Origin of the sequence: Haloarcula sp. Atlit-47R, from assembly GCF_003665985.1 — an archaeon.
GTDB classification, from domain to species: Archaea; Halobacteriota; Halobacteria; order Halobacteriales; family Haloarculaceae; genus Haloarcula; species Haloarcula taiwanensis.
Window position 1 is genome coordinate 56515 of sequence record NZ_QPLQ01000008.1, and the last position, 51797, is coordinate 108311.

At 57.1% G+C, this 51797-nt stretch carries 53 protein-coding genes and 2 CRISPR repeat arrays (1 of these 55 running past the window's edge); of the genes, 10 read left to right on the forward strand and 43 right to left on the reverse strand.

What is annotated here, in order from left to right:
• Positions 1-278, reverse strand: partial view of a hypothetical protein gene (locus DVK00_RS22405; protein ID WP_121578373.1) — the 5' portion only. It extends 163 nt beyond the left edge of the window; only the first 278 of its 441 coding nucleotides appear in the window; it begins with the start codon at positions 276-278; its stop codon lies beyond the left edge, outside the window.
• Positions 279-384: 106 nt separating this feature from the next.
• Between DVK00_RS22405 and DVK00_RS19510 the strand changes: the two genes are divergently transcribed.
• A complete protein-coding gene (locus DVK00_RS19510; RefSeq protein WP_121578374.1) occupies positions 385-753 on the forward strand; it encodes a hypothetical protein in 369 nt (122 codons plus the stop codon).
• A gap of 8 nt (positions 754-761) precedes the next feature.
• Here DVK00_RS19510 and DVK00_RS19515 read toward each other — a convergent pair whose 3' ends face one another.
• The 3 genes from DVK00_RS19515 to DVK00_RS19525 all read right to left on the reverse strand — a co-directional run bounded on the left by DVK00_RS19515 (position 762) and on the right by DVK00_RS19525 (position 2868).
• Positions 762-1148 carry a hypothetical protein gene (locus DVK00_RS19515; RefSeq protein ID WP_121578375.1) on the reverse strand — a complete coding sequence of 129 codons (387 nt, stop codon included), beginning with the start codon at positions 1146-1148 and terminating at the stop codon, positions 762-764.
• Between the two features lie 76 nt (positions 1149-1224).
• Entirely contained in the window at positions 1225-2124 is a 900-nt protein-coding gene (locus tag DVK00_RS19520) for a transcription initiation factor IIB family protein (RefSeq protein ID WP_121578422.1), read from the reverse strand.
• Positions 2125-2181: 57 nt separating this feature from the next.
• Positions 2182-2868, reverse strand: coding sequence for a hypothetical protein (locus DVK00_RS19525; protein WP_121578376.1), 687 nt, complete (start codon positions 2866-2868; stop codon positions 2182-2184).
• A 195-nt stretch (positions 2869-3063) separates the two neighbouring features.
• On the opposite strand from DVK00_RS19525, the gene DVK00_RS19530 reads away from it, so the two are divergent.
• Positions 3064-3561: a hypothetical protein gene (locus DVK00_RS19530; protein ID WP_225306853.1), complete on the forward strand. Its 498-nt coding sequence runs from the start codon at positions 3064-3066 to the stop codon at positions 3559-3561.
• A gap of 179 nt (positions 3562-3740) precedes the next feature.
• On the opposite strand, the gene DVK00_RS19535 is transcribed toward DVK00_RS19530, so the two are convergent.
• From DVK00_RS19535 to DVK00_RS19595, 13 genes are all read right to left on the reverse strand, one after another.
• On the reverse strand, positions 3741-3956 hold the full coding sequence (locus DVK00_RS19535) for a hypothetical protein (RefSeq protein ID WP_121578377.1): 216 nt from the start codon (positions 3954-3956) through the stop codon (positions 3741-3743).
• Complete coding sequence (locus DVK00_RS19540) at positions 3949-4152, reverse strand: hypothetical protein (RefSeq protein WP_121578378.1); 204 nt, start codon at positions 4150-4152, stop codon at positions 3949-3951. The genes DVK00_RS19535 and DVK00_RS19540 overlap by 8 nt, the downstream gene beginning before the upstream one ends.
• 233 nt (positions 4153-4385) lie before the next feature.
• Positions 4386-4751 (reverse strand): hypothetical protein, encoded by a 366-nt coding sequence (locus tag DVK00_RS19545; protein WP_121578379.1) that lies wholly within the window; start codon positions 4749-4751, stop codon positions 4386-4388.
• A 58-nt stretch (positions 4752-4809) separates the two neighbouring features.
• On the reverse strand, positions 4810-5046 hold the full coding sequence (locus DVK00_RS19550; RefSeq protein ID WP_121513547.1) for a hypothetical protein: 237 nt from the start codon (positions 5044-5046) through the stop codon (positions 4810-4812).
• Positions 5043-5249, reverse strand: a complete 207-nt coding sequence (locus DVK00_RS19555) for a hypothetical protein (protein ID WP_023842974.1) — start codon at positions 5247-5249, stop codon at positions 5043-5045. Before DVK00_RS19555 ends, DVK00_RS19550 begins: the two co-directional genes overlap by 4 nt.
• Positions 5240-5554 (reverse strand): hypothetical protein, encoded by a 315-nt coding sequence (locus DVK00_RS19560; RefSeq protein ID WP_014030693.1) that lies wholly within the window; start codon positions 5552-5554, stop codon positions 5240-5242. Before DVK00_RS19560 ends, DVK00_RS19555 begins: the two co-directional genes overlap by 10 nt.
• Positions 5551-5841, reverse strand: coding sequence for a hypothetical protein (locus tag DVK00_RS19565; RefSeq protein WP_121578380.1), 291 nt, complete (start codon positions 5839-5841; stop codon positions 5551-5553). Before DVK00_RS19565 ends, DVK00_RS19560 begins: the two co-directional genes overlap by 4 nt.
• 469 nt (positions 5842-6310) lie before the next feature.
• Positions 6311-6838, reverse strand: coding sequence for a hypothetical protein (locus tag DVK00_RS19570; RefSeq protein WP_233560850.1), 528 nt, complete (start codon positions 6836-6838; stop codon positions 6311-6313).
• Complete coding sequence (locus DVK00_RS19575; RefSeq protein WP_121578382.1) at positions 6835-7593, reverse strand: hypothetical protein; 759 nt, start codon at positions 7591-7593, stop codon at positions 6835-6837. Before DVK00_RS19575 ends, DVK00_RS19570 begins: the two co-directional genes overlap by 4 nt.
• Before the next feature lie 38 nt (positions 7594-7631).
• Positions 7632-8096, reverse strand: coding sequence for a hypothetical protein (locus DVK00_RS19580; RefSeq protein WP_121578383.1), 465 nt, complete (start codon positions 8094-8096; stop codon positions 7632-7634).
• A 35-nt stretch (positions 8097-8131) separates the two neighbouring features.
• Positions 8132-8812: a hypothetical protein gene (locus tag DVK00_RS19585; RefSeq protein WP_121578384.1), complete on the reverse strand. Its 681-nt coding sequence runs from the start codon at positions 8810-8812 to the stop codon at positions 8132-8134.
• Between the two features lie 101 nt (positions 8813-8913).
• A complete protein-coding gene (locus DVK00_RS19590) occupies positions 8914-9759 on the reverse strand; it encodes a DUF6884 domain-containing protein (protein WP_121578385.1) in 846 nt (281 codons plus the stop codon).
• A gap of 359 nt (positions 9760-10118) precedes the next feature.
• On the reverse strand, positions 10119-11060 hold the full coding sequence (locus DVK00_RS19595) for a DUF6610 family protein (protein WP_121578386.1): 942 nt from the start codon (positions 11058-11060) through the stop codon (positions 10119-10121).
• Between the two features lie 100 nt (positions 11061-11160).
• On the opposite strand from DVK00_RS19595, the gene DVK00_RS19600 reads away from it, so the two are divergent.
• Complete coding sequence (locus DVK00_RS19600; RefSeq protein WP_121578387.1) at positions 11161-12051, forward strand: HNH endonuclease; 891 nt, start codon at positions 11161-11163, stop codon at positions 12049-12051.
• Here DVK00_RS19600 and DVK00_RS19605 read toward each other — a convergent pair.
• From DVK00_RS19605 to DVK00_RS19630, 6 genes are all read right to left on the reverse strand, one after another.
• Positions 12016-12768, reverse strand: a complete 753-nt coding sequence (locus DVK00_RS19605; protein WP_233560852.1) for a hypothetical protein — start codon at positions 12766-12768, stop codon at positions 12016-12018. The genes DVK00_RS19600 and DVK00_RS19605 overlap by 36 nt on opposite strands.
• Before the next feature lie 74 nt (positions 12769-12842).
• On the reverse strand, positions 12843-13802 hold the full coding sequence (locus DVK00_RS19610) for an ArdC-like ssDNA-binding domain-containing protein (protein WP_121578388.1): 960 nt from the start codon (positions 13800-13802) through the stop codon (positions 12843-12845).
• Positions 13803-13899: 97 nt separating this feature from the next.
• A complete protein-coding gene (locus DVK00_RS19615) occupies positions 13900-14448 on the reverse strand; it encodes a hypothetical protein (RefSeq protein WP_121578389.1) in 549 nt (182 codons plus the stop codon).
• A gap of 130 nt (positions 14449-14578) precedes the next feature.
• Positions 14579-14836 carry a hypothetical protein gene (locus tag DVK00_RS19620; RefSeq protein WP_121578390.1) on the reverse strand — a complete coding sequence of 86 codons (258 nt, stop codon included), beginning with the start codon at positions 14834-14836 and terminating at the stop codon, positions 14579-14581.
• 122 nt (positions 14837-14958) lie between these two features.
• Positions 14959-15831, reverse strand: a complete 873-nt coding sequence (locus DVK00_RS19625; RefSeq protein WP_121578391.1) for a hypothetical protein — start codon at positions 15829-15831, stop codon at positions 14959-14961.
• Positions 15832-15883: 52 nt separating this feature from the next.
• The gene (locus DVK00_RS19630; RefSeq protein ID WP_121578392.1) at positions 15884-16921 is read right to left on the reverse strand and encodes a hypothetical protein; all 1038 of its coding nucleotides are present in this window, start codon (positions 16919-16921) and stop codon (positions 15884-15886) included.
• A 207-nt stretch (positions 16922-17128) separates the two neighbouring features.
• Here DVK00_RS19630 and DVK00_RS19635 point away from each other — a divergent pair, with 207 nt between their 5' ends.
• Together DVK00_RS19635 and DVK00_RS19640 are read left to right on the forward strand one after the other, a co-directional pair.
• A complete protein-coding gene (locus DVK00_RS19635) occupies positions 17129-18067 on the forward strand; it encodes a replication factor A (RefSeq protein ID WP_121578393.1) in 939 nt (312 codons plus the stop codon).
• A gap of 21 nt (positions 18068-18088) precedes the next feature.
• Positions 18089-18802, forward strand: a complete 714-nt coding sequence (locus DVK00_RS19640; protein WP_121578394.1) for an RPA family protein — start codon at positions 18089-18091, stop codon at positions 18800-18802.
• 2 nt (positions 18803-18804) lie between these two features.
• On the opposite strand, the gene DVK00_RS19645 is transcribed toward DVK00_RS19640, so the two are convergent.
• The 19 genes from DVK00_RS19645 to cas6 form a co-directional block, all read right to left on the reverse strand.
• A complete protein-coding gene (locus DVK00_RS19645; protein WP_121578395.1) occupies positions 18805-19008 on the reverse strand; it encodes a hypothetical protein in 204 nt (67 codons plus the stop codon).
• A gap of 203 nt (positions 19009-19211) precedes the next feature.
• Positions 19212-19658, reverse strand: coding sequence for a hypothetical protein (locus DVK00_RS22510; protein WP_121578396.1), 447 nt, complete (start codon positions 19656-19658; stop codon positions 19212-19214).
• A complete protein-coding gene (locus DVK00_RS19655) occupies positions 19659-20186 on the reverse strand; it encodes a helix-turn-helix domain-containing protein (RefSeq protein ID WP_121578397.1) in 528 nt (175 codons plus the stop codon). It lies immediately after the preceding gene.
• A gap of 420 nt (positions 20187-20606) precedes the next feature.
• A complete protein-coding gene (locus DVK00_RS19660) occupies positions 20607-20999 on the reverse strand; it encodes a hypothetical protein (protein ID WP_121578398.1) in 393 nt (130 codons plus the stop codon).
• A complete protein-coding gene (locus DVK00_RS19665; protein WP_121578399.1) occupies positions 20996-21763 on the reverse strand; it encodes a ParA family protein in 768 nt (255 codons plus the stop codon). The genes DVK00_RS19660 and DVK00_RS19665 overlap by 4 nt, the downstream gene beginning before the upstream one ends.
• Before the next feature lie 266 nt (positions 21764-22029).
• A complete protein-coding gene (locus DVK00_RS19675; protein ID WP_121578424.1) occupies positions 22030-23382 on the reverse strand; it encodes a DUF790 family protein in 1353 nt (450 codons plus the stop codon).
• On the reverse strand, positions 23369-24778 hold the full coding sequence (locus DVK00_RS19680; protein ID WP_121578401.1) for a DEAD/DEAH box helicase family protein: 1410 nt from the start codon (positions 24776-24778) through the stop codon (positions 23369-23371). The genes DVK00_RS19675 and DVK00_RS19680 overlap by 14 nt, the downstream gene beginning before the upstream one ends.
• Before the next feature lie 62 nt (positions 24779-24840).
• The gene (locus tag DVK00_RS19685; RefSeq protein ID WP_121578402.1) at positions 24841-25200 is read right to left on the reverse strand and encodes a hypothetical protein; all 360 of its coding nucleotides are present in this window, start codon (positions 25198-25200) and stop codon (positions 24841-24843) included.
• 160 nt (positions 25201-25360) lie between these two features.
• Positions 25361-27748 carry a GAF domain-containing protein gene (locus tag DVK00_RS19690; RefSeq protein WP_121578403.1) on the reverse strand — a complete coding sequence of 796 codons (2388 nt, stop codon included), beginning with the start codon at positions 27746-27748 and terminating at the stop codon, positions 25361-25363.
• 134 nt (positions 27749-27882) lie between these two features.
• Positions 27883-28689, reverse strand: coding sequence for a recombinase family protein (locus DVK00_RS19695; RefSeq protein WP_121578404.1), 807 nt, complete (start codon positions 28687-28689; stop codon positions 27883-27885).
• Positions 28690-28778: 89 nt separating this feature from the next.
• Positions 28779-33788: a CRISPR direct-repeat array (repeat unit 37 nt; unit sequence GTTTCAATCCCGTGCTGGGTTTCTCCCTCGTCGCGAC).
• A gap of 115 nt (positions 33789-33903) precedes the next feature.
• On the reverse strand, positions 33904-34176 hold the full coding sequence (cas2, locus tag DVK00_RS19700; RefSeq protein WP_121578405.1) for a CRISPR-associated endonuclease Cas2: 273 nt from the start codon (positions 34174-34176) through the stop codon (positions 33904-33906).
• Entirely contained in the window at positions 34173-35168 is a 996-nt protein-coding gene (gene cas1 / locus DVK00_RS19705; RefSeq protein ID WP_121578406.1) for a CRISPR-associated endonuclease Cas1, read from the reverse strand. The genes cas2 and cas1 overlap by 4 nt, the downstream gene beginning before the upstream one ends.
• Complete coding sequence (gene cas4 / locus DVK00_RS19710) at positions 35165-35791, reverse strand: CRISPR-associated protein Cas4 (protein WP_121578407.1); 627 nt, start codon at positions 35789-35791, stop codon at positions 35165-35167. Before cas4 ends, cas1 begins: the two co-directional genes overlap by 4 nt.
• Positions 35791-37941 (reverse strand): type I-D CRISPR-associated helicase Cas3', encoded by a 2151-nt coding sequence (gene cas3 / locus DVK00_RS19715; RefSeq protein WP_121578408.1) that lies wholly within the window; start codon positions 37939-37941, stop codon positions 35791-35793. Before cas3 ends, cas4 begins: the two co-directional genes overlap by 1 nt.
• Positions 37938-38675, reverse strand: a complete 738-nt coding sequence (gene cas5d, locus DVK00_RS19720; protein ID WP_121578409.1) for a type I-D CRISPR-associated protein Cas5/Csc1 — start codon at positions 38673-38675, stop codon at positions 37938-37940. Before cas5d ends, cas3 begins: the two co-directional genes overlap by 4 nt.
• Positions 38676-38679: 4 nt before the next feature.
• Positions 38680-39672: a type I-D CRISPR-associated protein Cas7/Csc2 gene (gene cas7d / locus DVK00_RS19725; RefSeq protein ID WP_121578410.1), complete on the reverse strand. Its 993-nt coding sequence runs from the start codon at positions 39670-39672 to the stop codon at positions 38680-38682.
• 3 nt (positions 39673-39675) lie between these two features.
• Positions 39676-40137 (reverse strand): type I-D CRISPR-associated protein Cas10d/Csc3, encoded by a 462-nt coding sequence (cas10d, locus tag DVK00_RS22350; protein ID WP_121578411.1) that lies wholly within the window; start codon positions 40135-40137, stop codon positions 39676-39678.
• Positions 40134-42629, reverse strand: a complete 2496-nt coding sequence (gene cas10d, locus DVK00_RS19735) for a type I-D CRISPR-associated protein Cas10d/Csc3 (RefSeq protein ID WP_121578412.1) — start codon at positions 42627-42629, stop codon at positions 40134-40136. Before cas10d (DVK00_RS19735) ends, cas10d (DVK00_RS22350) begins: the two co-directional genes overlap by 4 nt.
• The gene (gene cas6 / locus DVK00_RS19740) at positions 42626-43474 is read right to left on the reverse strand and encodes a CRISPR system precrRNA processing endoribonuclease RAMP protein Cas6 (protein ID WP_121578413.1); all 849 of its coding nucleotides are present in this window, start codon (positions 43472-43474) and stop codon (positions 42626-42628) included. Before cas6 ends, cas10d (DVK00_RS19735) begins: the two co-directional genes overlap by 4 nt.
• A gap of 175 nt (positions 43475-43649) precedes the next feature.
• Between cas6 and csa3 the strand changes: the two genes are divergently transcribed.
• Together csa3 and DVK00_RS19750 are read left to right on the forward strand one after the other, a co-directional pair.
• Complete coding sequence (csa3, locus tag DVK00_RS19745; RefSeq protein WP_121578414.1) at positions 43650-44291, forward strand: CRISPR-associated CARF protein Csa3; 642 nt, start codon at positions 43650-43652, stop codon at positions 44289-44291.
• A gap of 108 nt (positions 44292-44399) precedes the next feature.
• Positions 44400-45095: direct repeats of the CRISPR family, unit length 37 nt; unit sequence GTCGAGACCGGGAAGAAACCCAGAGCGGGATTGAAAC.
• 822 nt (positions 45096-45917) lie between these two features.
• Entirely contained in the window at positions 45918-47147 is a 1230-nt protein-coding gene (locus DVK00_RS19750; protein WP_121578415.1) for a Cdc6/Cdc18 family protein, read from the forward strand.
• 476 nt (positions 47148-47623) lie between these two features.
• Here the strand turns inward: DVK00_RS19750 and DVK00_RS22515 are convergent, their stop codons facing one another.
• A complete protein-coding gene (locus DVK00_RS22515) occupies positions 47624-47791 on the reverse strand; it encodes a zinc ribbon domain-containing protein (RefSeq protein WP_121578416.1) in 168 nt (55 codons plus the stop codon).
• A 551-nt stretch (positions 47792-48342) separates the two neighbouring features.
• Here DVK00_RS22515 and DVK00_RS19760 point away from each other — a divergent pair.
• Genes DVK00_RS19760 through DVK00_RS19770 form a run of 3 tightly spaced genes read left to right on the forward strand, consistent with a single transcriptional unit; the run spans position 48343 to position 51702 of the window.
• Positions 48343-48798 (forward strand): pilin, encoded by a 456-nt coding sequence (locus tag DVK00_RS19760; protein WP_121578417.1) that lies wholly within the window; start codon positions 48343-48345, stop codon positions 48796-48798.
• Positions 48799-48805: 7 nt separating this feature from the next.
• Entirely contained in the window at positions 48806-50866 is a 2061-nt protein-coding gene (locus DVK00_RS19765) for a hypothetical protein (protein ID WP_121578418.1), read from the forward strand.
• Complete coding sequence (locus DVK00_RS19770) at positions 50863-51702, forward strand: hypothetical protein (RefSeq protein WP_121578419.1); 840 nt, start codon at positions 50863-50865, stop codon at positions 51700-51702. Before DVK00_RS19765 ends, DVK00_RS19770 begins: the two co-directional genes overlap by 4 nt.
• Positions 51703-51797 lie beyond the last annotated feature (95 nt).

Genomic DNA, 51797 nt, shown 5'->3' on the forward strand with positions numbered 1-51797 from the left:
GCATGCTCACCGTCAGCGGTGACGTACAGAACACGAATCCCTGGCTTCTCACTCAGTGGCCCTCTGAGTAGCTTTCCTGTTCGTGTATTCACCAGCCACTCAAGTAAGAGCCCAGCCCGACACTGGATTGCATACAGTTGCACCTCATCTTCTTCGGGAGATTCTGTGCGACCGTTGTCGGCCCACGATTGGGGCAGCGACCGATTGTCAGTCTCATCTTTCCATCGCCACTTCAACTTTTTCGGACCCGTATTCCCACGTTGGTATTTACTACTCATTGTTGGATTCTCTCAGCCACTAGAGAAACACAAAATCCGCTCTGTATCGCCTCTATCGCAACTTTTTTGCTGTTTGAGAATATATGTATTAGTACGCGGACTCATCATGAAAACAGCCGAGTCCCCCACTACGACTAGCGAGTGTTCGCCACCAAACCAGTGGATATCGCGCCAGCCCAGTGGCACCCGCGAACTTGATTTCCGGCGGATTCGTGACGACCGGTCAGCAACGTGGAACGCTGCCCTCGATGCCAGTGTCGACGTAACGAAGGGCGGTCGCCCGGACCTGTTTCTCGTCTCCGCCGACGGCGACTGTCCTGTGAACTGCTCGCTGGCCGAGCATCCCCACGGGACCCACGCCGGCTGGTGCAGCTGCGAAGTCTTCCAGGCGACGACTGTCTGCCCGCATCTCTGTGTTCTCCGTCAGCACGCTGCCCTCGGTGATCTTGACCTGCCAATGCGGAACCAGACCTGAAGCACAGCTCAGCCGTCGCCCATCGAGACATCAGCCAGCGGTCGAACGTCGACGCGCCCAGTCCGGTCGTGGTCAAGACACTGGCACAGTCGTTCTCGAACCGTTGCCTGCGAACACGGCTCGACGTCAACCCCTAGCCGCGGATCGTCTCGAATCTGGACGTACTCTGCGTCGATGTCCAACGGCGTGTGCTCGACCCGACACCAGATCGTCTTCGCTCCGGCTTGGTCTAGATCAGTCACGTACCGAGCAGCCACGGCTTCGTGGCGAAGTTCGACGAGGACTCGTTCGACAAACGATGCGACTTTCGTTGGCGACCGTGGCGCTGGGACCGACGCAAAAACACTCGAAGAGTCGTGCTGTGCCGCCGATTCTGGAGTATCAGTAACTGACATATGTCTCACTCAGGACGTGCTTGTTGGCTCGCCCTGCACCCTCGCCGGGGCACGCAAAACAGGCCGTCGCGAGCGCTCACGCAACGATATACTCCTCGATCTCTTGGAACCACTGCCGGGCCGTCGTAATATGCACATCCAGTGGCTCGCAGATCGTCGCCTGCGTGAGCCGGATGTCTGACTCTTTCCCGGCGAGGTACAGAGCGCCGGCTGCGATACCGTCTGGTCGCCCGTTGATCTCGGTGGACTCGGTCGCCTGCTCTGCGAGTTCGAGTGCCCGCTGGCGAATCTCCGGGGAAACGTCGAATGGAAGGTCCGAACAAATCCGCGCCACCCAGTCCACCGGAAGCGACACTGGAATCGGGAGGTCAAGTTCCACCAAGAACGTCCGGTAGCAATTCCATATATGGGAGTGTGAACACCGTGCGACATCGGCTACCGTCTCCATCGTCACGAGGCCGTTGCACCGGCAGGCGGCGTACACAGCGGCCGCTGCACCGCCCTCAATCGACCGTCCGATCAGGAGGTCCTTGTCCTGGGCTTCCTTGAAGAACGTGGCTGCCTGCTCTTTCACCGCGTTGCTCTCAGACAGGGCACTCGCGATGCGTCGGATTTCGCCAAGCCCGTGAGCGAGGTTCCGGTCGCGCTTGCTGGTGAACTTCGACCGGCCGTGGAGTCGTCGCTGGCGAGCAAGCCGTCGACGCCGTCTCGGAGAGATGTCTGCACTCTCAACCGAGCCGATGTTCGTCGACAAGCCTCGGTCATGCCGAGTGGCCGTCCGGGGTGCACCCGTCCGCTGCTGTTCCTCCTGATCGTACGTCCGCCACTCCGGCCTGCGGTCGATCTGGTCTTGGTCGGTCACCAGGCCACAGTCCTCACAGTGCGTCTCTCGGCCACTACTGTCGAGTTCGCCGCCACACTCGGGACAGTTCGGCGTAGCTGTAGACAACGCTGTCTGGACAGTTTTCGAAGACATATTTCGAGACATCCTCTCACCTGACCAGAGGGGCAGAAAACACACTGCGGCCCTCGGTTAGGCGTCTGGCAGTTTTCCATCCGGGCGGGGGACTCGCTGGGCGTCGATCTCGATCTCGACCCGGCGACGGTGTTTGCATCGCTCGGCGACATCGGGACAACTGCACGTCTCCTCAAGCACATCCACCTCGTACCGGCTATTTGGCGCTGAGTGGACCTCGTAGCGACCGGGCTTTGCAAGGAAGGAAACGTCGATATCTTCCTGCTTCGCTCGTTTCGTGCGTGGTTCGTCCTCGGAGGTGACAGCCAAGGGGTCCTCAGTCGTGTCCGTGACACTGCCGTCATCGAATCGGACTTGCATGACCCCGCCGTCAGCGACTGCTTTCCGAGGGTCGCCGTCGACGTGCAATCCGAACTGGTCATCGAGAGCGTCGTCATCCACCCACTGCGGGATAGGTCGCTCGCCGGTGGCGAAGGCGACTCGCTTCTGGTGCTTGCACTCCTCGCCGGGGTTGAACTGCTTCCACTTGCACTCGCAACTCCCTGTTCGAGTGTCGACAAGGTACTCTGAGCCGGAGCCAGAGTTGACCAAGAAGAGGTCGTCGGCGTTTCGTGCCCGACCAATCGAGTCCATCACGGTCATGACTTCGGTCAGCGCCCGAACGGTCCGGTTGTTCGGGTCAGCCTCCTCCAGTTCGCTCTCGTCGATGCTGCCGGCGTCGCTACGGGATTCTGTAGTAGCCATGAATGACAGGCGGCACGCCCTCTGTGGGACGCCCCTCACCCCGCTGGGGCACAGAAAATTCGGCGACTAGAGTTGTTGAAATGGACGGCTATTCTCGACTTAAAACGGGAAACACAGGCTGTAGGAATGGTCGAAAATGCCAACCGTCTATTGTAACTCTCCGAAAAATGAGACACAATGCAGGAGGTTTGTACTATGCTGACCACGATATTAAAACGGGCTCAGGAGGGACTGCTACTCTCAGTATCGTTCTTGAGAACCTGTGGGATTGATTCTTATGCGATGCCAGAGATTGTTAATTTGATGGCAACTTCAGTATCCGAATACGTTGATTACGAAGAAGACGACGGTGTTGGAATCTGGAAGATTGAGGATCTGCCCGCAGCTATCGAAGCAGGCGATATGGAAAAGGCAGAGCAGCACTACGTTGAGACAGCCAGTGACCCAGAAATGGAGAGCGTTGTCGTCACCATCGGTGGCGTAGAAGAGATGGATTCCAAGGTGTTGGACCATGTCGAAGACAATTGGACCGATGTAGCTGAACAATCGGATGTCGACTTCACAGCTTATGTTGCTGATGGGATTGCACGACTCTCGATCAGCCAGAAAAATGAAGCTGATAATGTACTTACGAAGGGATTCAAAGAGTTTGAGCCCGCACTTGAGTGGGCGAAAGAAAAACAGAACTCCTGAATTGCCAGTAGCCAGAACGTTTTGTTTCAAATCTTACTAAATTACTGGCGTGTCCTCTTCTGGACAGTTTCTCCCAAATATTCAATTATTGTTACGCATTTGAGCGAGTAGTAAGCACGCTTACTGAGCAGACGTTGCAGCCAGCATCATGGCTAAAGAAACTGCCGTTTCGCCGCCTGTCAGAGCTCGGTCGCCTGCATCTGCTCGTGTGCGTCGGGATTGACAACCGGGATGACGCCCTCGATCTCGTCTTTGCCGTACTCCTCACGAATCAGGTCGTGGATATCGTTCGCGAGAGCAACGGCCTCGTCTTGCTTGTTGGAACTCGCCTCGTTTTCGGGAAAATCTGCTGGCCCGACGCCCTCAACGACGATGAACAGCTGGTCGTCACTCATTTTCGACCGCTTCAACGAGCAGCGTCGTTTCGGGAAGGTCGTCGCGAGAGGTCGACAGGAACTCAGACGTCTCCAGCGTTTCCTCGACTAAATCGACCAGTTCCTCCGAGACATCGCCAAAGTGAACGATAGCGTCGGGATCGGGGTAGTTGTCGTACTGCTGTGCAGCCGTCTTGTCCGTCTTGTTCTTACTCATGATCGGTTTGCGGCGCGCCCTCTGTGGGACGCCCCTCAGCCCGTTGGGGCGCAGAAAATACACGGCGGCTCGTTCCCGGCCATCCAATTCATCGCGATGAGCCTTACCTACCTCCTGAAGCGGGACCGCCGGACCGGCCTGCCGGTCCAAGGTGGAGCGTGTCCCCCGAGCGCTTGCGCTCGGGAACCGTGAGCGTGAGAGTGAGCGAAAGAGTGGCTGGTACGGCTCCTCGATTATTTCGCGATCACGTTCCCGTCCTCGTCGATGGCATACCTGAGTGGGTACACGTTCCCGTCGATATGCTGGGCCTTCTTCGGCAGCGTCTCGTTCAGCCACGCTTCCCGGTCGGCGTCGGTCTGGATGTCCTCGTTCGGGGAGTGGACGCTGAACAGGTCCATGCTCACCCAGCGATTGACCGTCAGCTCACCGGACGGGGAATACACCTTCACGCGCTTGTTTTCAGCGTCAACACCGACGACGGCGAGTGCAGACGTGCCCTCGGTCGTTTTCAGTCCATCACCGATATCCACGGCATCAGGGTCGATATCAAGGTCGTCGCACTGCTGTACAGCCGTCTCATCTGTCTTATTATCGGTCATAGTCGGTTTGGCGGCACGTCCTCTGTGGGACGCCCCTCACTCCGTTGGGGCACAGAAATCACACGATGGCTTGCTCCTCGGCATCCAATTCATCGCGACGGATCTCGCGTGCCCGCTCTCGAAGGCGAGACTGGACTGGCGTCCGGTTCTGGTGCTTGTTTTCGTATGCGAGATACTGCTGGACCGTCTCCATTGAGTGCATACAGTTGATGCCAGCGACGATGGGCTGGAGATGATCGGCGTCCAACAGCCGCTCTGGCGGGAGCTTGTCGAGAATCGAGTCGGCGTCGCTCATGAATCCTCCTCTCGGAAGTCATCGAGTGTCGTCCTGCGTTTGTACCGACAGCCCGGGTAGTGGGCCAGAAGCGTCTCGTCGACGGCCTCCCAGAAGCCGATTTTGTGTGGCGCAACCGACTGCCAGAACCGGGCGCGTGCCAGTGCTGCCGCAACTCGGTGGCGTTCCTCGCGACGCCACTGCTCACGCTCAATCATCGCCATGCCGACGCTCCCTCCGGTCGATCCGCCATGTACGAGCTGGCAAGCTCCAGCCCAGCATCGAGTGACCGCCGCGTCCCGACCAGTTTGGTCGCCCGTTCGAGCGTCCAGCCAGCGTCACTGTGTTTGAGCAGGACTGTGGCTCCAGTGTCGGGGATGTGCCACCCGACCGTGTCGTTGCCAGCGGCGAGAAATTCCCATTCGCCCGCAGCGGCCTCCTGTGCCGCGCTCTGTGTGTCAATCAGCGCATCCGAGCGTGGGCCACCAGCACCGAAGTCGCCCAACGTGGCCGTTCCTGCTGCGTTCATGCAGCGACCTCCCGGCGGTCCCAACCAGCGAGTTCGGCGTCGATGGCGCTGATGATGGTTGTGACCTGTTTCTCTAACGTGTCTGCCTGCTCGCCGTTGACGTCCAGAAGCGAGCGAAGTTCGAGTACGTCCGGGAGGTCGATACTGTCTGAGCGCCGGGCCACTATACGGAGGACAACCGCTTGAACATCGGCGCTGCCGGACTGCGCTCGAACGGTTGTCGTGATGGACTTGACGAACTGCGCGGTGGGTGGCTGCGACAGGTCTTCCGAACGACGGCAGGACATATTTCGAGACATCCTCTCACCCGCCAGAGGAACACAAAATGGGGGTCGCTGCCGCCGTGGATAGGATTTTGCTTATTACACTGGTTAGATACCTGCTCAATAGGACGGCGCACTGATCGCGGGGAGTCTTCGATTGATTAGAAAGACAAATCTTGGTGAAAACTGCGTGTGTTTATCCGTGTCTTGGTGGTATACTAGATCCAATGAGAAAGAGTGAAACACCAGCCATTGCGGCCCGTAGTGACCTTCCCTCTGCCAACGAGGACGTAGCGAAACTCCGTCTTAAGCTACGTCACCACTCGCTCGAAGAATTGGAAGAAACAGGGTTAGTCAGGCTGGATAGACAAGAACAGACTGTCAAGAAAGGTCCAAAATTCAACGACAAAAAAGCAAGAATCCGATTGTACTAAGAGAAGCTGTACTGCTCATTAGCGGAGCAGACCCACCAGTTTCGTGGAACTACCGCCGGCTACCCAGTCCACCCGCCGATCTTGACCTGTGTACTGTCTGCCGGAGCATCGTCTGCTGTCTTCCCAACTGAGTCAAATGGGGGCTCGACGAGACGCGGCACTTCATCGTCGTATGTCCGGTCAGGGCGTTTCACACAGTCGACCAGCAGGATAGGACTGCACTCACTGCAAGAGTGCGTTGCCCCGTCGAAGCCGTTGATACTCACCGACCAGGAGATAACGCTCACGAGCCGATACGTCTCTGCTGCTGGACGACGAGTACTGGCAGACTGGCAGCCAACAGCGCCACAGACATCGCAGGTGACGAGATGGTCTCGATCTGCCTCGTGGAAGAGCGAAGCGGCCTGCTCGACGTTGTCGCGGTCCTGAAGCGCACACGCCCGGCAAATCGTGAATCGGAACACGCCGTCTTCTCGGTCAACCTCGTTGGGCCACCGGACATACGTGTACGCCTCGCCGGATATATCATCCCTCTCTCCGCAGAACCGGCAGCACTCAGCCGTTGCCTCGGGCTGGACGTCGGTCACTGAGACCACCGTGCAAGTGTTGATTGTTCGCGAGCAGTGTCCACGGGGCAGAGAAACCGCCATTTATACCGTTCACGAATCGGCTTGTCCTCGCGGTTGCTTGCCTGTCCCGGTTCACGGTAGCCCGTACAGGTCCAGCCCTTGTCTTGCAGTGCCCGAACCATCGCCCCATCGTAGTCCGAGCGTACCCACGTCAATAAGAAGCGAGTGCCACGGTCGTCAGCCTGCAAGAATCGCTCCTGTGAGCGGGCTAGCGCTGCCGACGCGAGGTTTGGCATCCGAACGCCCATGCACATCCGCGCGGCCTCGACGAGTGAGTCGCCGGATACCACTTCGCTGTCAACGACTGCCGTGTTCGTCGATGGAAGCACCCGCCGGGCGGTCGCTCGAATCTCCGCTGGAAGACTGTCGATCTCGACGGGCTCGGGACAGAGGTGGCCGTCGACGCCGTACCGGATTCGCTTCTTTGATATGAGCGGGTAGCGGTACGTGATGGCCCCGACCAACGAGTCCTGAAAGTACAGCCCGTGGTGAGTGAGATTGACCGACGGCAGTGACCCCATGTAGGAGTGGTGGGCCTCGTACACGGCGGCTGCGGTCTCTCTGTCGATTGGCTCCACGCCGACATGATCGGCAAACCGAATCCCGAGAGGTGCCGTGAACGGGTCACCGTTGGCGTGAATCGGACAGGAACACTCCCCTGTGTCTGCTGGCGGGCGATGCTGAAACGACTTCGACGCTGAGTGTGTGGACATCCTCTCACCCGCCAGAGGACCACAAAACTGCTATCGAGTTACCACGGGGTGATCACAATGCCTGCGTCGGGACCTTCGATATACACTGGTTCGCACCCTCGGTAGAAGATCGTGAACCGCTCAGGCTGATACGCAGGATGCTTCGCAAGCGTTGCGATTGCACGGCTCACGTCGGCTGGCGGGAACTGTGGCTCGCCCGACCGGAGTGCAAGGCGGCCAGACTGGAGTGGCCCCCACGACTGGAACTGGTAGTCAGCTGGGGGTGTGAACGTTTCTCGGGCTGTTGCCACAAGATACTCAGCACCGTCGACGACCTTTGCAGCTATCGGATACTGGGCAGACTCCGGGCGAACGGTGATAGCTCCATCGAGCGCGGGGACCACTTCATCTTGCCAGACAAACGCCGATGGTGGCTTGACGACTGGAATTGGTTGCTCGTCGACGGGCAATTCGCTGCTGTTCGTGGATGATCCGTCACGGGCTTTGGAGGTTGGTTCTGTCATCCTTGCACCCGCCAGAGGAACAGAAAACCGCCGTCTCAGTCGAGGCCGGGGAGTCGTTCAGCAATGATGATGCCGCCCCTCGGCCCCTCCAAGTACAGTGCTGTGTGCCCTCGGAAATAGATGGTGTAGCGGTCCGGAACGTACTGATGTCCGGTCGAAAGCGTCGCGATAGCCTTCGACAAGATCCGCGCCGAGAACAGTGAGTCGCCGTTGTGGTTCGACAGGCGGCCGGATTGGAGTGGGTCCCAGCTGTCGAACTCGTGGTCCGCTGGTGGCGTCAGTGTTGTCCGGGCCGTTGCGATCAGGTAGTCAGCCCCGTCGACAACTTTCGCGGCGGTGTTCGTTACGTCTGGAATGAATTCCACATTCCCCCCGAAGTCGGTCATCGGCTCGTTGTCCCAGCGCAATGCTTCTGGATGGCCGTCTACCGGCACCGGCGGGCCTCGGAACCCCTCGCTTCGGATATGTGATTTTGCTTTGCTCTCGCAACCGAATGTCTCCCCGCAGGTACACTCGAACGATTCGTCGTTGCGGTAGTAACCGTCGGTATCCTGTGAGCGGACGAGTTCACCGTCGTCATCCATGTAGATGGTGTCGACATACCCCCACGAATACGACACTTCGATCTCGTGCTCCTGTCCGGGCTTGCTGAAGTCGAAGCCGGCTTGCTGGTCTGGCTGTCCGTCCTGCGTCTGAGTCGGATCAGTTGCAGTCATCCTCTCACCCGACAGAGGAACAGAAAATCGCCCGACACAGCGCGTTAACCAACAGAAGCGATGAGTGTTGGTTAACACAGTCGGTATCGTGGGTTTGCGTGCTATCCACCCTGTTCTCCTTCCCCGCCGTCGGTCGCAAGACTCGTTTGTCTCGTGGCAAGGAACCGTTCGGGGACGTTCTCGAATGCATCCAGCCCTGCCTGCTCAGTCCCCTCGACGTCGACGCCACTGTGGCCTGTTTGCCACGTAGCAGAGTCACGCTCGAAGCCCCCGTCAAAGGCCGAGAGTTCTGATCGTCGGGCTGGAGCCGCTGCTGACGAGAGTTCTTCGACGCGGTCTGAAAGCCAGCTCATCTGGTCGAACATCCCGTCGAAGTCACGCTCCTGGAAGGGGAAGCGAACTGTCGCTTTCGGGGGAAGAGCAGTGTAGGTGTCTCGCCCAGTCCGAATCGCAGTTGGCCGGCCGTCGAAGATGTCGCGCTCACGCAGCGCGTCGACGTAGTCGCTGCCGGCCAGAACGACCAACTCCCGACAGGGCGACTCCTGCTGATCGGCAGCGTATGGCCGCCGGAGCCAATCACCGAGAGACGAGTGGACACGGAGCGCCCACCGATCTAGTCGGCTCTCAACACAGTCGCCTGACGGCAGCCGATAATTGGCTTCTCCTTCGATGGGGTCGTCGCGCAGGTCCTCAATGGTCGCATCGTACGGGGCGACCGTCTGCCGGGGCATCAAGATCCCGTGTTCTGCAGAGAGAACCGCCCAAGTGTTCGCTCGTCGGTCAGCGGTTCGAGCCCACTGGACAGCCGCCTCAGCATATGATCGCTTGACCGCGAAGTACGAGGATGTATAGAGGTCACGAGCCTCAGCTGGATCGTCAGTTTTCGCATCGCCGCATCCAATCAGTACGAAGCGGCCACGAGTCCGCTCAGTCTGTGTGGTCGTCATCTGTATCTCCCTCACCCAGAAAGGGAGTCACAAAACTACAGCCAGAATCAGTAGTTGTGGCCGTCTGGCAACGCTTCGGGCAGGTGTCTCTCTGGATGGTGAACAGGTGCGTCAACTGACTCAGGTATAATTTTGCTTGGATCCAAAATTGCACGGTAGTTCTTCCGGTCTGGTGTCGCGTCGCGTCCGCATCCCGAACACTCTCTTGTACCGTCGTTTCCGTAGTCTCGTGCCTTCGTGCAACCGCAATTCGGACAACTGTACTGTGGTGCCGTCTCCTGTGACGGTTTCGCGCTCATAACTGGAACTCCCTCATCTCATGGGGAGTCACAAAACTCTCTGAGGCTGTCCGGTCGGCTCTAGCCGTGAACTTCAGCGGGAGTGAGTCCTGCCCGGTATTCCACTCTGTCTCGCTCGTGTTGGCTCCGGTACGCGAGCGTCTGTCCGTTCTCGTACTCAACGACAATCGCATCCTCAAGGCCATTCACAGTCGCTCTCGAACCATCAGCAGCCCAGACGGGGTCCATCGGTTCCGCTGTTAGCGGGCTCCGGTCTGTCTCCACGGTCGGCCACACCCCCCGCGATTTCCAGTATGACCGGATATGTCGCAAGCTCTCTCGAACCGTCTCCCGGATCGAGAGGTGGTCTGCATTGCCGTAGCCGTGTGATGAGAAGTACTCGCCGTGAAGCGCCGCCAGATGAACCCCGTTCCAGTCGACGCCAACGATATCGGCTGGTTCTTCACCGGTCACACGCGGCTGTGTCAGTTCCTCGATCACCGGATACTGCTTCGTGGGACTTGCCCCCAGTAAATGCACGCGCCGTCCTCGCCAATCCACGATGTCCGTGTACTCGTCGGCAGTCTGGTCGGAGTAGCCCATCGGGTATCCCAAGATGATATCGTCGTCGATCACGTCGATTGCGTCGCGGCACTTCGGGACGATAATGACCTCCGTCCCCGGAAACTTCCGTTTCAGCTCCCGTGCGGCTTGGTTGTACCGGCGCGCTTCCTGCTGGTCGTATGCGTCGCCAAGCATCCCGACCGACGGCTCGTACTGCTCGAAGCGTTCGATGTACCGGTCCAAGTCTGGATTCCGGAAGTCGTTGTCTAGAATCTCAATCGGGATGTCGACGTTCCGCAGTTTGGACTGATACGAGTAGTCCTCGCGAACGCCGACGGCGAATCCAAGCCGGTAAGCATCGATTACGAACGGTTCCCGGTGAAGGAACCCGATGTACTCAGCCTGCTGTGCATCGCCAACAGCCGCCGCTGACCAAGAGTGTCGAGCCTCAGAAGACATGGAAAACACCGAGCGCACCGACCGGCGCGCCCAGCTGGCAGGCGCGGCACAAAACGACCCCGCGGCTTAAATACGGAGACGGGCGGAAGTGTCTATCAGAATGAAGGAAGGTATCGAATCGCAGTACGACGACCCTGACAGCTACCGGGGCGACTACCCACCAGACTGGGCGTACCGGATCGTCTTCCGGAAGCAGTTGGACAACAACACTTGCACCAACTGCGGGACGCGGTTCCCTGCGGAGGATTTGGAGGTCGTGCGACGAATCCCCGCCGAGAACGGCGGGACAAACAAGACCACGAACCTCCTGACAGTGTGCTCGTTCTGCGAAGAAGACATCACACAGACGGGACGCCTGAACCTGCCAGAGTCAGCGAAACAAGAGCCAGCAAGCAGTCCAGAAGAAGACACTCACAGGGTCCTTGCGTTGCAGAGCGAAGTCCCGATCACCGAGGAAGTCGAGGGCGAAACGGAGGGCAACGGGCAGTCTCGCAATGCCCCGCGTTCGGAGTCTAGCCACATCCAGACACAGTCGGAGAGGACTCAGATATTCAACCAAACGACGACCGAGGAAAGCGACGAGCAGTCCGTCCAGAAAGATACTGTCGACGAGCGTGCTGGATGGCGACGGCTATTCGTCGCATCTATCGGAGGCACAGCGATGTTTCTGGGATATCTCTGTGCGTTTGGTATCTCCTACTTCCTGTCCCCAATTGCGGGTAATGTAGCGTTCTACGGCCTCCCGCTGGCCGGGCTTATAACAGGAGTCCGATGGCGGCTGTCAACAGCCATTGCGTCCGTCTACGTTGTTTTGATGTACGCTGCCGTCTGGGAGTCCATCTCGACGGAACTGTTCATGACTCCGTTTGCGTGGGTTCCCGTGGTTGCGCCACTGACTGGGGTTGCCTACGGGGTCGTAACCGAGCGTACTGAGTTCTCGCTGCGGAACCTGCCCTCAGATCCGCGACTGGTGGTCCAGCGCTTCCGTTGACGGGATATACGCCGACAACTGGTCCACGACCGAAGGGTCGAACGAGTCGGAGACGTGTCGCACGTTCCACAGTCCAGACTGATACACCTCGGATTTCGGTGAATGATATCCAAGCCAATCGAGGTCCGATGGCCCTGCGGATCGACGATACCTCGACACCATCGCGATGGTATGTGACTCAATCTCGGCTCTGTCACACTCGGGTCCGGGGTCGCCCGGAACGTCAACCCACAGAAACGGCAAATCCCGGATGTACTCCGACACGCGCTGTTCAAGTTCGTGTTCCTGCTCGCGAACAGCAGTCGTCTCGGCGTCGGGATTCGGTTCGCCCCAGTGAGGATACTCGTCGTGCCAGCCGTGCTTCTCGATCAGCGCCCGTCCAACGTGCAAGCGAAAAATCGAACCACGATGGTTGCCACCGCCGGCGTACTTCCCGCGAACGTTCCCACGATGTTGCCGGAGCCGGTTCCAGAGCGTGTTCGACGAGCCGGAACTGACGCCGACGGTGCCGATTCGGGAGAGTCGCCAGTCGACCGCTGTCGTTGCCCGGAGGTCGCTTGCTGGCGAGAAGAAAAAGTACACTCCTCGGTCGGGCCACTCCAACCGCCCGTTGGCATCTCCGAGGTAGTACGGCCCTCCGATCTGGTCACGCAAGTCAGCTAAGACACTCAGAAACTGTCCGACAGGACTGCCACCTGACGCTGCTGTTGAACGCATATTCGACTCCCTCACCCACCAGGGGAGTCACAAAATACGGCTCTCAAGCACGTCTGGAAAAACACGACTCCTTCTCAGCTGTCACCTTCGACGGCGTCGATCAAATCCGCAGCCGTCTTCGAGATGCGGTCCAGCCGCTCCCGAAGCGCCTCGGGAGCGTCGCCGTCCCACGCCGCGAGATAGAACGCCGAGTTGTCGGGGTCCAGCCCGAAGTGACGACTGACCACGTAAGCAACTGCCTCAGCCTCGACCTCGCGTTTCGACCGCTCCGCCTCATCATCGACATTGAAGTGAAGCTCTGCATGGGCGAACTCGTGAATCAGTGTACTCGCGAGGGCGGCCCGATTCTCCCGGTCAACTGCCTCCACCATCGGATTCGTGGTCATCACGCTCCGACGCTCGCAGACACCCCGTGCAGACCCATGCTCCCATTCTTCCGGAGTGACGATTCTTGCGTCGACGCCGATCTCGTCGGTCGCGTCCAAGAGGTCCTCGACAAGTCCATTCGGGTCGCCGTGAGCTTCTGTCTCCAGTTCGGGAAGTGGCTCGCCCTCGGTCTGAGAGATATCGAACACCGACGTTGGCCGGAACCCGACCAGTCCCCGCCGCCACTGCTCGGGGTCGGTTTCATCGTATTCGCAATCTGTGTTCTCGTGATACGACGGCGAGTTCTCACATTCGGGGCACTTTTTCGTGATGATCGGAGCCCAGATCCAGATCGCGTCCTCGCCTTGCTGGACGTACCGGTCGAACTCGTCTTGCCACGTATTGTACCCTGCAACTCGGGTTGCTTCGGGACACTGGAGCTTGATGAGTAGTGTGTTCCGGGCCGAATAGTCGTGGAACTTGCTCTGCACATCGAGCCACTGCTGGAACTGCTCGCTGGCTTGGGCCTCGGTCGTGAGGTCGGCAAGGTCTTCGACCCACGCATCGAGTTGGTCACGCATCTCCTCATCTCGGGAGTCCGAGTCATCGAAGGTGCAAGTGGTCTGCTGGCTGGACTGCTCCGGCGTGTCTGACTGTATCGTTGACATTGGTCTGTCTTCGGGACGCGCTCTCGGGCACGCCCCCGCACCTCCACTGGGGGACAGAAAATCGACTGGCTGGCTGAGCGAGAGCAGAGTGAGCTGGCTACCTGTACCGCTCCGGCGCGTAGAAAACGATGTGGACAGCCGAGCCAAGGTTGTACCACGATTTCGGGAGGACAGAGACTTCTAGTCCCCATTCGGCAGCGAACTCGAAGACGTCGAACCAGAGATTGTGGGGCGGCTCTGTGGAATCCAATCGCTCGATATTTCCCGGATAGACGTGCATCGAGTACAACGCCGGCTCGCCATCGTCAAGCCAGAGCGTCGAGTGGTCGTCTGCTGGCGGGCTGTGAGGCGGCCCCTTCGGGTCGCTGTCGGCGTCAAGCGGCGAGTGGGGGCACTCGTCGTCGCCCGTGATAAGACGCCGTATGCAGGCTGTCTCGGTAGGCGCATCGAGGTCGAAGGCTTGGGCAAACGCATCGCGCTGGTACTCGCCCATGATCGCGCCGAGTGCTTTCCAAATGTCCGCCCACGTTGGGTCCTCTGGCTCGTGATCCAGATAGTCGTGGACAGCCTCGCGCAGCTGTCGGTACTCGTCCCATGCCGGGACAGGCTCGTTCGGGCCGGGTGTCGGCCAGTCAGTGCGGTCCATACGCTTGGGGAAATTCCGATGGGGTATCAACTCTCGGGACGCGCCCATACGCCGCATCAGAGAAGAGGTCCTGACGCTAACCAACACCGAGTAGAATGTGGGGTACTGTGTTGGTTAGTCTGCGAGTTGGCTACTCCCCGCCTCTGGCCTCCCACCCCTTGTGGAAGTACACCAGCGCCATGTCGGAGTCAAAGCACTGCCCGGAGGGAACGTGCTGCAAGACGTTTTGTTCTGGAATCGGTTCAACCACACCCTCATTGAGTAGACTGGTGACCACTTCCCGGCCCCGCGGCTCGTCGATCTCGACGGTATCGAGACGCCGTCGGTCGCGGTCCTGTGCGATCTGTTCACGCTCGAAGCGTTCGTAGTCTGGAACGGTCGGGTCCATAGAGGAAAATCCCTCACCCGACCGGGGAGACACAAAATCAGCGCTAACCAACAACTGCGAAGTATTGCGGTCGCTGTTGGTTAGGACACACCACCGTTTCCGCAAAACCACGGGGAACCGAGTCAGTTCGGGAGCTTCGGTGCGATCACGAATTGCATCGCTCCATCGGCGTCGGGGAACTCCGATTTCAGCACGAGCGGGACTGAGTCTCCGATATGGAGAACCCGATTCGTGCCGTCTGGCAGGCCAGCATTCGCCGATTTGACCAGCGACGAGTCAAGTTTCACTTCGACATCCGCAGGCTCGAAGGCGATGAGATCGGTGTCGTCCCACCGGTAGGTCATGCTGTCAGTGTCACCGTCTGCGGCGAACTGCATTTCTCCGGTATCGGAGTCAACAGAGAGGTCAAACCGGTCGGCAAGCATATCCGCTGCGTCAAGACCAAGCGAGATGTCGTCTGGATTCAGGTGGACGGTTGCTGGGATGTCGATATCCGGCATCTCGACAGGGTAGCGGAGCGATTCAACCCCCTCAAGCTCGATAGTGCGCGTTATCCCGTCGATGTTGATTTCCAGTGTGCTATTCGCTGCATCGAGTGCGAACTGTGCAAGGTCGCCTGCATCGCCGACCGAGAGTGCATCTCGAACTCGTCCGACATCCACCCCTAGTGTCCCTCTCCCTGCATCGAAGGAGTTGAACGAACTCCCAGAAACACGCAAGTCGACCATCGCGTGTCCCTGCAGGTCAGCCGCCCGGATTGCGATTCCCGACTCTGTAATTCCTATCCGTGTCTTGTCTGCGACCGTGCCAGCCGCCGCGAAAATCCGCTCAAACAACTGGACCTCGCCGCTGATCCGAAGATGCTGCGGGGCATCGAGCGACAGGAGGTCCGCAGTGTCGATTTCTGCGTCACTGTCTGTCGCCGTCTCTGGCACGCTCGTTTCGGCGTCGGTGGTTGCTGCTTCGGTGCTACTGGTCGCTGTGGATTGTGACATCTGGATTACCCTCCACTTGCCGGAGGGCTCACAAAATATGCCGTTGGCGGCGCTATGGGACCACCGACGCAAGGCGATGGGTATTGTAATCAACCGTCCAGCGCGAGTAGTTCTGTGTGACCCGGTACTCGCGAACCACCGCAACGTCTTCCAGCGACTCTTCGGGCCGTTCCCACGCAAACTCGTAGCCGGCGATCACGTCTCCCTCGTCGAGATATCCAACCGGATGCTCCGGCCCGTCCCACTCAACCGAGATTGAGTCGCCACCGCTGGGGGGCTGGACTCCACGGCTGACTCCTCCTTGGATGACAGATGGATCGCTCGTCAACCCATGCAGTTGTGCTAAGTCACTAGCCTTGATCGGGAACTTGTCCTCCTCGCCGACGAACGAGTGCTGGGTTTGCCCGCGTACTGTTGCGTGCTCTACGCCCTCGATATCGACACCGAGAGCGTCGGACAGCAGGTGGGCAAACTCAGCGGCTCCCGTGCGGACTGTTTGGTTCTGCTCCTCAATCTGCAGGGTCGTCTCTGGCGTCCGAAGCTCCCTTGTGTATGGATTCTCCGGCCGTTCGACGGGCATACAGCTGCACAAGAGCGTCCCTTCTGGCCCCGTCAGAATCCACGGCTGCTTCCCGCACGGGATTGCCGTGTATCTCGACGCAGTGTATCGGCCACCGCCAGTGAGGACCCGCAATGCCTTTTCGAGTGCTTGGGCGTCAATGCCGTACCCGTAGCTGTCAGCGAGCCCGTCGACGAATGTGACTCGGGTGTCAATGGAGTCGAACTCGCCGTACGTGTTTGGGATTTGCAGGAGGTCACCAGTTGCGTACTGTTCAACGTAGTCTCCGATGTCCCCGCCGACGACCCACCGGGTTTGCTGTTTGGTTGCTCGACCAGCCGACGTGTTGATCGACGACGCCGGCCGCTGCGTTGTCAGCCCCCAGTCCTCATCTGGAGATGCCCAACTGCCGTCGTCACGATCAGGAGCGCGACACGTCGTCGCACATCGGGCGATGCTTGCGGCATCTGGATCGAGGTCTTTGTCGGCGCTGTCTCCGTCTCCGAACGTACCGAGTGAAAGGTCAGTCATCCTCTCACCCGACAGAGGAACACAAAAATTTTTCAAACGGATCGGAGACCAGACGGTCCACACTGTGAGCCAGCCCACCGACGTCCAGTGATTGAAGCGCTTCGGGCGGAGTGGGACAATTTCACTTTCGCCACGATTTGCATGGGTTTTAGACCACCCCAAGCGTACCGCCAGCCGTCTCCCATCGCAAACGAGACGGAGAACACTATGAGCAACTCTGATATACAGCAAGAAGCCCAAGACATACACGACCAGTTACCCGAGTCAGTCGATGCCTCCCTCGACGACATCGAGGAACGGCTCACCACACTTGTCGATGACTACAGAGTCCCACTCGACGAAGCTCGACGTAGTGTCGTGAGTACCTATCTTTCTGACAGCGATGTTGACCGCGACGAAGTTAGCAGCGAGGACGGCAACCAACAAGTCGATCTCGAGGAAATTACCGAAGCCGAACAGTGGGTCGACATTACCGCCAAAGTCACTGATCTCTGGGAGCCCCGCAGTGACTCGATTGCACAAGTTGGCCTCCTCGGTGACGAAACTGGAACCATCAAGTTCACCAAATGGGCCAAGTCTGACCTCGAAGCACTCACCGAGGGCCAAGTCTATGACCTTGGAAATGTTGTCACCGATGAGTATCAGGGCCAGTACTCGGTCAAACTCAATCGCACCACGACCATCGAAGCACTCGACCAAGATATCGAAGTCGGCGACGACACCACCGATGCTGAGGGTGCACTCGTCGATATCCAGTCAGGCAGCGGGCTGATCAAACGCTGTCCAGAAGACGACTGCACGCGTGTCCTCCAAAACGGGCGATGCAGTGAACACGGCGAGGGCGAAGGCGAGTTCGACCTCCGAATCAAAGGTGTGATTGACAATGGCGATACAGTCCAAGAGGTCATCTTCGACAAAGAGGCGACTGAGCAGGTCGCCGACATCACGTTGTCACAAGCCCAAGAAATGGCCATGGACGCTTTGGATACAAGCGTCGTCGCCGACGAGATACGTGAGGTGACGCTTGGGCACTACTATCGCGTCCAAGGCCCTGAACTGGGCCGGTATTTGCTCGTCAACGAGTTCGAGCAACTCGCCGAGATGCATGATCCAGAACAACTCCTCATCACTGCGAGGTCGATCTAGATGAGCCAAGGACAAGCCCCGATGCGTGAACTCGCACAGCGAGCCTTCGCTGGGGAATTCAACGATGCAGGCTATACCTTCCGGGAGTCAGACGATGACCGCGCGCCCGTCTATGCCCTGCTGCCGACAGGCGCGAAAGCAAACCGCGTGTTTGTCGTCGGCACCCTGACCGAAACCGACGATGTCGGCAGCGATGATGAGTACTGGCAGGGCCGAATTGTCGGGCCCACAGGGACGTTCTTCACCTATGCTGGCCAGTACCAACCCGAAGCAGCCGCCATGCTACGAGAGGTTGACCCGCCCGTCTTCGTCGCGCTTGTTGGCAAGCCCCGAACCTATGAAACCGACGACGGCGACACCAACGTCTCGCTCCGACCAGAGCACCTGACCGTTGTTGATGCAGACACCCGCAATCGGTGGGTGACAGAAACAGCGAAGCGAACTCTGGAGCGGCTCGAACGCTTCGAGGACGACACCAACGAGTACGCTGCTATGGCTCGCGAAGAGTATGACACCGATCCTGACCAGTACCGACAAACCGTTATCCAAGCGCTTGAGGAACTCACCGACGACGCCGAAACTGCCCCGACTTCGCAGGATCAAGCCGGTGGCGTGACACCATCCACAGCAGAGGATGCGTCCGGCAGTACCACAGAGGTCTCAACAGACGAGGACAGTCCGTCACAGTCGGGTGGCGACATCGGCGACTTCGATACGACTGACCTCGACTCGTAAGGTTACTGCTCGCTTTCCGGGTCTTGGGAGCCATCCCGGTGTTCGGTAATATACAGCTGTCCGTCAACCTTGTACAGGTAGCCCCGGTCAACCAGTCGTTCAACTACGTGCTCGGCGGTACCGACTGAGCGCTCTGTCTCACGCACTTTGATCACGGCGGCATCAACCCCGATGCTGTCTCCGGGCTCGATTTCCTCGTACAGCATATCATAGACAGCTCCTAACGATCCAGGTGGTCGATTACGCCTCATATGTGATTAATACAATTTCACTCGCTGGCTACCTATGCATTGACTTCGGAGATAGTAGCAGTCACCTCTGATTAGATGTATCGGTAGCAATCGTTGCGAAAGCGGTTTGTTACTCATAGAGATGGATGAAACGACTGCTCAGTAGATGTGCAAGCTGCTCAATTCTCCCAGAGCGTTTGGATACGTCCCTCAATAGCATCAAGAACCGTAGAGTAGACATCTAGCGGATGGCGTGATGACAGTGACAAGTCGGTGGCTTCCACTGCGGTTGGTGGTTCATGGAAGTGCAGCCGTGCATTGTGTGGATTGGGATGACAATCCCAGCGACACTCCCATCGGCTATCATCCTCGTATGTTTCAACGTAGTGGAACGAGAAATCTCCGGTCGTGAACCAGCGAATATCGAGTCGAGCCGCTACAACGGTCTCAGGATACTGTCCCACGTCGACTAAGGCGTGAAGCAGGCGAGGTTCGTAGCTGTCGGGGTCGAATTTCGTCTCGAAAATGAGTGTCTCAGTTCGAAGATGCCGGGCCAGGAGTTGTAGCGTCTGTCGGTCGGGTGGACCAGGCGACCCTGAATTCGGAGTAGTTGGGTCTGGCCCCATCTATGCCGAGATTAGGTGCCCATCGTTCTCTGCGAGCTGACGGGCGAGTTCGTACAGTCGAATATCCCGAATGACACTGCGCCACTCACTGACTGCAGTCATCCGGTCATGAATAGCCTCGTGGCTGCCGTGGTCGTAGACGTTCACAGCAGTTGGATCGGTAGCGCCAAATTCATCTTCATAGTCGGCCCGATCTTCTTCAAGCTCACTGACTCGGTTGATGATCTCTTTGACAGTCAGTTCGTCGGCAATCCGGCTGGCATCTTGCCATTCTAGATACCCCTCGTTGCGTTCGTACTGCACGGGTCGGCCGTCACGGTTCACGCTGATAATGCCCATTTTGGCCAGTCGATCAAGATGCTTTTTCGCAGCGTTCGGAGAACAATCTGCAACGTCTGCAATCTCGGCAGCGGGGGTGGGTGAAGTAATCCCCATAGCGACATCGTAGACACGACTGAACGTATCCTCCCCCTGCTGCCACCGTGGTTCGGTGGCTTTTGACTCCGGTGCCGGATCAAACTCCGTCATAAGTATTGATAGGATATGAAGCGCAATATATCTTTTCGAAAAATCAAATATATGCGTTTCTCCTCTGGGGACTCTGGAATCATAAGAACGGTGAGTTGGTCAAGCAGTAGGCACGCTATACTGACCGACACAGTCTGAATCATCAAAAATATTATGTGTAGTGCAGGGATCAAACACCGTTGGGGCCCGGTTGACCACCCCAATGGCTTCTCGCTCCTGATGAGTTGTTTTGTGAATCTCGCGTGAAGTACCTCGGGGACAAGGCCCAAGACACTCGGCCTGTTCCGCCTGTAGAACACTTCTTGCGCCCCTTCGATATCGTGATCCCAAGGCGATAACGTGCAAAGCCGAGTTATAAGGGTGACTTTCTATGTGCTACCCTGGGGTCGGGATAGGGAGATGCCGGTTGCAGAATCGCGTTCACTCGATTCCATCAGTATTGTGGCCCTCCAATCGCTGCGCGATGTCCTCAACGTCCATTTCGTCCACCTGCTCCAACCCGAGCTCGACGAGGAGCGGGTAGAAGTGCCGAGTCTTCTTTAGATCCACATCAGATTTGCTTTCCGAGAGTGCAAGATCAAGGCGCTTGAACGTGGTCGTGACCTCATCGTCGAGGTCATCATCTAAGTAGAAGCTCCTCACGTTCCATTCTTTCTTGATGTTCTGTGCTTTCTTGTTCTTCTGTGCGTTCTGTGAAGTACTTGAACTCATGTCGGTCTGTGATTTCGTATCGTTCAGTGACTCATTGTCGTCTCCGTCACCGTCAGCATCGAAGCGCCTCGACAGACGATCGTCGAGATCGTCGCCGCTCATGGCGCCACCTCTTCAGCAATCTCGGTATACACAGCCGCCATATCGACATCTTCGGCGTCGTCAGCGAACACTGACCCACCGCTCTTTACCGCACGCTTCAGGGCTGCTCGGGAACGGATGATCCATACCGGTACACGACCTTCGAACCGGTCCTCGTACCAGTCAATGCTGGATTGCTGCTCGTTATCTAGTGGGTAGCTGACGTTCGAAACGATGACTCCGAGGATGTCGATTGCGGCTCCATAGTTGTCTTCGAGAGTATCGAGTTGGCGGAGCAAGTGCGTCAGCGCCAGCTGACTGGATTCGTCGGCTTCGACCGGGACGAGAAGATTCTCCGCAGCGAGGACAACGTTGTCGTTCAGCGGTCCGAGACTTGGTGGGGAGTCGATGACCATGACGTCCCAATCATCGACACTCTCGAGAACGTCGCTGAGTCGGAGCCTGGGGCGCATTCCGGAGCCGATGAGTTCCTGCTCCAAGTGGAACATATCGATGTTTGCGGGGAGCAAGTCGTATTCGTCGTGTATGACGACGAGGTTCCGGATATCGTAGTCAGACGGCGAGTTCAAAGCGTCTGCGAAGTTCGGTGAGTCAGCCTTGTACGCCTCTTTGAAACCGAGACGGTGGGTGAGATACCCCTGTGGGTCCATGTCGATGGCCAGGACATCCAGGCCGCGATCGGCGAGCCCGCCGGCAACGTTGATCGTGTTCGTCGTTTTCGACACGCCCCCTTTCTGGTTCGTGATTCCGATTCGTTTCGTCATGTCGTTCCTATCGTTCTGTGAAGTCTGTGAGTTCAAATAACTACGTCAGACATAGGACAGGGACCATGGAATCACGAGCTTCGACGTATGGGTTCCAGAAAGCGGACGCACGCACCGTCCCTGAGTGTGACGTGATCTCCGAGAGGCACTGCACGCCAAAGCAAACAAATCGCCGAGAATGCCGTTTAGGCGCTCTCAGTGTGGCGGCTATACGGGAACTCGTTGAAGAACCTGCAAGGAAGCGCGGAAAAGCGAGACAGACCGACCTACTCAGCCGAGAAAGCCTCAATGGCATATTCCTCAGCCAACTCCACGACATCATAGACGTGAATCCCCGATTTGAACCATAGCACGCGGTCGTCCATCCCGTCGAAATCCGCAGACGAACAGTCTAATCGCTCAGACACAGCGACAATGAGATTATCTCGGTTTGCCTCGCGTATCTTCGCCAACTTCTCAGCAAGGTACTCTGGTGTCCAGAAGCCAACGATCTCGAATATAACTCGCCGGCCGTCTGAATGTTCGATGGCGAAGTCTGGGAGCATAACCTCCGCACCTAAGTCCAGCACGTCATCCTCTCGTATGAGTTCCCAATCCGTGTTCGCGCGCTCCCACTTCTGTGCAAGTGTCCGTTCCACATCAGAGTCGAAGTCGCTCTGCGCAGCGTAGTGTGAAGACAGGTCGTCAGTGTCATCAAGCGCAAATGAAAGCGTTTGAGTCGTCGATCCACCCCCATCATCCAGAATGTCGGCCTCCATCTCCCACCGATCACATAACGGCAGTGCGGGCAAAAAGTTCGCCATCCGTATCCCATACTTCCGTGATTTCGAAAAGAGAGACGCTGCCCCGTCTAAGATAGCTTCGTATCCGTCTGCTGCATCGGTACTCCCCACGCGATTGCCGTTGCTGTCGATTGGATAGATACGGTGCATCAACCCGAACAACTTCACGTAACTGAATACCGTCGCAAACGAGTCCCAGACTCGCACCCGCATCTCGGTAGCATCGTAGAGGACAGCCTGTGCTAACGCGAGATTATAGCGGGTGAGAAGCCAGTCAGGCGTAATTGTATCCGCTGCATATGATTCCTCACTATCACCCGTCAGTTGAGTCGTGGTTGAGGACTCCGCCGCATCTTGGCATTCATCGGAAACACGGTGTCCAAACCGAACAAGTCGTTTGTGTTCCTCCAAGTCGGCGTACATCCCCTGGTGGCACTCTTCGAGTGTGATACCCAGCGCATCAGCAACGGAACTGTACACTTCTAACTTCTGCGTGTCCTCACCGAGCGTGGGCTGGCGAACAATCGGATACGACTCATTTGCCTTCTCGAACAATCGCTGACGAATCTCATGTGGCTCAACTGGAGCAACCGTCTCGAACTCACACTCATCTTTCAGCAGTTTCGCCAGTCCTTGGACGACTTTGTAGTCCGTATCTGCGATGGTGAGTTGGTCAATAGTGTCCTCCAGATCACCTTTCGGTTCACCGAGATGGGCCTCAAAAATCTGAATGAGTTCCTCGGCTGTCTCCCGATACTGCTGCTCGCTGGCGTCAATGAACAGCGGCGTGATAGTATCCTCATGTGTCCGTGAGCGTGCAAGATTAGCTGTCAGCATTCGCTGCCACCCCCTGTCGTCGCTGCTCAGAAACATATGTTTCCACCGTGTCTTCAGCAATAATCTCGTAGAGACGGGCGGGTTGCCTGTCGTCCGTCGGTCGGAGAATCCGACCTAGCCGTTGCGCATACTGCCGTTTTGAGGCACTTCCAGAGAGAATGATACCCACGTTTGCAGAGGGAACGTCAATACCTTCGTCCAGTACCTGTGACGTAGCCAACATCGAGTACTCGCCCGTCCGAAACCGCTCCAAGATCTCTGTGCGTTCGTCGGTCTCAGTTTGGTGTGTGATACAGGGGACGACAAACTCTTGGGAGATCTCGTACGCGAACTCATTGTTGGCTGTGAAGATGATGGTTCGGTCGTTGTAGTGTCGCTTCAGGAGATTGTCAAGGGTATCCAGTTTCTTTTCAGCAGTACGGGCGATGTTTTCCGCCCGTTGCTTGGCAATAAGCGCCCGTCGTCCCTGCGGGTCATACGACGTGCGTTTGAGGAACTCCTGATATCCGTTCTCCTTCCAGAGCTCGAAATCGTGGCTGTCCACGTAGTCACGGTATATCTGGTACTCCTCGTCGTACGTTGTCCGTTCCTCGTCTGTGAGTTCGACTTGGAGATGAATGGTCTCGTATTCGCTGAGATACTCCCCAGCAAGTTCATCAACCGCTTCCCGATAGACAACCGTTCCAAGCAAGTCCTCCAATTCTTCGTGTGCTCCATCGGCACGCTCGTACGTAGCTGTGAGTCCGAGTCGATACGGTGCAATCGTCATCTCGGGGATCTGCTGATATGTCGGCGCTGGTAGGTGGTGTACCTCGTCTACAACGAGAAACCCGAACTGATCGCCATACTCGTTGATATAGCGGTAGGCAGAGTCGTAGGTTGTCACCGTGATGTCCGCTATATTATGGCTGCCACCACCGAGAACGCCCACACCGTCTGGGAGCTGGTCACCGAAAGCGTTGGTGAGAGTCGCGTGCCACTGGTTCATCAGGTCGATGGTTGGCACAACCACGAGCGTACTCACGCCTGCATCCGCAATAGCTTGGACAGCGAGGAACGTTTTCCCGCTCCCTGTTGGAAGAATAACACTCCCCTGTCGGCCATTGTCCTGCCACGCCGAGAGAGCGTCTTGCTGGTACTCCCGTGGTTCGATAGCGACAGACGGTGTGAGATAGAAGTCTGAGTAGGCACGAGCGTCGTCCTCTATCTCATCGACAGTCGCTGTGGATTCTTCGAGGGTCACTTGTCCATCGGACTCGGTTGCCCACTTTCGGATAGGACGATAGTGCTGTGCCTGCGCCCGATGCTCGCCGACGCGGTCATCCCATTCGGCATACGGCACAGCCTCAGGCGCGTCTTCAAGCAAAAGCGTGCCATCATCGAATGAGAGACGCATTCACCTCTCTCTATGTAGGTTGGATACTTGTCCTTGCTGGGGTAGCACACCAATAGGGAGGACTACATTGGGATGTCGTCAGCGATTGAGCGAAGGTCGCTCTTTGTCGGCTGTCGTCCAATGTCGACGGAGTAGTCGCTGACCCAGAATCGAAACTGCTGGTGGTCAACATCGAAGTGGAGTCCACAGGAGACGTCTGGTTCTGCCTGCTCGTACTCGGACTTGCTCACGTTCTCGCCCTCTTGAAGCGTCTCAAGCAGGTACTCGGCGGCGTGTGGGCGTTGGTTCATCGCCAAGATATGAGCGGTTGCCACGTGTTTCAGCACTTCTCCACCTGTGTCGTATCTGTCGCCAACCAGATAGAATTCTCCGCTGAACTCGTAGGATTCGACGTGGATGCTGAGAGCATATGTCTCGGCCATACGTGATTGTCGTCATTCTGTGACACAAACATTACGCCCCAGTTGGTGCTAGGACAAGTAATGACAACAGACCGCCGTCCTGACGAAATTGAGTTGGATAGGCCTAATAAGAAGCATGTTATCAAAAGATACGCGACTTGCAGAACGCGGGAGAGGCATTTTAATTGTCTGTCTGGGTCGACGCCACATCGAGACCAGTAAACTCAATCTGTGCTCCGCCACTGGGGCTCTCTGCTATGGTTGCATCCCAGTCATGGGCGTCAGCAATCTGCTTGACGATTGAGAGTCCGAATCCGGTACCGCTTCTTGTGCTTGTATAGCCGTCAGTGAAAATCTGGTCACGTTCTACTGGATCAATTCCCGGTCCGTCGTCGCTAACGAAGAATCCATTTGTAAGTGTACCAACTGTGACTGTCACGTCTGTACCAGCGTGAGTCACTGCATTGGCAAAGAGATTCTCAAGAAGTTGGCGGACGCGTCCTGAGTCAGCCTCAAACTCCATATCGTCATTTATCATCAGTTCAGCATCAGCGGTCTCCAGAACGTCCCAGCAGTCATCAGCGAGTGATGCAAGCGAAACTATCTCTGTGTCGTCGATTAGTTGTCCCTCTTGGGCGAGCATGAGCACATCATCAATGAGTGTCTCCATCCGGTCAAGTGCCCTATAGCCCCGGTCAAGATGGTTGACATCAGTCGTTTTGCGAACGCCATCAAGTGTCCCTCGTAAAACCTGCAGTGGATTCCGGAGATCATGTGTGACAGTCTGTGCGAACTCCTCAAGCTGCTGGTTCTGTCTCGTAAGCTTCTGTGTCCGGTCACGGAGGAGTTTTTCTCGGGCGACACGCTCTAACGCTGTCTCAAGAGTCGAAGCAAGAATCCAGCCAAACCGCTTATCTGTCCTGTCAAACGCGTCTGGCGTTTTAGCTGCGAACACGAGGAGTCCGTACGACTCCAGTGGATACAACAACGCACTGCGGGCTGGGGTATCTGATGGGAGCGCTGGGTGGTCGCTCGCGTCGCCCACATATTCTGGTGTGCCTGAATCGTACACATCCCACAGAAAGCTACTGATGGGGTCACCATCTGTACCATATGTGAAGCCATCGTACGTGCTAAATTCCGCTGCGAGTGCGTCAGTCGTAGAGAGGGGGCGTAAGACTTCTTCGCGCTCGTCTTCCTGAATAAACCCAGAGAGACTCGTTCCAAGAATCTCGGCTGCGGCATCAACAGTAAGATCAACCGTCTTAGCCGTGGTCGTAGTTTGCATTAGAGCACTTGTTCGCTCTTGGAGAAGCGCAAGCCGCCGCTCTCGTTCGACACGATCAAGCGCACTCTTTGCATTTTCCGCAAGGAGTTGCCCTAACGAGACATCAGTATCATCGAAATCGCCACGCTGGGTTGAATTCGCAAGGAGAATACCGTATGCCCCAAGCGGGAGATACAATCCGCTTCGGAACTCCGTCTCAGGATTGTACAGATTATCAGCGGTGTGGATGTCGTCGTATTGTCTGATCTCACCAGACTGAAACGTTTCCCAAGCAATCCCGTGATCAAAAGTCACTAACTCATCGGTAACACGCTGTGTTCGGTCTGACACAGCTACGGGTTTTAGCCCACCTGCCTGTTCATCATAGAAGTGGACACCATTCACCTCGAAATCAAGAATAGCGTCTGCTGTGTCGCTGGTGATCTGCGCGACTTCTTGTTTCGTTTTGGCATCGTACAAGTCATGAGTCGCTTCGTGAAGCTTCTCAAGACGGCGCTCGCGTCGATGACGATCGGTGATATCTGTGAGCGAGCAAACGACACTCTCCACAGACCCCTCATTCATGACTGGTGCACCGTTCACAGCGAGTACACGCTTCCTCCCATCGGGCCACCTGATTGTATGTCGGTCCTGAACTTGTTCACCATCATATAGGACACGCGCGAATGGTAATTCGTGATCAGGGATCGGGTTCCCGTCAAGATCTTTGATATCCCATTCAGGATCGTTATACGCGCGCTCTTCTAGTTCTGATTGTTTTAACCCGAGGACTGTCTCAGCTCTGTCGTTCGCAAAAATAAATTGACCGTCCCGATTAAGTTGAACTACACAACTCGGGACGGTCTTCAGGACCTGCTCGAACCGGCGACGCTCTCGCGTTGCCTCAATCACGGTTTCGTTGGCTGTGACGACGTTACTGATACTATCTGCTAGTAATTCAGATCGGCTGTCGGCTTCTTCCTTCTGAAGATAATCAGAGACACCCGCAGTAACGGCCTCACCGGCAACCGACTCACTCCCGTGCTCAGTGAACAGAATAAATGGGAGATTAGGGTAGTTACGCTGAATCTGGTCGAAAAGTTCAAGTCCAGTACCGTTCGGGAGTCGATACTCTGAAACGATGCAGTCGTATCCATCATTACTGAGCGCCTGGAATGCAGAGGCCGATCCGAGAACAGTCGTGACCTCTAGCTGATTGTTTACCTGTTCAAGCTGTTCAGCTGTTTTACGTGCGAACTCCAAGTCTCGCTCAACGTATAACACCTGAACAGCATTATCCATACACTCAAATCGGCTGCAAGCTACTAGAGTGTTGCTGGAAATGTAGCTTGAAACAAAAATACATAATGTGAATTATATACCATTTATTGGCTAAATTAGCGGAGGCGTGGGACTATTTGCTATCGGTCTGATTGCTATTGCTGATGGCGGCGAATCTCGTCGCGAACGATAGTGCGGATCTCTTGCTCTGGAATGGTTGTCTCACTGGGGATGTCAGGTTCCTCAAGTGGCTCCAGTTGTTGTACAGCGGCTTGAAGCCGGTCATCGGTAGCCTCACCATAGAAGTAGAGATCACGCCGGTCGTTGTGGAGGGACCGGAGCGTTGACTCAGCCACTGGGGTTCCATCAGCGGCTTCGGCATAGGTGTAGCCTTGCTCGACGCGCTCAAGCGCTCGTCGAACGGTCAGGAACTCGTCGGCGTTGACCCGGAGATAGCCGTCCTCGATATCGAACCCAGCTGGGGGCCGCCCAGTCCATCGGCCAGCGTCTTTCGCAGCGTCGATACCGGATTGAATCCGCCGGAGCTTCTGTTTGTGCTCGACACGCGCGAGGTCACCCATCACTCCGGCAATGAGCTGGCTCACCGCTCTATCGACAAGATCATCGTCAAGGCTGATTTCGAGGCCAACCTCTAAGTCCTGAATGCCAGTTTCGTGACTGAGACAGAATTCGAGGAATTCATGGATTTCACCGGCACCGAGTCGAGACAGTCGCGAGAGTTCGTGGACGACGATAGTGTCAAGATGTCCGGCTTCGATATCTCCGCGGAGTCGTTGGTACTCGTCTCCGCGATCAGTCTCGGTCCCGCTGATGATATCTGCATACTCGTGAATCTCTGGGCCATCGTATGTGTCTTGAGCGAATGCACGCAGTTCGTCAAGCTGTCGTTGTGGGTCTTGGTCTGTTGTTGAGACACGGGCATAGATCCCGATTTTAGACATACTTTTTGCGGTGGGGGCTGAATATATAAACCACGCACCTTTTCACGGGACCGTAGAAAGCACTACCTTTTTGTCACCTAACGTAAGTACTTCCAGTCCCGTGCTGGGTTTTCTGGGTGCCGCGACTCGGATACTGTTGGATGATGTCTGCAGCGACGCCGTGTTTCAATCCCGTGCTGGGTTTCTCCCTCGTCGCGACATGGCCTCAGGCCCACTGACAATAATCGTGACCATGTTTCAATCCCGTGCTGGGTTTCTCCCTCGTCGCGACCCCATCGCTGGCGGCCTTGCGCAGGGCCGCCTCGAGTTTCAATCCCGTGCTGGGTTTCTCCCTCGTCGCGACGGTCCTGTACCTGTGCGTATTCGCCAGCGTTAAGCCGTTTCAATCCCGTGCTGGGTTTCTCCCTCGTCGCGACAGCTGCGATGGCGCGCCCAAGCCCGCCGATGATATCGTTTCAATCCCGTGCTGGGTTTCTCCCTCGTCGCGACACCGACGAGCGAATTACTGACGGCCACGGCGCAACACTGTTTCAATCCCGTGCTGGGTTTCTCCCTCGTCGCGACACACCGTCACCGTCACCGATGTCACCGACGGCATGTTTCAATCCCGTGCTGGGTTTCTCCCTCGTCGCGACCCTTTACTTCCTGCTCGGCGAGTTCAAGCCCGACCTGCAGTTTCAATCCCGTGCTGGGTTTCTCCCTCGTCGCGACCTACCGGAGTGTGTCGAGGCGTGCATCCACGAGTTTCAATCCCGTGCTGGGTTTCTCCCTCGTCGCGACCCGCCTCGTGGTCCCACTGCCACGAGATATCCAGGTTTCAATCCCGTGCTGGGTTTCTCCCTCGTCGCGACATATCCAGCGCCGTGGCCGAGCGGTCGACGGTAACGCGTTTCAATCCCGTGCTGGGTTTCTCCCTCGTCGCGACGACCCCGTCGCCGAGAACGCCATCCTTGGCGTCCCACAGACAACGCTGGAGATGAGTTTCAATCCCGTGCTGGGTTTCTCCCTCGTCGCGACCCTCCGGCGTTGGTTTTGATAAACTCCGCGCCAGGTTTCAATCCCGTGCTGGGTTTCTCCCTCGTCGCGACCTACCTCCGGCAGGAAGTCATCACATGGAGCTAGTTTCAATCCCGTGCTGGGTTTCTCCCTCGTCGCGACCCGACGTGCTCGCCGCCAGCAGCGGCGGGAGCGCGGAGAGAATGTCGTCTGTTTCAATCCCGTGCTGGGTTTCTCCCTCGTCGCGACATACCACGCGCAGCATTGATTGAGCCAGCGGGGTTCGTTTCAATCCCGTGCTGGGTTTCTCCCTCGTCGCGACGAAATCGCTCATGGTCATGCCAGCGCTGATTCTGTGTTTCAATCCCGTGCTGGGTTTCTCCCTCGTCGCGACGGCTCGGTCTGCCCGCCGCGGTCGATATAGACTTGTTTCAATCCCGTGCTGGGTTTCTCCCTCGTCGCGACCGAGGCGAAAGATGTCCTCGGCCTCCTCGACCGCGAGTTTCAATCCCGTGCTGGGTTTCTCCCTCGTCGCGACGACCGGAGTCAGCGCAGAGGCCTTCGGGCTGATGAGTTTCAATCCCGTGCTGGGTTTCTCCCTCGTCGCGACCCCATTGGCGTCGCTGAATACAGACAGTTGGCCAGACTGTTTCAATCCCGTGCTGGGTTTCTCCCTCGTCGCGACGCAGCCCAGCCAGCGGCATCAACGCCGCGCGTGGCATGTTTCAATCCCGTGCTGGGTTTCTCCCTCGTCGCGACCGAACGTAGCGTCATCGACGCCGACACCTACGTTGTGTTTCAATCCCGTGCTGGGTTTCTCCCTCGTCGCGACGTCGTCGCCACTGGAGCCAAGCAGATACGTGCCGTGTTTCAATCCCGTGCTGGGTTTCTCCCTCGTCGCGACCGTCGGCGGCAACACCATCACCGGCGACGAGGGCGGTTTCAATCCCGTGCTGGGTTTCTCCCTCGTCGCGACAGTGTGATAAAAAGTCGACATTGGGGGATTGGGGGTGTTTCAATCCCGTGCTGGGTTTCTCCCTCGTCGCGACCTGTCCGTTCCGGAGCCGGACGTTGGCCAGCGCATCGTTTCAATCCCGTGCTGGGTTTCTCCCTCGTCGCGACGCTCGCTCGGGATGGCCGTCGCCCGCAGGTCCGTCGGTTTCAATCCCGTGCTGGGTTTCTCCCTCGTCGCGACCTGGCGTGGGAAAGTCAAACATCTGCGATTTCCTGTTTCAATCCCGTGCTGGGTTTCTCCCTCGTCGCGACCCAACTGCAGCGCGGCGGCGATGCGTTCGACGAACTGTTTCAATCCCGTGCTGGGTTTCTCCCTCGTCGCGACACTTCGACACGCCAACGACCTACCAGATACAGCACTAGTTTCAATCCCGTGCTGGGTTTCTCCCTCGTCGCGACGAGTCTTCCGGCCAAAACGGCCGGCGTGCTAAGGACAGTTTCAATCCCGTGCTGGGTTTCTCCCTCGTCGCGACCTGTCGTCGAGGGCATGTTGGCCGAAAGTGGCTACGTGTTTCAATCCCGTGCTGGGTTTCTCCCTCGTCGCGACTCCGCCGCCGTGGCGACATATTCGGTCTTGATAACCTGTTTCAATCCCGTGCTGGGTTTCTCCCTCGTCGCGACCCCACCATCTCCGGCACCGTCGTCAACACTGACTGGTTTCAATCCCGTGCTGGGTTTCTCCCTCGTCGCGACGGGTCTGCCGCCGCATCGCCGATGATGCGGAGGTGTTTCAATCCCGTGCTGGGTTTCTCCCTCGTCGCGACACCTTGATGTCTGGGTCAAGCTCACTCATGCTTCGAGTTTCAATCCCGTGCTGGGTTTCTCCCTCGTCGCGACATTTGAAAGGGAACGCCATACGGGGGAACGGGATGAAGTTTCAATCCCGTGCTGGGTTTCTCCCTCGTCGCGACTTCGCTCTGTGCGACGGCATTACTCTCTCTCCGTGTTTCAATCCCGTGCTGGGTTTCTCCCTCGTCGCGACCAGTCCAAACACGGTTCAGGTGTTCCGGCGGGGGTGTTTCAATCCCGTGCTGGGTTTCTCCCTCGTCGCGACAAACCCTGAAATGATAGACTCAGTGGATTATTCGAGTTTCAATCCCGTGCTGGGTTTCTCCCTCGTCGCGACTAACTCATTGCACTCGTGGGGCTATCTTCATTATCTGTTTCAATCCCGTGCTGGGTTTCTCCCTCGTCGCGACCCCCTGTGTTGTGTTGACAAACTCAGCGTCAAACGGGTTTCAATCCCGTGCTGGGTTTCTCCCTCGTCGCGACCGGGCACAATAACCATCCCAGCGACGGATGCAAGTTTCAATCCCGTGCTGGGTTTCTCCCTCGTCGCGACGCAGCCCGCTGTTCGGCCACACTCAACGCACTGCACCTGTTTCAATCCCGTGCTGGGTTTCTCCCTCGTCGCGACGTCTCATCTCGCCCGACGAAGAGATTGGGGCCTACGAGTTTCAATCCCGTGCTGGGTTTCTCCCTCGTCGCGACTCTGGGTCCGTGGTTGTGTCTGGACGCGCATACTGTTTCAATCCCGTGCTGGGTTTCTCCCTCGTCGCGACCCCCGGATGTCGACGACGTCCCCGAGCCAACGGTCGAGTTTCAATCCCGTGCTGGGTTTCTCCCTCGTCGCGACGAGTCGCGCGTACCCCGCGCGCCGGATGTAGGGCTGTTTCAATCCCGTGCTGGGTTTCTCCCTCGTCGCGACGTCTCCGCGACCTCGAGTAACTGCTTGAGCGTGTCGGTTTCAATCCCGTGCTGGGTTTCTCCCTCGTCGCGACCCGGAAATGACCGGCGTTCAAGAGGTGTATGAGAAGTTTCAATCCCGTGCTGGGTTTCTCCCTCGTCGCGACGCGTGCACTGAGTCGAGCGCGTAGTACGTCGAGGTGTTTCAATCCCGTGCTGGGTTTCTCCCTCGTCGCGACGCGACGCGCCGCCGGCCTGTCGCCGCAGTCGCTCGGTTTCAATCCCGTGCTGGGTTTCTCCCTCGTCGCGACGCCGCCACTGGAAACTGAAGGTGCCCGAGGACGACATGTTTCAATCCCGTGCTGGGTTTCTCCCTCGTCGCGACGGTCAGCAAACTCCCGGACAGCACCGACAACCGCAGAGTTTCAATCCCGTGCTGGGTTTCTCCCTCGTCGCGACGCTGTGGGCAGGCCGTCGCGTGGGGCAGCTCCTCGTTTCAATCCCGTGCTGGGTTTCTCCCTCGTCGCGACCAAATCGGCGGTGTGGCGACCGGCGGGCGACCGACACGTTTCAATCCCGTGCTGGGTTTCTCCCTCGTCGCGACACAGCGCGGGCGGTGGTCACGATGGATGAGGTATAGTTTCAATCCCGTGCTGGGTTTCTCCCTCGTCGCGACCTTGACACGAGCCATCAGGCCTCACCTCGGTCGAGATGTTTCAATCCCGTGCTGGGTTTCTCCCTCGTCGCGACCGCCGGCGAATGAACTCATCTTCATCACGAACCCATGTTTCAATCCCGTGCTGGGTTTCTCCCTCGTCGCGACCATTGGACGTGACAGTCAGTTCGGCCCATTCTTTGTTTCAATCCCGTGCTGGGTTTCTCCCTCGTCGCGACGCATCCGGTTGTCGTGCTCAGTGCCGTGTTTCGTCAGGTTTCAATCCCGTGCTGGGTTTCTCCCTCGTCGCGACGGAACAGTCATTCAGATGGGCTTCACTACAACGTGTAGTTTCAATCCCGTGCTGGGTTTCTCCCTCGTCGCGACCAGCCAATTCAGTTAGCGATTGTTGCGCGCTATCGATTCGTTTCAATCCCGTGCTGGGTTTCTCCCTCGTCGCGACTCAACGCGGCCGTCGAGGCAGAGGGTTCGTCGGGTTTCAATCCCGTGCTGGGTTTCTCCCTCGTCGCGACAACAGCACGCGACTCGGGCTCGAGGACACGACCGGTTTCAATCCCGTGCTGGGTTTCTCCCTCGTCGCGACCTAGTGGCTCGTCGCCGAGGGTCACCGCGGTAACTGTTTCAATCCCGTGCTGGGTTTCTCCCTCGTCGCGACGGTTTGAATAGTGATAGTGTTAGTGCTTGCGTTCTGTTTCAATCCCGTGCTGGGTTTCTCCCTCGTCGCGACAGGGGGTAATATACGCTGCATAGGGCCTATAGTTTGCGCTCTATCTGTGTTTTACAGTGCTATTTTCGTGGACCCCTGCTGTACACAGGGTTCAAAAAGGTCTACGAAACCGGACTCAGATCACATTCGACTGTTCGTCAGGTTGATCGGAGCCAATGTCGGTGATATCGTCGAGACAGGATTCACATTGCCGATAGATTCGAACCCTGTCGCCATCGCTCTCGTCAATCCGAGCTTCGAGTTCATCTTCCAGTTCGACCCGCTCTGATTTCGAGACATCAACCTCGAAGACACTATATTGCCGCCATGCCCCATACCGTTCCAGCGTTCGATACACTCTCCGGCGATTCGCATCGTCGCTCACGTCGTAGGTAACGACGAGTCTCACCGTGAGACCTCCAGTGCGTGATACTCGTCAAGTTCGCCAGTGATCGCTTTCCGAAGCAGAATCGATTGCTGATGGATTGCCTTCCGTCGACTTACTTCGTACTCGAAGTATGGGTGGGTGAGCGTCTCTTCCATGTACGCGTCGAATTTCGAGAGGTATGTCTGGAAGGCGTCGTCACGAAGGTGATTGTCGTCTCGGAAGTCGTCGTGGGTAAACGTGCCTCGATTCACCACACGCATGACGAAGGCATCACAAAAGAGCGGGCGAAACTCTTCTTGGAGGTCGAGCGCCAACGACGGCCGTCCATGTCGGTCGGCGTGCAAGACACCGAGGAAAGGATCAAGATTGTAGCTTCGAAGGCCAGTGAGCACCTCGTTTTTCATCATTACATACGTCAGCGACAGCAGTGAGTTGATGTGGTCTTCTGGCGGGCGCTTACTCCGCGTCTCGAAGGTCCACCCGTCGACGAGCGTCTCGTCGAGTCTACTGAAGTACCGCTCTGCTGCTTCGCCTTCGGTTCCGCGGAGGTCGTCTTTCGATGTGGCATTGGTGACGCGCTCCCCCAAATCCCGAAGCAGGTCCGTTCCAGTGACGCCTTTTCGTGAGAGTAGGGTCCGTGCATTTCGGATTTTCGCCCGAATCATCGCTTTAGCGATGCCCAGCTCAGTCGCGTCATCCAACGCGTACTGTGCGCGGCGAACTTCCGCAATCGTATTTCGCTCGGGAACGAAGCTTCCGCGATAGTTCCCGTTCTGGGTGAAGTAGTTGAGGACGATGCCGTGTTCGTTCGCCTGAGCGACGAATGGTGTCGAGAAGTTTACACCCCCGAAGACGTTGATCGTCTCCAGTTTCTCAGTCGGGAACGTAGCGAGTTCCCCGTCATCGCCATCGACATCGTGGACGATGATCTGACCACCGTCCGTCCGTACCTGTGTGCCCTGGGTGGTGACGTACACAACTGAATCGAGGAACATCCCGTCGCTAGCTTTCATGATGGTTCCTCCGGGCGGGCCCCCTCCCATTCAGTTCCCTCAGCCATGTCGGGAGCGAGCATCGCCGTTTCCGCCGGCATGCAGTAACTCCGGGCAGAACAGGCCTCGCATTTCGAGCGGGTATCTATCAACGGTGGGACATCACCGAAGGACAACTGGTCTATCCGTTCGACGACGCGGCGAACTGCCGCCCGATGGTCGTCTGTGATTCGGACCGGATGCCGGGTATCGGTCGAATAGAGGTAGATGTATCCAACGTTAACCGGTTCTCCGATGGCATCTTCAAGCAGCATACAATATCCAGCAATCTGCAATTCGTCGCTAGGGTAGTATTCACCGCTCTCAGCGCGCTTTCGCTCGACTGGAGTAGGCGTCCCATTATCCGTCTCAACGAGGTCAATTTTTCCGTGGAGTCCGAGGTCTTCCGAACGAAAGTACCGTTCGTGTACCCAGCCACCACGCTTCGCAGCGCCCTCGTGTTTCGAACGGCCGTCGACTAGTTCGTACGGCTCACCAATTTCGTCGTGGAATCGCTGATAGTAGTACCGTCGCGGGCAGTAGACGAACTCGTTGAGTGCGCTAACGTACACCAGTTCGTCTTTGAAGCTCGATTCGGCAGTCATCAGATATCCACTCCGAACCGTTCGAGGTCAACCGACTCCGCTTCGTCTTGGATGGCACAATGAAGATACAGTGCGTCGGTTCCGAGCGCAATCGAGCAAAGTCCGTCATCAGTCACTAACCCGTAGAGGAAAAAGAACGGACCGAGGTCGTACTGGTTTTTCACTGCCCTCGGCGCGTCATCGACAACGTACGCGAGGATGTCAAGGTCGACCATCTCCTCGCGGAGTTGTTCGATGCTCGCACCAATTCGTCGGGAGCCGTCGTCAACAGTCACCTGTACCGAAAGGTCGTCAACTGTACGGGGTGTTCGCCCCGTGCGGTCCGTTTCGGTATTCAGCCAGCGATAAATCTCCGAGGTCGCTTTCAAGGCAACCTCGCGTCCGTAGCCGTCCTCGTTCGGCGGAATCGTTCCACGATAGGTACAGAAGCCGGTTACGTACGGTGCCGTGTTTGAAATCGTTGCGTGGTGTCGCTCCGGAACCACACGCTCGAATGCTTCGCGTGAGTGGAACTCAATGTCGCCGTGGCGGAGCAAGTAGAACAGGTTGTACGCTCGAACTGTCTCACGACCTTCGCTGTTCGGGTCGTAGACGAGTACCTGCAGTGAGTCCCCCCGGTACCATTTGAGCGTATCCTCGACGGCGTTTTCTATCGGGTCGATGTAGCGTTCGAGATCCTCGCGTGTAAAGTCCGACTTCGACGCGAAGTGAGCAGTGATGCGGTTCCAGCCGTCCGTCCGTATCTGCTCAGCCAACTCCGGATTCGCGTCGCGCGTTCGTCGCCGCAGGTGATGGTACGCCTCCGCGGCGGAGTAGCGCCAGTCGAACGACTCCCTGTCGCGTGGGTCGTGGTAGGCGTCACCGAGAATTCGTGTCAATCGTTCGCGCGCGATGGAATCAGCGGTCGTCCGTTCGTCGAGCGTCGCTGCGACCGTCGATGGAACGTAACAGCGCGCGGGCTGACGAACGGTTTCCGTCCGAAGTCGACCCAGACGCTGGAGGAAGCTAGCGCGGTCGTGTGCGGAGAACACCAGCCGGTCGACCGTGAAATCGATGCCGACTTCGACGGCCGAGTTGCTCACCAGTACGTCGAACCGGTCCAGTTTTGCTTCGAGGTCGCCGCGGTGAAATCCGTCGATGCGGACGACCTCTTGTTCGTCAAGCGCATCCGCGAGGCGCGTGTACACGTCCTCCACCTCGCGGATACCGTCGAGGATGAAGACGGTCTTTCCGGGCCGGGACGCGAACTCACGCGTGTCTTCCCAGTCTTCATCGAGTAGTTCGTCGGCTGTGCCGAACGTCGACGCCGAACGGACATCGAGCTCGACAGGCGGCATCACTGCCCCCCAGTCCGACGACACCGTATCGGTGAACGGGCGCTGTTCGACCGTCGCTCGCCGTGCAGCCACGCGGTAGTACGGCGCTTGCATCCCATTCTCGAACCGGTCTTCGAGCCAGTCCGTCGGGGTCGCACTCAACAGCACAATCTGTGAGAGCGCACACCGATACGACGGGAGGTCGTACATCTCGTCGAGAAGGAACAACAACGTGTTCTGCTCTTTCCGTCCGGCTCGATGGAACTCGTCGACGACGACCGTCTGAAACTCGTTGAGCGCGCGGACCCGGGCCCCGGGATTGCCGGGCCGTCCGTAGAGACTCCGTCGCATCATCACGAAGATATCCGGATTGGTGAGGAGTATTACCTGACTGTCGCCGTGGTAAATCTCTTCTGTGAGTAGTTGTCGAAGCCGGGCTCCGTTGCTCGTCGCTGTCGGGAACCGTTCGGCGTGTTCTCCACGTAGTGTATCCGCAGTGACAGTGAGGAGCTTCGTATCCACCCCCAGCTCTGTGTCCGGACACTTTTCCGAAATCTCCGTTCTGAGGCTCTGCTCCTGATCGTGAATGAGTGCGTTCGTCGGATAGAGAGCGAGTGCGTGCTCACCGCGTTCAAGGATGGGAGCGAGCCACGACATTGTCTTCCCGCCACCTGTCGGGCTGTCGTTCACCGCGAGAAACGATTCCTCGGTGTGGAACAACTGGCGAAGCTCCTGCTGGTGTGCGTACGGCTTGAACGCGGTTCCGGCGATGGGGTAGTCGGAATCGGTGTGCCGGCGGAGTTCGACCCCAGCCAGCGACAGTGGCTCCGTCATCGTTTCCTCCGAAGGAACTGAACGTCGGCTGGGAGATGTACTGAATTATCGGTCGTATCGTCCGTCTCGGCGTCGGAGTCCGGGTCAGAGAGGATAACGTGTGGGCCGTCGTACGTCCCCTGTACGACCAGCGGTGTTGGCCGCATCTGTTTGGTGATCAGGTCGCCGACGGGAGTCTGGTCGCTGTCGTATGCGCCGATGGCGTGGCCGAGCTCGTACTCGCCAGTACCATCGTCGACTGCGAGCGGCTTCGTCTCGACACGCGCCTTTCCTCGTTTCTTCCCGAGTCGAACGTACCCCGGTAGTTCGGCACGCAGGTCGTCAGTGTCGATACCACGTCCGAGGACGTAACAGCGCAGTTCGTTCCCGTGCCCGAGCACTCGTCGCCGACCGTAGGACGGGAGGTTCTGCCCCTCGTTCGGGTCGTCCTGTGCGGAGTAATTTATTGTCGCGTAGTCGTCGGTACTGGTGTTGTACGTCGACGTAATTCGGTTTGCGACCCCGCCGGTGGGTGTCGCAGGAGTAATGTAGATGTTGCCAGCGACAGCCGCAGTATCATCTATATACGTCGGCTCGAACAGCCTATCGACGTAGCGTCCCGACGCGAGACCGAACGCGTAGTACAACGCCGTATTGAGGAAGTACGGTTCCGTGTCCGCGAGTCGTCCAACCTCGCGGCTCGCAAACCAGATTTCCCCCTGCGTGCGGAGCGTTACCGCCAATGCCGACTGCATCGGGCTACTCCTCCTCGGACTGGTCACGGAATGCCCGTGATGCCTCCCGCTGGGTCTCCAGCACGTCAGCCAAGTTATCGCCGGTCGCGGCCGCTGTGAGGTCGTCGATCGTCTCCGTGGGAACGCGTTCGATGTCGAGCCCACCGTGGTCGGCATCAATACGGGCTTCAAACGCCTGCTGGAGATGCTCCCCGACCAGCTCCGGGTCGTGAGCGGACTCGGTAATCACGTCTTGAATCGTCTCCGAACCGGTGGTGTCGTCGTCACGAAGTCGCTGTATCACGTCTCGCGTCAGCCCGAGATTCGCTGGTCCCTCTTCGCTTCCAGTGTACACCCCGAGGACGTGATTTTTCACCCGTCCGAGGCGGCTGGTCGCAGCCCCGTACCGTTTGTTCTTTGCGGTGATTCCGAGCACAAAAGCGAGTTCTGCTGGCGTCGCGTCCCGAAGCGTGATGACCGCAGGGAACAGCGTCCCGGGCTCGAAGAAGTCCGGCTCACGGATTGTCGCCTCGGCTTCCTTCGCGTAATCATCGCCGGGCGCGTTCTGGAACTTCTCGTCGATTGCGACGGTCGCGTCCCGCAACGTGTACGCGGTATCGTACATCACTCGGGAGGTAATCGAGAGGGGTTGGTCGGCGTCGTCACTCGCGGCACTACCATAGAGGATACACTCCACGCAGTCCTGACACATGCCGTTGACCTGCATTGTGCATTCGATGTCGAGTAGGTCGCGCTGGAGGGACTTACCGAAGCGACGGTCACTGCCGGTTTGCTTACGCATGAACATCAGCCCCGGGGAGTACGTTTCCCTGTCGTCTCCCGACCCGACGGCGACGCTCGCAAGGTCGGCGCTCTGTCCGTCCGTCGTGAAAATCGCGTGACTCTCCAGCTCCCGAAGAACGAGGATGCTGGTGAAGTTGTTCTGCGGGGCGAGAGTCATTTCATCGGGCGCAACGGTGCCGTCTTTGAGGGCGGGGTAGGTGTCGTAATCGAACATTGGTTACTGTTGGATGGATTCTTCGTCGGTCGATTCGTCGCTATCGTCCTCGCTCGACTGGTATTTCAACTGGAGCGTCGCTGCGTAAAAGCCGTCAGCGAAGCCGTTTGCCCGTCGTTTCAGCAGCGACGGTTTGCCGTCGCAACGGTCGACGAGCAAGCGCTGTGCGAAGGCTTCGGCATAGCGTTCGATTCGCTCGTTGAGATGGCCGCCGTGGTCGCTGTCTTCCCTCGACACACGGAAGACCTGGTCACTTCGGTCGGGAAGTTTCTGCAGTTTGCCGGTTATGCGGAGCGCCGCCTCGTCGGCGTTCATGCGAAACTCGTTCGATTCTTTCACTGCTTTCACCGACTCTCGGAACACGCGCTCGATAGCGTACGCTTTGTCGTTACCGGACGCGGGCCGGATCGCATCGTACGCGAGTTCCGCGAGGTAGGTGACGTCGTCTTTCGGTGTTGTTGTCATTGTTCGGTTGTCGTCGTGTGACGTGCTGTCGTCGTTCGTGACTGCTGCGATGCGTGTCGGTCGAGAAAGTCGGCTTCCTCGAGCAGATAGCTGGGTGCACTGCCGTCATCGGCATCTCTCGCAGCTTTTTTGAGGAGGTGCGACCCCGGTAACGCCTTGTTCCGCGTCACCCGGAGATACTTCGGGAACCGAGCGTCGTCCATCTCAAGTTCGTAGCCGAGTTGAACGAGTGCCGCCGCCGCCCCGAGCCGTTCTCGAAGCACCGACAGCGGGATTTCCTGTCCGTAGAGATCAGCGACTCTCGTGAATCCGGCGTCGAGTCTCGCCATTTCTTTGAAATCTCGGCCGCGTAGGTCCGGCAGCGGTGACTGTGAGATGTACGCGCGCATCCCCATCGCGGCGGCGACGGACAGGCCGAGGAAGACGCCGAAGAACTGGAACTCGGTCTCGTTGTCTTGGGGCTTGTAGAAAGAGAGTGTCCGTGTCCCGAACTGGGACTCGGAATCGAACCCTTGCCCCAACTGTTCGAGCATCGAGCGACCGCCGTCCTCGTGCCACGCTGCTTCTCCGAGAATGTCTGCGAACGACTCGCCCGACGTTCTGTCCGGATGTCCACCCGCAGTCGCGTCGAACACTGCCGACGCGAGTCGTCCGATTCGGGTCATCGCTTCGCCGGTAAACCGCGTGAATATCTGGCCGTCGTACAGCGACCACATCGTCGGTGTGTAGAAGTAATCCGGAACGAGATGGATGAACAGGCGACCCGCCTCCCGTCGCGTTGCGCCGGTTTCTCGGAGCGAGAACTCTACCTGACACGGGATACACGCGAGGAGTTCCTCAGGCTTGCTGGCGTCGGCCGGGATTCGATTGGAATACCCGGCCTGAAAGGTCGTGAGTGACTTCGGGGCCTTCATATCTCCCTTCCGCCCGCTCGTCGTCCCGCGGTTGCAGAACGTACACGTCTTCCCGCGCCGGGTGGCGTGGTGCTCGTCGAAGGGGTCGGTGAGAAGGTCCGTCCTCCCGGCGTCCTCCGCTACGTGTCCATCGACGGTGAGCACGTCAGCGATGTAAGCCGTGAGTTCCGTCTCAAACTCACCGGCGTGTTCCGCCATCACCACCTCCCGCCAGTCGGGGGCTCGCTCTTCGAGCCGTTCGAGCAGGAACTCCGCGAGGGGCTCGACCGGAGGCGACCACCCCTCTCGCCGGACCATATCTGCGATGTGTTGCCCGATTGCGTAGCCGTAATCCCATTTCCCGCCGGCAGTGAGGCTGACCTCGTCGTCAGCACGGAGGGCTCGAAGCCCGTCGATGATCTCGCTGTCCAAGCCGAACAACTGACAAGTCTCTGTCAGCGCGTCACCGTCGAGCGCGTCCGCATCGACGAGCGGGTCGACGAACGCCCGTTTGATTGTGTACGCTAACCGAGCGTATCCGGGTGCGACACGCGTAGTCGCGTCGATATCGTTCGACAGCCGCTCGTTCAGTAACTCCATCGTCTCCCGCATACTGTCCGTCGGGTCAGCGTCGGGATCGGCGTCTTGTGTGGCTTTGACCGTGACTGCCAGAAGGATATTCGGCGCACCTGCGTAGAAGAAGTCTTGATCGTTGATGGCATAGAAGCCCTGTGACCGGACACCGAGATTCTGCGCGAGTTGCTGTCTGTCCTCGTACGCAGGATGTGACGCACCGATTTCCTCGGTGAGACGGGTATAGAGTGCATCGACAAATCCCTCGTCTATCGCTGGCTGCGGGTGGTCCGAGTCCGTAACGTACACACAGCCGTCCTGATAGATGAGGAGGAGTTCGTATCCCGCGCGGTCGTTCAGCTCCCGGGCGGCGACTCCGTTCAACAGATTCGTGAAGACGCCTTTGACATCGTCGAGAACGTGATGTCGGAGTTCGAGGTCGACGCCGGGATATGCCGCGTCGAGCGCGCGTTCGTTCCGCTCGCTCGCCGCTGATTCCGGCGTTTCACACGAGGCGAACGCGTCTGCGAGCCGGACGAACGGGCGAAGGCGGTCGTACGCCCGCGTCGACTGTTCGGGATTCGCCTTCCAACTGTTCTCGTGGTCAACCGTGCAGGCGTGGAAGTCCTCAATGCGGAGCGATGGAGCAAACTCGCCAACACCAGTCGCGTCGACCAGATTTTCCACTTCGTCGCCATCGATGTCATACTCTGTCTTGGCTGTCGTCTCCTCGTCCCGGGACTTATGAAGGTCGTGGATGACAAACAGCGCGACGGCTCGCCGAAGTTCGGCATCGTCGAGTTCGTAGGCTCCGAACGCAGGGACAATCTCGTTGAGTCGTGCCAACGCGAAGACGCCGTTACGGACGTGATTGACCATCGACTGATCTGTCTGGCCGTAGTCGACTCCCTTCGCCACCTCGAACCCCCATCCTTCGTCAAGTAGCTTCGGGTCGACTTCGGTGAGAAAGTCCGCAAGGATGGGATTCAATTGGCTGGTGTCCTGAAAAATAGACGGGCTACTCATCCTTGCACGCCCACCTCCACAGTCCCACAACCACGAGCAACCGAACTGCCTACACCGGAATACTCGCTGAATAGAGCCAACGCCGTCGTCGCAGTGCGAACGGCGTCACTCGCGTCCTTGAATTTATACGTGCAGGTGCCGGTGAACCCTTGAGCGAGAATCGGCGAGCCGTCCTCGCCGCGGTTCACCATGACGCTATGGGTGTTGTACGTTCGCGCATCTGGTTTCTCGATGAGATTCGATTCGAAGGCCTCACGCGTCATCCCGAGTTCACAGCGCTCGACGGCGTCCTCGGGCAGCGTTTTGTTCCATCGTCGGAGAAGTGACCGGAACACGGAGCCCCGATGTGGGAACATCGTCGTAATCCCATCGGCCTCCTCGATGCAAGTCGGGGTACGGAACCGCATCTCGATGTCGAACGTCTCCGGTCGGTCATCGACAGCGGCGGCCGCTTCCTCTAGTAGTTCGTTGTGCGTGATATTACTACTCGCGAAGTCACGAACACGTAGCTCGCCTTCCGAGAGCGAGAGCGTATCGCCACTGAACACGAACGCGTCCGCCAGCGCTTCGAAGACGCGCTGGTCTGCGGGGTCGGTCACGCCCAGCGAGAGGCGGTACTGTTCAGACGGGTCGACTCGCTTGTGGAATTTACGGTCACAGCCCCGAAACGACCCTAATAGCCCGCTGTTGTGGAGACTCCCCAGCGGTGAGTCATGCACGCGCTCGCTCACGTCCGAGGCAACGTCGTTGAGCGCATCTAACAGTGCACCGTACACCTGATAGCCGTCGGCACTCGGCAGCGCGAACGACTCGGTCGGCTCGACCGTTAGCTCAACCTGTCGCATCGCGATATCCAGTCGCCGTGTGTTGGTTGGTCTACTCGCACGTCCCCCTCTGCACAGTGTTGGAACTTTAAATTTATCCATAAGATGATATGTATGCAGAGTAGTGCAGTCGACTGTGAATGTTTGCAGAAATCTGCGACGGAACCATTTACATGCAGGCGTCCATCCACCAGACATGCGCACTTACGTCTCGACGATTGGGTATTACGACACGCGGGTGGTGCGGCCAGTGCTAAATCACGGTCTCAATGCAAGGGACAAGGTCGTATTGCTTCGGCCGTACAATGACGATGATGACGGCGATAGCGCGGTTGCAGATGTCAAACAGATTTTCTCCGAATTGGGGCCGAATATCGAGGTTGTTGTCGAGCAAATCACGTACGATGAGTTTCATACTGCGGTGATGGAATGTACGGATATCCTCGCTGCCGCCAAAGGTGAGACAGTGGCAAACTTCGGCGGTGGTCCTCGTGAAATCTTTCTGGCCTTTACCGTCGCCGCATTGGTTACTACCGACCACATCGACACTGTATTGCAGTTCACGGATATCGACGAGGAGGTACAGGAGCTCCACTTACCCGAGCTGATGACATCACTGCCATCAAAAACAGATCAGACCCTCCGGACGATTGCACGGTTGGATGGAGATACAACACTCCCAGCGGTTGCCGAACGGAGCGACCAGTCCCGAAGCACGGTGGGTCGGCATCTTGACGAGCTTGAAACGGCTGGGGCCGTCGAAACAGACAAGGACGGTAAGACCAGACACGTCGAGTTGACGCTCGGGGGCCGCTTGCAGCTGTTTCGCCGCCGGTGAGTCGTGGACCTTTTTGAATGCTGTGTATAGCTGGGGTCCACGAATTCCGCAGTCGCTCTCACAGGATATGCGTAAGCTATAGACCCTCTGGGGCCTATATTACCCCCTGTCGAGACCGGGAAGAAACCCAGAGCGGGATTGAAACTTCCAAGACGTTATCCCAGCATTAGTGCCTGCGGAAGTCGAGACCGGGAAGAAACCCAGAGCGGGATTGAAACGTTGACATCTTCTTGATCGATAAGATTCCCCGATGCCGTCGAGACCGGGAAGAAACCCAGAGCGGGATTGAAACATGGCCTTCTCACCGACCACCGGCACGCGCGTTTCCTGTCGAGACCGGGAAGAAACCCAGAGCGGGATTGAAACAAGTAACAATCACAGTCGAAGGTCCCGAATCGCAGGGTCGAGACCGGGAAGAAACCCAGAGCGGGATTGAAACACAAACTCGCCACGCAGAATAAGCAACGCCTCCAGGTCGAGACCGGGAAGAAACCCAGAGCGGGATTGAAACGTAGTGTTCCGCCGCTGTGGACAGGCCCGCCGCGACGTCGAGACCGGGAAGAAACCCAGAGCGGGATTGAAACACGAGTGGGTGCTGGACAACCAGCGTGGCCAGCTCAAAGTCGAGACCGGGAAGAAACCCAGAGCGGGATTGAAACTGGCCGAGGCCGCGCGACAGGTCAAAGACTGGGTGGAGTCGAGACCGGGAAGAAACCCAGAGCGGGATTGAAACTCAAGGTCGATGGCGCTGTCGTCCAGCGCCGACCGTCGAGACCGGGAAGAAACCCAGACCGGGATTGAAACAACACGGCATGGAGGGAGCAATTCGGGGAGAGGTGATAGAGAATCAGGGATTCCAAATCAAATGGCCCCCAATTCTTCAGCACTGGTCGTGATTATCCCTGTAATCCGTACTAGCCTCAGAGCATACGGGGACACACACCCCGGGTGTCGAGTGTAAATCAACAGGATGGTGGGTACCCGATCAGGACACTGTAGTACGCCTACTGTTGTTAGTTGCTGTTTTCGAGTAGTAGAGAGCCCTAAGATCTTCTTTCAGCTTTTCTTACTACTACTAGCTACATTCTTTTATATATTTTATTGTATCAGCAATAAATAACTCATAGAATGTGGTATGAGCGGGTATAAGTCAAGTATAGAAGCACTAGCAATACTATTTATAAGTTATTCTGGGACTCCAATGCATAGCTATCTCTGGACAACACATGAGTTGCATAGCAATCCCTACTGAGTCATCGATCTGTCCGCAGACAGTATGTATACTCGTGTTAACCGTATTTCTCCCTACTCTGTCTAACGGTAAGAAGGTCTTAGACAGTCAGCATGGACAGTTTACACTCGACACCCGGGGTGTGTGTCTTCAAAAACGTACTTCACTAAACATCTAAAGACACAGCGACTGCCAGTGTTACACTCGACACCCGGAGGGGTGTACTATTTTCTTTTTTTGGATATACACTATACTATTGATGCCGTATAGGCTCTACTAACGGTAGAATCAATCGTTTACACTCGACAGATGGTGTGTGATGGAGGCACAGTTTTATATACTACACCGACTGTCGTGTGTAACATGAGGTGGCTCCTCTGGGGTCATATATCCATATGAGTAACGAGAAACAGAGTTCCCTCGACTCAATTTGGGAAAGTGAGGATCCAATTTTCGCGAATAAAGAGCTTCTCGATATCGAACACATCCCGGACGAGGAGCGGATCATTGGTCGTGAAGATGAAATATCTAACTTGGCCAATAGCATTCATCCTGCAATCCGGGGTGGAAAGCCCAGAAACACGTTAATTTACGGAAAGACGGGAACTGGCAAGAGTCTCGTTGCCAAACACGTTACTCAAAGTGCTGAAGACTTCGCTCACGATGAGGGTACGAAACTTGATCGCGCATATATCGATTGTACTCAAGCAACAACAGAGACACAGGTGGTAATCAAACTCGGTCGGACATTCAACCGACCAGATGAAACAGATATCTCTGTACCACCTTCGGGATTATCGACGAATGCATACTATGATCGTCTTTGGGAGATACTTGATACTCTCCATGATGTCGTTATCATCATTCTCGACGAGGTTGACAAACTCCAAGAAAACAACGTGCTAATGCAACTCTCCCGAGCTGGTGAAGCCGGGAAGATCGACTCGTGTAAGGTTGGTATCCTCGCGATCAGCAACAAAATCTCGTTTAAAGATTCTCTCGATGAGCGAGTCCTCAGCAGCCTGCAAGAGCGTGAGTTTATCTTCCCTCCCTACGACGCAAACCAGCTCCGCGAAATTATGCGTCATCGCCAGGATGCATTTCGTGAAGGTGTCCTCACCGATGATGTGATTCCTCTGGCGTCTGCGTTCGCTGCACAAGAGCACGGTGACGCTCGAAAAGCACTAGATATCCTTCGAAATGCAGGCGAACTTGCAAAAGACGATAACAGTGATGTTGTGCAAGAAAACCATGTCCGAAATGCACGTGAGAAAGCGGATATCGATCGCTTCTCTAAGCTTCTCCAAGATCAGCCTACACAATCGAAAGCAGCAGTGTACGCCCTTTCATTGATCGCAGAGGGAAGCAATCAGGAAGAGTTCCCTACTCGAAAAATCTATGAACGGTACGAGCAGCTCACGGAATCACTAGATATTAACCCTCTCTCACAAAGGCGGATGTCTGATCGGCTGAATGAACAGGCGTTTCTAGATATCCTCGGCGTCACGGATCGGGTTGGACGTGGCCGTGGAAAAGGCATGACTAATTTTTACTACCTACTGGAGGAGCCTAAGGTCGTACAAAGTGCCATTGAATCTGATCAACGGTTTTCGCCCGATCAGTAATTCACGATTTTACACTCGACAGTCGGGGTGTCTCACTCGAACTTTCGGACTGATATCTCTCAAGAATATCTAAATATGGGTCTAAATGGTATGATACGCGATTTAATGTCCATTTACACTCGACACCCGGGGTGGTCCTCAATTCGGATACGAGCGAATGAGTGTGACACCCTCTGCAACGGAACGGGGTGGTTTCCTGCGTGGGGATACCAGCTAATCACTGGAGTGGGTTTTGACTCAAACTCACCGAGCGTCATTTGCTGTGGTAGGCTCTGCTCAGAGCGAGTCGTGGCGCCGTCACAGACGTCCACATCCTGTATAATATCATTGCCCACCAATTTTAGCGGCAGGCTCTCATCCCACCGGTCTAAACGGTCAGAGATGCTGACCGCCGCGTTGGTGTCTGCGTAGTACTCCGTTACCCAACACTCGTCGTTCGTACATCGGAACTCGTCGCCGTTTCGGGAGCCGACGTGTTAGTAGTCCAGGCAGGCCTGACTTGTGTACTCCGGGTAGGCGTACGTGACGGGGATACCGGCGGTTCTGGCTTTATTCTTGATGCGTCCCTGCAACCGAGCGAATGCATGACGTGGAGGTGTTGATTCATCCACTCTGTTCAGTTTTATTTCCCGCTCACTCAGCATCGCAGAGTTGACGACATGGGGGTGTGTGCGGCGACATTGACGACTTGGGAGTAGTCCACGACACGGACAACATAATGGTCTGATTTCAGTCTAGCTCACCTCATACCCTGCTTTTGCCCTTCTATGAAACTAGCTTAATGATGTTCTATTGGTCAGCTTCTATGCCCTTCTTGTATCCAATTATATTAAATATAACACCAGTTAGGACTGTCAATATACCTCCCCAACTGCCGTAATTTCTGATATACGGTTTGGAAACTTTGCGGCTGATAGTCTAGTTAACGAAGTTACTAGTTGATGTACTAATAAATATCCATATTAGCATTAGCATTCATGCGGCCCGAAAATTAAGGCATTGCCGAGTAAGACTACCTATCACAATCTAGAACCCTTCATCTTGTTCACAAGTTTTTTGATAGTCCCACTGTCAATACGTGCTGGCGAATTCAGAATAGGATTCACCAACTGTGTAAGAAAGGTAACACAACAACGGTAGCGGATTACCGGTGGGGCATCGGTGGGCAAGCAAGACCGCAAAACCAGAGACATCCATGTCAACGCAAACCAACGCATCGAACGCATCGACCACACAACCAACACTCTACACGCACGCAAAGCGGCGATTCGCTGACGCCTGGCTCACGCCCGGCGTGCGACAGGCGACCCAACTGCTGTTGATCCTCACGCTATTTGCTGGCTCGGCGATGGGCCAGACCGACGTCGGGAACATCTACTGTAACACTGCTGTCGAGGACGGCGTCAACGTCGTCTTTGGCGCACTGGCTGGTCTTGGCCTGCCAGCGACGATGGTGTTCGTCGGTCGCAGTGGCCTGTCGTATATGCGAGCCTCTGGCAACCCGAACCAGCAAAACGAGGCTCGCCGGGACCTTATCCTCTCGCTGGTCGGCCTCGGCGTCGTCGTGCTGGCAATCGTGGCTCCAGAACTCATCACGAAGTTCGGGGACAACGTCGGTTTCGGCTTCTCTGACTGCGTGACGCCATTCTGAAGATACGATGCCATCACTCCGCTCACTGCTGATGATCGCGGCCCTTTGCTCGCTGCTCTCGACAGCCGCAGCTGCGGGGCCGGCGGCCACTGGCAGCAACCCAGCCCAGATTGAGCGGGGGACGGCACACTCCTACACCGACGCGAGTCACGGTGGCGTGGGGATACTCCAACAGAACGCCACCGCGCCGAATGGCTCCAGTAGGGAGAGAACACAGACGAATCGCACTGACAACAACGACTCCAGCGTCCAAGACCCAGCAGGCAACGAGACAGCAGCCAACGGAACCGAGGGCAACGAGTCCGTTGATCGAGGGCCAGCGGCGAACCAGACAGAGGTGAACAGATCCGTCGAACTCGGAGCAAGGCAGAACCTCAGCGCGAAAGTCTCGTGCTACGAGAACGCCTCGAACCCACCGGCTAATGCCTCTGTCGGGGACAACACGACAGCAGGCGTCGTGCCGCCGAACCGGTCCTACAACCACAACCACACGTTCTTCCGTGCGCTGTGGTCTGGCGACCCTGACCATCCGAACCTCACACGGGCTGACCGGGCCGAGGCTGAGAACGGCACGCTGGCCGTCCTGCCCTCATGCACGGGAGATATGGTTTCTCGCGAGCCATCGAACACAACGCTGTGGAACCGGCCCGAACACGACTCGTTCCGGACTGGCATCGAGAACGCCTCGTATCCAGTAAACGTCACGGACACTCGCTCTGGACTCTGGATTCGTGACGCCTACGTCGCGTTCTTCAGCATCGAGCCATCGACGGTCGTCCATCAAGAGTCGGGTACTGAGCGTCTGGTCCGTCCGAACGGGACCGTGCGTGCCATTCACGACTACCGGGTAGTCATCTCGGAGTTCTTCGAGGACGACTTCCGAGTAGTGAACACGTCGACGAACACGACGCTGTACGCCAACGGCACTGCGATGGACAACAGCACTGCCGCCCAGCCCACGCTCAACTACACCGATATCAACGGAACCACTGAACTCCAGTTGGTCACGACGATCTCGACGAATCTCTCGGAGATTGGCGATGACGAGATTGATGAGTACGAACTGACGGTCACGGACTCACGGACAGTCCAGGTGGAAAACCTCTCCGAGCGGGAGATGGTCGTCGAGCCCGGCGTCGTCCCCAACGGCAGAGGGGCCACGACCGACGACTATCGGATCGGAACTGTAATTCCCGGCAGCTGGCAAAGCGTCCAGTTCGATGGCGGATACGAAGTCCAGAGCAAGTGGCGGTTCTACACCCGCTCACCGCCCGGGTGGGAAAACTGGTCGGAGAACACGACGACCCCAGTACGACCGCTCGAAACCCACGCTGTCCGGACGACGGAAGGTCCGGCAGTCACGGTCAACCGCGTCCAAAACGAGAGTGCCGACGGCTGGCGGTTCGTGCCCTCACTGGAAGCGACGTATCCGACAAATGCGACTGTGAACACGACGGCGAACGCGACCAACAGGACGACGCTCCCGCCGGAGATTCGGATCAACCGTTCGGAGACGTTCACGACGGCAGATCGGTTCACGATTCGGAGTGCGGAACAACTCCGGACGGAGAACTTCGAAATCAACGGACTCGTCCGTGGGAACAGCATCGAACAGCCAGCGGACTCGACGAACCCGACGCTAATCCGCGAGGTCAATATCACCTCTGAGGTCGTCAACTCGACCGACAACTCGACGGACGTGCTGGTCCGGGTCGAACCGACGGCTGGCTTCCCGATTGCGGCAGGGAACGTTACCGTCGCAACGGGGCAGTCCCGAGTCGAACGGTCACTGTCTGGCGATGATGAGATTACGGTCACCGTCGACCAGGGCGAAGTCTCCTCAGCGATAGTCACGTATCGCCCGGCTCAGATCTGGTGGGAGCAAGGGCGTGCTGTCCCAGTGCGAGACACCCAAGAGCGGGTCGTCTACGAAGTGAACCTCCCAGACCTTGCGGAGTTCATCGACCTCGCTGTAGTGACGCTCCTGACGGTGTTGCCGGCTGTGCTGGCGCTGTATGGCTACGACGTCTGGACGAGAGGCAAATTTGTTGGTTGGTATAATCCATGACACACAAGAATATACCACGAAACAGCAGTATCGACCGCAGAACAGTGCTTGGACTCCTTAGCGGGGGTCTTGCCGCGCTTGCAGGCTGCAGCGGGCTGTTTGATGATAGCGGCGGAGACGGTGGAAGCGCCGGCCCGCCAGAAGAGCAGTCCGACTACATCGGAGAGACATCGATTGAGATTGTCGAGAACGGCCGCCAATTGGCTCTGGAAGTGGCTGTGACCGATGAGATCGAGCCCTCATCGGTCAGCATCATCACAGAGTCCGGTCGGGAGTTCGTCAGCGACTATTTCAGCCCCGGTGAAACCCGGACACGCCTTTCGCTAACAGAGGGCGAGGACTCGAATGAACCGCTGCCTCCGGGCCAGCACACACTCTATCTCCGTGGTGACGACGTCGAAACTAAACTCCCACTCGAACTGGGCACCACGTTTGAACTTGAGGAGGTTATCCCTGGGGCTGAACATCCAGACTTCGTCGATGGTAGCTTGGCGATGGTTGTGCGGAACGTGGGGAAACGCACAGATGCAGCATCTCAGACGCTTCTAGATGGTGAAACGAGAAGTGAGCGCTTTGTACCAGTGGAGCCCGGTGAATCTGCTGCCGTTAAATTTGATTTTCTCCTCAAGGATGGCCCAGGAATATGTGCAAGAGCTGATGAAGCTGGCGAGATAGCTGAGATCAACCACCGTCTGGCAGTTAACTTCCTTTGGAGTGATACAGTTACAGTTTCTCAGACCATCAAATATAACAATACTGATGGGTGCAAAAAGTCGCTAGTTGGTGAGCCAGAGGAAGTCACCACAACCCCGAGGAAGACGGAGACGGAGACGTAGCAATGCAGTCGGGAATTGCTGGGGAAATCGTGAAGGAGGTTGTCGAGAGAGTGGTTGGAGAACTCTCGTCGGCAATTACAGCTGGTATCAGTGGC

Bases quoted from the DNA above. Each gene is read 5' to 3' on its own strand.
- DVK00_RS19630 (WP_121578392.1), bottom strand. From the start codon at position 16,921: ATGACTGACCTTTCACTCGGTACGTTCGGAGACGGAGACAGCGCCGAC.
- DVK00_RS19695 (WP_121578404.1), bottom strand. From the start codon at position 28,689: ATGTCTAAAATCGGGATCTATGCCCGTGTCTCAACAACAGACCAAGAC.
- DVK00_RS19525 (WP_121578376.1), bottom strand. From the start codon at position 2,868: ATGGCTACTACAGAATCCCGTAGCGACGCCGGCAGCATCGACGAGAGC.
- DVK00_RS19765 (WP_121578418.1), top strand. From the start codon at position 48,806: ATGCCATCACTCCGCTCACTGCTGATGATCGCGGCCCTTTGCTCGCTG.
- DVK00_RS22510 (WP_121578396.1), bottom strand. From the start codon at position 19,658: ATGGGGCCAGACCCAACTACTCCGAATTCAGGGTCGCCTGGTCCACCC.
- DVK00_RS19760 (WP_121578417.1), top strand. From the start codon at position 48,343: ATGTCAACGCAAACCAACGCATCGAACGCATCGACCACACAACCAACA.
- DVK00_RS22515 (WP_121578416.1), bottom strand. From the start codon at position 47,791: ATGCTGAGTGAGCGGGAAATAAAACTGAACAGAGTGGATGAATCAACA.
- DVK00_RS19685 (WP_121578402.1), bottom strand. From the start codon at position 25,200: ATGGCCGAGACATATGCTCTCAGCATCCACGTCGAATCCTACGAGTTC.
- DVK00_RS19770 (WP_121578419.1), top strand. From the start codon at position 50,863: ATGACACACAAGAATATACCACGAAACAGCAGTATCGACCGCAGAACA.
- DVK00_RS19615 (WP_121578389.1), bottom strand. From the start codon at position 14,448: ATGGACCGCACTGACTGGCCGACACCCGGCCCGAACGAGCCTGTCCCG.
- DVK00_RS19655 (WP_121578397.1), bottom strand. From the start codon at position 20,186: ATGACGGAGTTTGATCCGGCACCGGAGTCAAAAGCCACCGAACCACGG.
- DVK00_RS19555 (WP_023842974.1), bottom strand. From the start codon at position 5,249: ATGGCGATGATTGAGCGTGAGCAGTGGCGTCGCGAGGAACGCCACCGA.
- DVK00_RS19600 (WP_121578387.1), top strand. From the start codon at position 11,161: ATGAAGGAAGGTATCGAATCGCAGTACGACGACCCTGACAGCTACCGG.
- DVK00_RS19595 (WP_121578386.1), bottom strand. From the start codon at position 11,060: ATGTCTTCTGAGGCTCGACACTCTTGGTCAGCGGCGGCTGTTGGCGAT.
- DVK00_RS19590 (WP_121578385.1), bottom strand. From the start codon at position 9,759: ATGACGACCACACAGACTGAGCGGACTCGTGGCCGCTTCGTACTGATT.
- DVK00_RS19675 (WP_121578424.1), bottom strand. From the start codon at position 23,382: ATGCTGACAGCTAATCTTGCACGCTCACGGACACATGAGGATACTATC.
- cas5d (WP_121578409.1), bottom strand. From the start codon at position 38,675: ATGCAGTCGGCATTGGCGGTAACGCTCCGCACGCAGGGGGAAATCTGG.
- DVK00_RS19625 (WP_121578391.1), bottom strand. From the start codon at position 15,831: ATGTCACAATCCACAGCGACCAGTAGCACCGAAGCAGCAACCACCGAC.
- DVK00_RS19565 (WP_121578380.1), bottom strand. From the start codon at position 5,841: ATGTCCTGCCGTCGTTCGGAAGACCTGTCGCAGCCACCCACCGCGCAG.
- DVK00_RS19515 (WP_121578375.1), bottom strand. From the start codon at position 1,148: ATGTCAGTTACTGATACTCCAGAATCGGCGGCACAGCACGACTCTTCG.
- DVK00_RS19510 (WP_121578374.1), top strand. From the start codon at position 385: ATGAAAACAGCCGAGTCCCCCACTACGACTAGCGAGTGTTCGCCACCA.
- DVK00_RS19530 (WP_225306853.1), top strand. From the start codon at position 3,064: ATGCTGACCACGATATTAAAACGGGCTCAGGAGGGACTGCTACTCTCA.
- DVK00_RS19750 (WP_121578415.1), top strand. From the start codon at position 45,918: ATGAGTAACGAGAAACAGAGTTCCCTCGACTCAATTTGGGAAAGTGAG.
- DVK00_RS19535 (WP_121578377.1), bottom strand. From the start codon at position 3,956: ATGAGTGACGACCAGCTGTTCATCGTCGTTGAGGGCGTCGGGCCAGCA.
- DVK00_RS19560 (WP_014030693.1), bottom strand. From the start codon at position 5,554: ATGAACGCAGCAGGAACGGCCACGTTGGGCGACTTCGGTGCTGGTGGC.
- DVK00_RS19665 (WP_121578399.1), bottom strand. From the start codon at position 21,763: ATGACGAAACGAATCGGAATCACGAACCAGAAAGGGGGCGTGTCGAAA.
- cas6 (WP_121578413.1), bottom strand. From the start codon at position 43,474: ATGCGACAGGTTGAGCTAACGGTCGAGCCGACCGAGTCGTTCGCGCTG.
- cas4 (WP_121578407.1), bottom strand. From the start codon at position 35,791: ATGACTGCCGAATCGAGCTTCAAAGACGAACTGGTGTACGTTAGCGCA.
- DVK00_RS19605 (WP_233560852.1), bottom strand. From the start codon at position 12,768: ATGCGTTCAACAGCAGCGTCAGGTGGCAGTCCTGTCGGACAGTTTCTG.
- cas10d (WP_121578412.1), bottom strand. From the start codon at position 42,629: ATGAGTAGCCCGTCTATTTTTCAGGACACCAGCCAATTGAATCCCATC.
- csa3 (WP_121578414.1), top strand. From the start codon at position 43,650: ATGCGCACTTACGTCTCGACGATTGGGTATTACGACACGCGGGTGGTG.
- DVK00_RS19660 (WP_121578398.1), bottom strand. From the start codon at position 20,999: ATGAGCGGCGACGATCTCGACGATCGTCTGTCGAGGCGCTTCGATGCT.
- DVK00_RS19520 (WP_121578422.1), bottom strand. From the start codon at position 2,124: ATGTCTTCGAAAACTGTCCAGACAGCGTTGTCTACAGCTACGCCGAAC.
- cas7d (WP_121578410.1), bottom strand. From the start codon at position 39,672: ATGTTCGATTACGACACCTACCCCGCCCTCAAAGACGGCACCGTTGCG.
- DVK00_RS19545 (WP_121578379.1), bottom strand. From the start codon at position 4,751: ATGACCGATAATAAGACAGATGAGACGGCTGTACAGCAGTGCGACGAC.
- DVK00_RS19540 (WP_121578378.1), bottom strand. From the start codon at position 4,152: ATGAGTAAGAACAAGACGGACAAGACGGCTGCACAGCAGTACGACAAC.
- DVK00_RS19690 (WP_121578403.1), bottom strand. From the start codon at position 27,748: ATGGATAATGCTGTTCAGGTGTTATACGTTGAGCGAGACTTGGAGTTC.
- DVK00_RS19585 (WP_121578384.1), bottom strand. From the start codon at position 8,812: ATGACTGCAACTGATCCGACTCAGACGCAGGACGGACAGCCAGACCAG.
- cas10d (WP_121578411.1), bottom strand. From the start codon at position 40,137: ATGACAACAACACCGAAAGACGACGTCACCTACCTCGCGGAACTCGCG.
- DVK00_RS19580 (WP_121578383.1), bottom strand. From the start codon at position 8,096: ATGACAGAACCAACCTCCAAAGCCCGTGACGGATCATCCACGAACAGC.
- DVK00_RS19610 (WP_121578388.1), bottom strand. From the start codon at position 13,802: ATGTCAACGATACAGTCAGACACGCCGGAGCAGTCCAGCCAGCAGACC.
- DVK00_RS19645 (WP_121578395.1), bottom strand. From the start codon at position 19,008: ATGCTGTACGAGGAAATCGAGCCCGGAGACAGCATCGGGGTTGATGCC.
- cas1 (WP_121578406.1), bottom strand. From the start codon at position 35,168: ATGAAAGCTAGCGACGGGATGTTCCTCGATTCAGTTGTGTACGTCACC.
- cas3 (WP_121578408.1), bottom strand. From the start codon at position 37,941: ATGACGGAGCCACTGTCGCTGGCTGGGGTCGAACTCCGCCGGCACACC.
- DVK00_RS19575 (WP_121578382.1), bottom strand. From the start codon at position 7,593: ATGTCCACACACTCAGCGTCGAAGTCGTTTCAGCATCGCCCGCCAGCA.
- DVK00_RS19620 (WP_121578390.1), bottom strand. From the start codon at position 14,836: ATGGACCCGACCGTTCCAGACTACGAACGCTTCGAGCGTGAACAGATC.
- DVK00_RS19550 (WP_121513547.1), bottom strand. From the start codon at position 5,046: ATGAGCGACGCCGACTCGATTCTCGACAAGCTCCCGCCAGAGCGGCTG.
- DVK00_RS19635 (WP_121578393.1), top strand. From the start codon at position 17,129: ATGAGCAACTCTGATATACAGCAAGAAGCCCAAGACATACACGACCAG.
- DVK00_RS19640 (WP_121578394.1), top strand. From the start codon at position 18,089: ATGCGTGAACTCGCACAGCGAGCCTTCGCTGGGGAATTCAACGATGCA.
- DVK00_RS19680 (WP_121578401.1), bottom strand. From the start codon at position 24,778: ATGCGTCTCTCATTCGATGATGGCACGCTTTTGCTTGAAGACGCGCCT.